Source organism: Rufibacter sp. XAAS-G3-1 (assembly GCF_013623775.1).
Classification (GTDB): domain Bacteria; phylum Bacteroidota; class Bacteroidia; order Cytophagales; family Hymenobacteraceae; genus Nibribacter.
On the sequence record NZ_JABFAM010000011.1, the window covers coordinates 57,672 to 115,342 of the forward strand.

Below are 57,671 nucleotides of genomic sequence, written 5' to 3' on the forward strand. Positions count from 1 at the left end.
CGGCAGCGAGGCAAGAGAAGACCTAGTAGAAATGTTGGAGGAGGAATAAGCCGTTTGGGGGCTGTTTTGCAAAAAACAGCCCCCAAACGGCTTTGTCAACTCAGGTGAATTCTCTGGAAAAGACTTCTTCTTCTTGTCAGAATCTGCTTCCGTTCACCCGAAAAAACCAAATCTACAGACCAAAGAGGAAAATGCGCTTTTAGCCTATTTTCCTAAAATAAGCCCTAAATCAACATACAGATGAGCTTTAATATTAGAACCGGCTTCGGCTATGACGTGCACCAGTTGCAGGAAGGCCTGGACTTTTGGCTGGGCGGCATTCAGATTCCGCATACCCACGGTGCCTTGGGCCACTCAGACGCCGATGTGTTAGTCCACGTGATCTGCGACGCCCTGCTGGGAGCCGCCAACCTGCGGGACATCGGGTTTCATTTCTCAGACCGAGACCCGCAGTACAAAGGCATTGACAGCAAGATCCTGCTGCGCGAGGTCATGAAACTGATCAGGGCCAAAGGCTATGAGGTGGGCAACATTGATTCTACCGTTTGTCTGCAGGAGCCCAAGGTGAACCCACATATTCCAGCTATGAAAACCTGCCTGGCCCAGGTAATGGAGGTAGCGGAGGAAGACATTTCCATCAAGGCCACCACTACTGAGCAGTTAGGGTTCGTGGGCAAGAAGGAAGGCGTGGCCGCGTACGCCACCGTGCTGATTCATCAGACTCCGGCCTAAACTACCACCTGCCCGTTTTTGCCTCAGTTTCGCGAAAACAGCCATAATACGACTATCGCTTGTTCGTTAGGCAGAAATTGAGTAGAATTAAGGTTATATACCAGAACAACAAACAATTTTCATGAAAAAGCATTTGTACACGCTGGGCATGGCCGCCGCTTTTCTGTCGGCTTGCTCCTCGTCCCAAACTCCTTCCGCTTCCAATGCGGGGGGTACGGCCACTGGCACCAACGCGACGGCAGCCACGGGTTCTGCTGCTGATCCCACGCAATACGCCAACACCATTACCGCCGCCGACATGGAGAAATACCTGCGCGTGCTGGCTTCTGATTCATTGGAAGGCCGCGAAACCGGCGAACGCGGGCAGAAAATGGCCGCCGAATACATTGCCAATCACTTCAAGTCCATTGGCGTGCCGGGCCCGGTGAAAACAGGTTCTAACCCGTATTACCAGACGTTTGACCTGGAGAAAAGCAGCTGGGGCGAAGGCTACGTAACCGTGGGTTCCAAAAGATTCACCATGGGCAAAGACTTTTTCGTGCTGGGTGCTTCGCCGTACCAGAACGAGGAAACTGCGCAGGTGGTATTTGCCGGATACGGCATTGATGACCCTGCCTACTCAGACTACACCAACCTGGACGTAACCGGCAAAGCCGTGGTGGTGCTGGCGGGTGAGCCTAAGAAAGCCGATGGCACTTATTTAATGAGCGGCACTGATAAAATGAGCACCTGGTCACAGGATGCCCGCACCAAAGCCGCCGCTGCCACCAAAAAAGGTGCGAAAAGTGTGTTGGTCGTAATGGGCACCACTGATGCGGAGTTCCAGCAGATGACCGGTCGTTACGCCGGCATGTTAACCCGCCCGTCCATTGGGTTTGGGGCGTCTACCGCGCAGCCGCGCGCCGCCAACATCTACATCTCGCCTTCTATGGCCGCCACCCTCTTGAACACCAAGCCTGAGCAGCTCCTGAACTACGGCGCATCGGTAGCCAAGGCTGGTAAAGCCGTGGCCTCTCCGTACAAAGCCGCCACCAACGTAAAAATCAAGACGGCCCGTAACAAGCAGCCGTTGCCTACTGAAAACGTGTTGGGCTACGTGGAAGGCACCGACCTGAAAGACCAACTGATTGTGATCAGCTCGCACTATGACCACGAGGGCATCAAGAACGGCGTGGTGTACAACGGCGCCAACGACGATGGTTCCGGCACCGTGGCGGTGATGGAATTGGCCCAGGCGTTCGCGCAGGCGAAGAAAAACGGCCACGGCCCGCGCCGCAGCATTTTGTTCCTGGCCGTAACCGCCGAGGAGAAAGGTCTGCTGGGTTCTGAGTACTACACAGACCATCCCATATTCCCGCTGGAGAACACCGTGGCAGATTTGAACATCGACATGATTGGCCGCCATGACAAAGAGCACGAAGGCAAGCCAGACTACATCTACGTGATCGGGTCAGACAAGCTTTCCTCTGAGCTGCACGCCATCTCTGAGAACGCGAACAAAACCTATACCAAGCTGGATCTGGACTACACCTTCAACGACCCCAACGACCCCAACCGGTTCTACTACCGTTCAGACCACTACAACTTCGCCAAGCACAACATTCCCATTGCGTTCTACTTCAACGGCGTGCATGAAGACTACCACCAGCCTACCGATGACGTGGAGAAAATCAACTTCCCGTCTGCCGAGAAAGTAGCCCGCCTGGTGTTCTACACCGCCTGGGACCTGGCCAACCGCACCGAGCGCATCAAAGTAGACAGCAATAAGAAATAAGCGCGACGCTGCGCGTTAGTCCAGAGTTCTGAGTCTGGAGTGCTGAGTTAAAACATTCTGGATTTAGATCTCTGGATTCAGGACTACTCCAAAAGAAAAAGGAGAGGGCACGTGCCCTCTCCTTTTTCTTTTGGAGTATATCTTATTGGCTGGTTCAACGTTATTTTTGTAGTTTGACAGCTTCTTCCAAAAGACAGGGCAGAAACCAATAGGTGCTTTTAGCCTATTTTCTTAAAAACTGCCTAAAAAGCAAGAGAGAAGCACCATTGTATCGGCTGAAGCCGATGCCTGAAAGACTAATTCAAATAAGAACTTGAGCATAAAATTAAAGCAATTTCTGCTAGATGCAGAAGATAAGGCCTTTGACCTGGAACACCGCCAGAAGATCCGCTTCAACATTGGCAAGTACAACGCCGCCGTGCAGAACGGCATGGCCGCCTATGAGCACCATGAACTGGCGCGGGAGCGGGCCTCTTTCCTCAAAACCCAAACTATTAACAACCTGGACAAGTACCTGGTGGAGTTTGAGAACAATTTCACCAAACGGGGCGGAAAAGTCATCTGGGCGCAGAACGCTGAGGAAGCCCTGCGGGAGATTGGCACCATCATGAAGCGCAAGCGTGCCAAATCGGTGGTGAAGTCCAAGTCCATGAGTACGGAGGAAATCCACCTCAACGAATTCCTGGAAAAGAACGGTGTGGAAACCCTAGAAACCGATTTGGGCGAATACATTGTGCAGTTGGCCGGTCAGCGCCCCTACCACATTGTCACCCCGGCCATGCACATGTCAAAAAAAGACATTTCAGAGCTGTTTACCAAAAAACTGGGCATTCCGCGCACCGATGACGCCCAGCAACTGGTGCTCACCGCCCGCAAACTTCTCCGCGAAAAATATACTCAGGCCGAGGTAGGCATCAGCGGAGCGAACTTCCTCATTGCGGATATTGGCGGGATTGCCGTTACAGAGAACGAGGGGAATGCCCGTCTTTCCACCACTTTCCCTAAAACGCACATTGCTATAGTGGGCATAGAGAAGCTGATTCCGTCCATGCTGGATCTGGATCTGTTCTGGCCTTTGCTCAGCACCAGCGGTACCGGCCAGAACGTGACCATCTACAACACCATTCTCACCGGCCCCCGCCAACCTACCGAGAAAGACGGCCCAGAGGAAATGTACGTGGTGTTACTGGACAACGGCCGCACCAACTTGCTGGCCCAACCCGAGCAGCGCGAAGCCTTGAACTGCATCAGGTGTGGGGCTTGCCTCAACGTGTGCCCCGTGTATAAGAACATTGGCGGCCATACCTATGAAACCACCTATAGCGGACCAATTGGCTCGGTGATTACGCCGCACCTGGCGGGCATGGAAGAGCACAAGCATTTAAGTTACGCCAGTTCTCTGTGCGGAGCCTGCACCAGCGTGTGCCCGGTCAAGATCAACCTGCACAACCTGCTCCTGTTAAATCGCAAGCAAAGCGTGGAGGAAGGGCTGGTAGACAAGAATGAGAAACTAGCCTTTAAGTTCTGGGCGAAGGGCATGCAGCACCGCCGACTCCTGAACTTTGCGCCTGCCTCGGTTAAAAATTTCGTGCTGGGACACGTGCAGAAAGAAACCTGGAGCAAACGTCGCGAACCACTCAAAGCCGCCCCGCTGTCTTTCAATGAAATGTGGCGAAAACAACGCAAAAACGATTAGCGCACAAAAAAGCCTTCTGTATGCAGAAAGCTCTTTTGTGCGCTTTAAGAACAGCTACTCTAGTTATTATTGTTTACAGGCAGCGCAGTTGCCTTTGCCTAAAGGGCCTTAGTAAACAGACTTCCTTTTTTTGCGGCTAACGCTCTTCTTCACATGGGTTTCGTTCCGCTTACTATGCTTGTACTTCGCTTTAGAACCTTTTTTCTTCTTAGTCAGGAACGGCAAATTTTCCATGGCCAATTCACTACCTGAAGAAGCCATGGCCACCGGAGAGAAGGATACCGCGAAAGCGCAGAACAATACAGAGAGTAAAAATCTTTTCATAAGAAGCATATTAGTTTGTTTATAGTTAACAACTACATACTCCTAAGGTATAGGCTTTATTTAAATTAAACAAATTATTTTTTGCACTTAGCTGCTATTATAGTTTGAGACTTCTAGAATCTACGCAAGGCTTTCAGTAGAATTTCCATCTCCTGTTCAGAAATGGCCGGGAAATTGGCTATTCTAATCTGCTTTTCTTTGCACGCTCCGTATCCGCTTCCTACCACCAAACCCTGGCTTTTCAGGTGGGAAATAACGTCTGCGGCTGGTTTATCCAGCACATCGGCGACTATCACCGTGGGCGAACGGTGGGCTTTCTCCTGCACAAACGGTGCAAACAGCGCACTTTCCTCCAGAAAAGCATATACCCGCTGCGCCTTCGCATCTGTTTCCTGCCTGATTACCCCTACGCCTTTGGCGAGCATGTCTTCCACCACGTGGGTGAGCAGATAAATAGCCAACACGTTGGGCGTACTAGGCGTCTGGAACTGCTGGAACTGCTCCTGCAAAGAGGCAATACTGTGGTGCCCGCCGGTGTACTGCCGGCCTTCCAGGCTGGCCGCTTTCTCGCGGCAGCGTTCGTTCACCAGCCACACGCCCAACCCGGCCGGCAAGCCGAACCCTTTCTGCACCGATAGAAAAGCGGTGTCTATTTTAGAGAAATCCAACGCGGCATACGGTGCGCCAGACACCATATCCACGGAAAGAAGGGGTTCTGAAAACTTTTGGCGCAGTCCATGGATATCTGCCACTGGCACACAAACCCCAGAACTGGTCTCGTTTTGGGTGATGGTCAGCAATTCCGTTCCGCTGGGCACCTGCACGTCCGCTAAGTTGAAACCCTGGCCAAACGGCATCTGCAGCATTTGCGCATCACGCCCCAGACCTTTGGCATGGTCATAATACTTCTTGGAGAAAGAGCCGTTCACCAGATGGAAACTGTTCTGGGCCGTCAAGCTTTGCAGGCTCCGTTCCCAGATCTCGGTGGCCGAACCGGTAAAGTAGATGGCGTAGTCTGCGGGCAACTGAAACAAGGCCCGTAGCCCCGCATCTGCCCGCCGGTACAGATCTTTGAACGCCTGGCTCCGGTGCGACTGCGAAAACACCTGTTTGTCTAAGCCAGTTTGCAAATGCCCCGCCACCGTAGGATACAGTTGCGCCGGGCCGGGAGTGAAATATACAGAAGCCATTTTCCTTTGTTGATTGAATGGTTGAATGATTGCGAGAATGAAAGAAGCTGTTTTTAACCTATTCTGGTAGAAACAGGCCAAAAACAGCTCTTAAACTATCTTACTAACTAATAGGCGCCACATCTGGGAGCAATGATTAACCTGACCGTTCCCGGTGAGTCTGGAGACTCGCTTTATCCTTTGCCACGAGACTGGAGTCTCGCGCCAGTTGGTTTTAAACCTGTGAGGTCTTTAAGACCTCACAGGTTTTTACGTTTCCGGCCTATTTTCCGTGATACCGCTTGCTCCAAAGACCTCGTAGTGCGCGCAGCTCCTACGAGTGTCTACGCCAGTGCCGTTTCAAGCCTGTTTTCCGCAAAACAGCCCCAAAACGCATCAGCCCCCCTCTTCGCGGGAGAGGAGCCGGGGTGAGATCTCCCCCCACGGAAGGCCATGGTTAATAAAGCGTCCGGGATTTGATGGTGTCTGGGATCTGCTTCAGGTGCTTAATCACCGAACGGTCATACTTGGTATCTACGTCCGTGATCACGTAGCCAATGGTTTCGTTCGTTTTCAGGTACTGGCCCAGAATGTTAATTTGGTTATCGGCGAGCGTGTTGTTGATTTTGGCCAGAATACCCGGTACGTTGCGGTGAATGTGGATGAGCCGGTGCGCGTTGCGAAGGGCCGGAAGCTGTAGGTTAGGGAAGTTCACGCTGTTGTAAGACCCGCCGGTATTGATGTAGTCAATCATCTTGGACGGCACGTATTGGGCAATGTTTTCCTGGGCTTCCTCGGTGCTACCGCCCACGTGCGGCGAAAGCAACGTATTCGGCAATCCGCGGAGCGCCGATTCAAAGGTTTCCTGGTTGTTCTTGGGCTCATACGGGAACACGTCTACCGCGCAGCCTCTAATTTTGCCATTTTTTATGTTTTGAGCCAGGGCCTCAATGTCCACCACGTGGCCGCGGGCCAGGTTCAGGAACAAAACGCCGGGCTTCATCAATTCAAATTCCTTCGGGCCGATGATGTTCTTGTTGCTGGCGCGGCCGTCTACGTGCAGGGTGACAATGTCTGCCAAAGCCAGCAGTTCGGCCAGCGAGTGACAGACTTTGGCGTTGCCGAGGGCCAGTTTGTCTACCACGTCATAGAAGTACACTTCCATTCCAAGGCTTTCGGCCAGCACAGAGAGCTGAGAACCTATGTTGCCGTAGCCAATGATGCCCAGTTTCTTGCCCCGTATCTCGTTAGAACCCTTCGCCGATTTATCCCACTCGCCTGCGTGCAAGCGGTTGCTTTTCTCCACCAAGCCACGGGAAAGCATGATAATCTCGCCAATGGCCATTTCCACCACGCTGCGGGTGTTGCTGTACGGGGCGTTGAAGACCACAATGCCGCGTTCGGTACAGGTCTGCAAATCTATCTGGTTGGTGCCAATGCAGAAAGCGCCCACCGCCATCAGGCGCGGGGCGTGCGCCAATGCTTTGGCGGTTACCTGCGTTTTAGACCTGATGCAGAGAATGGCCACGTCATGCAGTTGGGCGCACAGTTCATCTTCTTCCAGCGCCCCGGCCATGACCTCTACCTGGTAGCCTTCCTGCCGGAACATGTTGATGGCCCGCTCATGAATGCCTTCCAGCACCAGCACTTTGATGCGGTTTTTGGGGTAAGAAAGCGCGCTGGGCAGTTTGTTCACGTACAGGAATTCGTCCAGGCTGGGGGTTACGTGGTCTGCTTTGTTGACTACGCTGTCGCGGCTCACGTTTTCGGTGAAGGCGTAGAATTTATCGGCGATGCCGGCTTCCTTGATTTCCCAGTCGGTGTAGCCGTCGCCAATGACGTACACTTCACCGGCCAGTTCCAGGCTTTTGATCTGTTTGGCTTTGCCCTGGTTCTGGGTGAGCACGTTGGCGCGGTCAAACCCGGTAATGTTGCCCGCCTGGTCATAGGTAAAGCTGTTGGCGAACACGTTTTCGGGCTTTACGCCCAGTTCCTGCACAATGGGCACAATGAATTCTTTGAACCCGTTGGAGATAATGTAAATATCGTCTTTGAAGGCCTCAAAGAAGGCGCGGTTATGTTTGAACGACTCGGAAATCTGGCCGCGCAGGTGCTCAATAAGGGTGGCTATGTGGTCTTTGTTGGCCTGGAGCAGGGCCAACCGCTGTTCCAGGGAATCTACCAGGGGAATTTCGCCCTCCATGCCCAGGTCGGTGATGCGTTGAATCTCGGCGAGCACTTTTTGCCGCTTGGCGGGGTCTGGGATGCAGATAGCGCAAAGTTCGTCCAAGGCTTCTACCTTGGTGAAGGTACTGTCAAAATCAATGATGAAGTGCTTGTGCATACGCGTGTGAATGATGTTGCGAGGCCCTGGAAGATGTATCTGCCGCCACCTCTGGTTACTGTTGTGCCTCCCCTCCCGGATTGGTGCCCTAATATTGGGGAGGATATGGGGAAATGAAAAGCGTTTTCGGGTTGTTTTGTGAAAAACAGCCCGAAAACGCTTTTTAAATGGCTGCTTCCCTTAAAAAAGGGCGGGCATACCCGGACGACGTGAGAAGGGAGTCACGTCATTGATGTCTTTGATGCGGCAGATAAACCGCGCCATGCGCTCTACGCCAAACCCTGCCCCGGCGGAATAGGGCAAGCCTTGCTGTTTGGCTACTTGCAGGTAATGTTGGAAGGCTTCTTTGTCGGCGCCGGTTTCTCCCATGCGTTTTAATATCTGGTGGTACTCGTTCTCGCGCTCTGCGCCAGACAAGCCTTCGCCAAAACCCTCGGGCCAGATGAGGTCATAGTTGAGGTACGTGCCCGGTTGCGCAGGGTCTTCCTTGTCATAGAACTCGCGGCGGTGGTTCAGGAGCCAGAAAGGGGCGGTGGCCTCCCTGGATTTGAGGTGCTCAAAGTCTGGGCCGTACTGCGCCTCCAGTTCTTCGGTGCGGTACACGTCCAGTTTACCAAACTCCGGCAGAGACTGGGGGCGGTACTTGGCTACCACCTCCGGCACGTCTCTTTTCACGGCGGCAAAGACGTAGTTAATCAGGTCTTCCATGAAGGAGCGCACAAAGGCTCCGTCTTTGTTTCGGAACTCAAAGTCTATCTGCGTGAACTCAAACAGGTGACGCCCCGTAAATGCACGGTCAGCAAACTCTAAACGAACGTTAGGTGACACAATATACAGGGCCTCTAACGCGGGGTTCAGCAAAGCCAACTGCTTATGGAAAATCATGGATTTGGTGAGGCTCCAGCGGCTACCGGCATACGAGATGGCCGCATCTACCACGCCGTGGTTCAAGGGGTCTGTGATGGGCGAAAGCATGAGGGGCATAAGTTGCACCAAACCACGCTCAAACATAAACTGGTGGGCAGCCCTTACAATGGCCTGCTGCACCTGGAGCACATCTACGGTAGAGGGGCTCTGTAACTGGGCTAGCGTAGCTTCTAAACTTACCGCTATCTCTTCAACCAAATCGGCTTGCATAGAAAATTTTATAAATATGTTAAACTTTATCTCATTTAGTTATCACAAATATAATACTTGGCATTATAATTTAATAATTTCGTAAATATATTTTTCGTATCTTAGCACATCTTTAAAAAGAGAATATATTTGTTGTTGAATTGCTAAATATAGACCTATAAAATGGCCCAAGTTTCAGAAATTGATAATCTTGACAGAAGAATTCTTTCCATGCTCATGCTAGATGCCACCAGAGCCTACACAGACATAGCGAAGGAATTACAGGTTTCTGGGGGTACCGTACATGTGCGCATGAAAAAGTTGGAGGACTTGGGCGTGATCAAAGGATCGCACCTGTTCATCAACCCCAACGCGGTAGGATATGATATTTGCGCCTTTATTGGTATCTACCTGGAGAAAGGCTCTGCGTACCAGACGGCGGTTACCGCCATGCGGCAAGTGCCCGAGATTGTGGAAATGCACTACACTACCGGCCAGTGGAGCATGTTTGCCAAAATCATCTGCCGTGACACCCTGCACCTGCGCGAAGTCCTGAATGAGAAAATACAAGCCATTGAGGGCGTGGAGCGCACAGAAACCTTTATTTCACTGGAAGAGAGCATTACCCGCCAGGTAAACATCCTGTAATTCCTGTAAATGCGTAAATGCGCTCATCGGCCATTGGCCGAAAACGAAAACTGTATTATCTTTCATCGCTGAAGTCTACAGATAGGCCAGCGCGTTTATGACCGAAAGATATGGTACCCGTAAGAGTCAAAAATGGATGAGGCAGGCAACCCTGCCTTTCCTGTTTCTTTTTTTATGGGCCTGCGGCGATTCTGAAACTCCTGAGAAAGGGATTACCCTCAAGAAGACTGCCCGCAAAGTAAGTGTGATTGCTCACCGGGGCGCTTCTGGCCTGGCCCCCGAAAACACGTTACCCGCGGTAAAGAAAGCGCTGGACACCTCCGCAGATTTCATTGAGATAGACGTTCACCAGAGCAAAGACGGCGAGGTAGTCGTAATCCATGACCCTACCGTTGACCGCACTACCAACGGCACCGGCCGCGTGGCAGACCTCACCCTGGCGCAACTGAAGAAACTGGATGCCGGCATCAAGCACGACTCTTCCTTTGCAGGCACCCGCATTCCTACCCTGGCGCAGGTCTTGCGCGCCGTGAAAGGCAAAAAGAAGCTGCTCATTGAACTGAAAAAGGGCGCAGAAGGCTACTATGAGGGTTTAGAGGAAAACACTCTCCGGATCATAAAGGAACACCGCGCCCAGGAATGGTGTGTGCTGCAATCTTTCCATGACCCCATTCTGGAGCGCATCTGGAAAGCCGATTTTGTGATCCAGACCCATAAACTGATGGTAGGCAAGATTCCGTTCCTGCCCATTTTCATTGACCATGAGCTGAAATTCGGCAGTTTTGACCGTTATTCAGAGGCTACTGCCATAAACATACACCGGTACTTCGCCTCCAAAGCCTTTATCAAGCTCCTGCACAGCCAAGGCTTTAAAACCTTTATCTGGACGGAGGACGAACCCCAGAACATTCAGCGGCTCTTTGAACTAGGGGCCGATGGTGTCATGACCAACCACCCGGAGCTGATCAATTGGGAATAAGCGGCGTTTCTGGCCTGATTTAGGGAAAACAGGCGTGAAGCATAGGTTGGCTAATATCCTCTATCGGCCTATTTTTAGCCTCTGCCTGTAACTGGGTTCTTCAGGAAGATTGATAGGTGAATGCCTTTTGCTGTTGTCCTGGGTTGTCTGCTTTTTGCGTGGGTATGAGCAGGCGCACACCTTTTGCTATTCCCTTGGCATGTCCGCTTTTCGCGTGGGTGCAGCGTCTCTTTGCATAGCTTCTGGTAAGCGCTCAGGGAAGACTGGAAACGGGGAAAGGAGCAAAACCCTTTTTCTATGGCGCGGATTTACTTCCGCAACTTGCTTTTCGGGTAATCTTAAGTCACGGAAGTAAATCCGCACCATAGAAGGGGCTGCAACGGTAATTAGTTGCATTACCTGTATTCCCCTGCAAAAGCGTATTCCCCTCCTTGGCTAATCTTGTAGGGAAAATGAGCGGCTATTTAGTTTCTAAAACTTCCATAAAACCAAGCCGTTCTTACCCGCTCTCCCGTGGTTCCCGCTCTTTCGGAGTTCCACTCCGGAAGCAAGCTGCCGGGGAGTTCTACTCCCCTTCTTTTGCCCGTGGTTCCCGGCGGAGTAGAACTCCGCAGCAGGCAGGTTCGGGAGTTCTACTCCCGAACAGCAAGGAAATAATTTTTCCCTATAAGATTCCCTCTCCGGAGGGGTAGGGGTAGGTTCTGGCTTTCCACCATCTCCTGCAAAGGCGCACCAATCATGCAGTGGGGGAATAACTTCTGTTTTAGCGCTGTTTTTGGCAAAATACTTCTAAACGCTGGGGCCGCTTCTTTTACCGGAAGAAGTTTTTCCTACTGCTGGTTCTTCGCCTGGATGGTTGTGCACAAGAGCAGGGAGAAACCAAGCTGCAGCACCTTACTTTTGCCAGTTGAGCTTACGAATCCCAAATTTAAGCAAGCCCCTAAAACGGGTCATAGAGGGAAAGGATAAAAGTAAGGCAACAGAGCAGATTCATTTCCACCTGCAAAAGGCGGGCGCGCTTCAGTACCTCAAGGAAGACCACCGGGGAAACAGTTACGCCTATAAAACAGTTAACTCTAGGCATACTTTCTTATATTTAAGAAGAACGGGCAGGCCCGCAGACTTTTCGATCTCTAACATCTGGCCTGCGTATGTCTATGTACCAACCCTTACCGCATGATTTTAGACGCTTATACTTTTCTGATCATCCTTAGCAGCCTTATTGTTCTCTCCTATGTGTTTGACATTTTGGCCAGGAAGTCCAAAATTCCTTCCGTTATCTTACTGCTCATCACCGGCATTCTTCTGCAGCTAGTAGCCAACTATTTCAATGTGAGGCTGCCTGGCCTGCGCAACATTCTGGAGTTGTTTGGCATTATCGGGTTGATCTTGATTGTGCTGGAAGGCGCTTTGGATCTGGAACTGAGCCGCGACAAGCTGCCGGTCATCAGAAAAACGTTGCTTACGGCTACCCTTACCTTGCTCATCACGGCGGCACTCATTGCGTGGTTCGTGAACTTCTGGCTACAGGTGCCCTACCAGGTGGCCATTGTGAATGCGATTCCGCTGGCGGTGATCAGTAGCGCTATTGCCATTCCCAGCGTGAGCAACCTAACACCGCAGAAGCGGGAATTCATTGTCTACGAGGCCACGTTTTCAGATATCATTGGGATTGTGGCCTTCAATTTTGCGGTGCAGAATGAGCAGATTGGCGTTGGTTCCTTTGTTTCCTTAGCCCTTGACCTCACCAGCATTTTCCTGATTTCTATTGTGTGCTGCCTTGTGCTGCTGTTTTTTGTGGACAAGATCAAAAGCCACATCAAATTCTTCCTGATTATTGCGTTGCTCATTCTACTTTACTCGGTGGGCAAAAAGCTGCACCTGTCTTCGCTCTTGATGGTGCTGTGTTTTGGCCTGATGCTGAACAATGCGGCTCTGTTTATCAAAGACCGGCTGGGCAAATACATCAGCCTGACCTCTCTGCAGTCTGAGATTGTGCACCTGAAGCAAATTAATGGCGAGAGCGCCTTCGTGATCAGGACTTTCTTTTTCCTGCTGTTCGGGTTCTCCATCAACCTACAGGAACTGTACCAGCTAGATGTGTGGGTGCTGGGTTTCACCATCTTCAGTATTATCCTGTTGGTGCGGTTTACGTACCTGCAGTACATTGCGCGGGTGCCGCTTATTCCGGAACTCTTCATCGCCCCCAGGGGGCTTATCACCATCCTGCTCTTCTACAGCATTCCGGCTCAATATGACATTGCCGGTATGAATGAAAGTGTGCTCTTCTTTGTGGTGTTGCTCTCCAGCCTGCTTATGATGATGGGGCTCCTGCTCACTAAAAACAAGGTGAATGACATTCCTGATTATTGAGAGACGGGACGTTCCCGGCAAAAAGACAACTGCTTCGTAAGAGCATGTTTGCTTTCTCCAGATGAAACAGACGCATGATGGCGTTATTTCATAAAAATCTATAGCTTAGCTACATGAGAAAAGTACTGGCGGTTATCATATTGGTTACCCTCGGTCCGGTAACGGGTTGGAGCCAATTCCTGTCTGATCCATTATTGCCTTCTTCCGGAGCAAGACCTAAGCCCATGCCACGACTTGCCGTAGTCACCACGGGTTCTCATGAACCGTTGCTGCTTCTGGGCTCCCAGAAAACCGACTTCGCCTCAATGGTGGTAGACCCTAAGGAAATCAAGGTGGTGAAAGCTTATAAAGACTCGGCCATTTTGGCCAACATGGGTTATGAGGCCCGGCACGGGGTGTTGCTTATTGAGCTTAAAAGCAAGAAACCGCTCCTGAACTTAGAGCACGTGCTGGACTACTTTGAAGTACCGCCCACCCAACGGCAACTGCGTGTTCTGCTGAACAGGCAACCGGTCAACGAAAGCCGTTTTCTGGCCGATGTTAAACGGATTGTGAAGATAGAAGTGATTACGCTGGACAAGATAAGCCCCTACCGGATCAGTTGGGACGAAAACGAGCAGTTCCTGAACATTGTAACGGTACAGCCACCCAGCCAGAACAGTAAACCATAGGGGCAACCCCTTGTGGTTGCCCCTAGTGAGAAACGTAAAAGGGCAACCACAAGGGATTGCCCCTACCTCAATATCCTATAAGGCAAAAATGCGAATCCCCGTTTACCGGCTGCTTTTCAGAAAACAGACCTTAAACGGGGATTCGTCACTCACTCACTCACTCACTCACTCACTCACTATCTTCGTCTGGGAGGATCTCTACATCCTGCACCAGCACCAGTTTCTCTATTTCACGGCCTCTGGGCGTATTGGCGAGGCCACCTAGGGCGGTTTCTTTGTACTTGGTTTCCATGCTTTGCCCTACCTCGCCCAGCGCCAGCACGCATTGGTCTACCGGAATGACTGGGTTTACGCCGGCAATGGCAATCTGGGCACTGGAAAACGCGATGGCTGCCGCGCTGGCATTGCGCACAATGCAGGGCACCTCTACCAAACCCGCTACGGGGTCACAGATCAAGCCCAACATGCACTGGATGGTGATGGCTACGCCCGCAAACGCCTGCTCTACGGTGCCGCCCAGGCAGTACACAATGGCTCCGGCACCCATGGCTGCCGCGCTCCCGGTCTCGGCCTGGCAACCACCTACGGCTCCGGCCAGAGAAGCGTTGGTTTCAATGATAAGCGCAATACCGGCAGCCACCAACAGGCCCTCCAGAATTTTGCGGTCTTCTAAGTGGTGCAAGTCCTGGATGGTGGTCAAGATGCCGGGCAGAATCCCGGAGGCCCCGGCGGTTGGCGCGGCCACCACCCGGCCCATGCACGAGTTCACTTCCTTGGCTCCCAAAGCTCTACTGATAAGCTGCTGAAACTCGGGCGACAGAACTGTTACCGGGGCGGCGGCTACTTTCTTGGCTCCGTTGTTCACCATGCCCGAGCGGGACGTCATGTCCTGGGTCAGTCCGGTTTTCACGGCATCACGCATAACGTCATACGCCCGCTGCAGGCCGTCCCAGATTTCTTCTTCAGAGCGGCCTTTCTGCTCTATCTCATACGCCAGTACTGCTTTGTACAACGGTTCTCCCGTAGCCCGGCAATGCTGCTCCCAACTCGCGAAATCATTAAAAAGTAATGCCATCGTTTATTTATATCTACACGTTCAGAAACCTTCTGCCTTTCTCATCAAAGTTCCCGTTCACCTCTGTCTAAAGGCTGTTTGGAAAGGGTTCAGTCTTTAAAATTACGAGAAATAAAAGAGAAAGCAGCAACTCTTGTATACGGCCAGAGGAAAAAACCCAACGGTAGTTCTTCTTCTGTTTTTCACTTATTTTTAAGAAATCAGCCCTAAAACAAACTACCTATGTTGGCCGCCTTACTTCAGCAAGTTCCGCTTTTCACTCCAGATGACGTGGAGGCTTTCCTGCCTCTCTGGAAAAAGCGATATACTGTGAACCGAGGCGATTTTCTGATACGGCAGGGACAGGTGGAGCAATATCTGTATTTTGTGGAGAGCGGGACACTGCGGCTGTATTTACCTACTCCGCAGGAAGAAATTTGCGTGGGTTTCGCTTACCCTAATACCTTACTCACTTCTTTTCCCTCATTAGTCACCCAAACGCCTTCGCAGTACTGCATCCAATCCCTGCGGAGAAGCGAATTACTAGCCATCAGCAAAACTGATTTTGACCAGATTCAGGAAAAACGCCCTGTAATAGGGAAGTTCTGGCGGCTGGAGTTGGAAAAGGCTTTGGCAGGAAAGATTGAACGCGAAGTGGATCTTCAGCTTCCCGATCCGGCCCAGCGTTTGGAAAGGCTGCTGCGCCGAAGTCCGCACATCTTTCAGTTGGTGCCCAGGAAGTACATTGCCTCTTATCTGCGCATGACCCCGGAAACCCTGAGCCGCATCATGTAATTCTTGATTTCAATCAAGGATTTAGCTGAAAGTGGCTTCTACCTTTGGCAAAAAAGGATAACAACCATGGACACAGCCACTTTTCTCCCTCAACTTCACCAGCAAGCCCAGATTCAGAAAGATATTATCTGCTCTGAGTTCATGGAGTTGCCCCTTGCCACCCTCAATTTCAAGCCGCACGCCACTGGCTGGAGCATTCTGGAATGCGTGGAGCATTTGAACCGCTACAGCCGTTTCTATCTGCCTCATTGTGAACGCACCCTTGCCTCTACCTCTACACCACCCACTCTGCAGCCTGTACGGTACTCCTGGCTAGGCAAAAAGTCTTTAGACTTGGTAAACCCCAGCAGTACGAAGAAACACAAGACCCTGAAACATATGAACCCGCACAACAGTCAGCTCACCCCAAACGTGTTGGACGAGTTTCAACAGCACCAGGAAACCCTATTACGCCTTTTAAATACCGCCACTACCGCAGACCTCAACAAGAAGTCTGTTCCGGTTGAGTTTCTCAAGTTGCTCAAGATGCGGCTGGGAGAAGCATTGGAGTTCCTTGTCTTGCACCAACAACGCCACCTGCAACAAGCCCTACGCGCGAAAGAGCAGGCTCTTCAGCCTATTGGCTTGGTAATTTAAGGAAGGAGGGATGGAGGGGTTAAATGCTGGCGCGAGTCTGGAGACTCGCGCCTACAGATGATGGGTAGTCTCCTGACTGTCCTCGCTGCCCAGCAGCGACACGGCGCATTGCCGGTCATCCACGTCTATACGACTATACCGCCTGCTTAAATGACCTTGTAGTGTCTGAAAGACCCGCGAGCGTCTGTATTGCACGCCAATCAGGAGATTGGCTGCCCAAGGGTGCGTAGAACGCTGCCGCTAACTCTACGCACAACAATAAAGTCTGGAGACTCGCATCACCCCTCGTCACGAGACTTTAGTCTCGCGCCAGTATTTTCTACCTGCCTGCTCCCGCAACAACGCCTTTGATGGTCACTATCTCGCGCTCACCGGTTTTCAGGTTTACTTTCCAGAGTTCGTGGGCATTGGTGTTGGTGATCCAGAGGAGATCCTGGTGGAAGTGGACATCATTGGGCTCTTCCAGTCCTGCCACTACGGTGCGGATGCGCTTTTTCTGGAGGTTAAGTTCTTTGACTTTCCCGTTGTAAGTATCGGCTAGGTAAAGGGTACCGGCGTGGGCGGTGATGCCCATGCAGTGCTGGAGGTAGGCTTCGTCAAAATCGCCGTCTTCGTCGCCAAACTCAAAGAGGCCCCGCCCAATGAGGGTGGTCACGGTGCCTTTGTCTAGGTGCAGGGCCCGCACGGCGCTGGCCTCGGGGTCTGCAATGTAGAGCGTACGCTCCAGCAGGGCCAGGCCGCTGGGTTGGTTGAAGGCCGCCTCAGGAAAGGTGCCGTCGGCGAGGGCTTCGCGGCCGGTACCCGCAAACCGGTACGCTTTCTCCGTCTCAAGATCCAGGCGCAGGATCTGGTGATTTCCGGCACTGGCTATGTAGAGTTGGTTTCCGTCTATGGCTAGATCCCAGGGGCTGTTGGGGTTGACGGGAACGCCCACCTCTTCATGGAAAAAATAGTAGCTCAGCTCCCCCGTTCCGACACTTGTTGTTACCTGCCTCTGGTGGAGGTTCACTTTTCGGATGGCATTGTTCTTCGCGTCAGCTACGTACAGGAAAGATCCGTGGAGCGCCAGGCCGTGCGGCTCCTGGAAACTGGCCTCTTCAAAAGAGCCATCGGTGAAGCCGCGCTGGCCGCTGCCAATGATTTCCAGTAACTGCCCGGTGGTGTCTAGTTTCAAGATCCGGTGGTGGCCGCTGTCAGAAAGGTACAGGTTGCCTTCTTCGTCAAAGATCAGCTTGGAGGGAAACTTGAGGGCCGAGGTTGGCGCAGGTTCGGCTTTAAAGCGGAAGGGCTCCCGGTTCAACTTATCGGCGAAGGTTGCTATCAGGTTATCCAGGTGGGGTTTGATGATGTCATAGATGCCTTCGCCGGGCTTCTGGCCTACTACTTTGCCATCGGGGTCAATGAGGGTAACGGTGGGCCAAGCGTTGATGGCGTATTGTTTCCAGACCTCAAAATCGGCATCGTTCACCACCGGGTGCTCTATCCCGAACTTGAGAATAGCCTGCCTTATGGCGTTCTGCCGTTTTTCGGCGTCAAACTTAGCGGAGTGCACCCCAATGATGACCAATTCACGGGCGTATTCCTTTTCCAGCCGCTTCAAATCTGGCAGAATGTGCTGGCAGTTGATGCACCCAAACGTCCAGAAGTCCAGCAAGACAATCTTTCCTCTGAAATCTTTCAGGAAATAGGAACGGTCTGTGTTTAGCCAACCGTGGCGGGTGTTTATTTCAGGAGCATTGACGCGGCCGGTAAGCATAAGTGGTATTTACTTGTAAATTGGTCAGTTAATGGGAGACTAGTACGCGGTGCATCATCTGTTTTTAAGCCGAAACCTGAATTTTAAGCCAGAAACAGATGGTGTTACTTTGGCCTGAAGGAGCTACGCTAAATTAACCCATGACCAGCTATGCGCCGTGAAGAAAATGCAAGCCCTCTTTTACGTATTCTGAAACGGGTGGTTAGCCTTTTGCAAATCCAGCACGGGCCAATTGGTTTAGAAGGGTAAAACTATCTCTGGGCAAGTTGCGTTTTTATGCTTGTTTCTGAAAAGTAGGCTTACATTACCGAAGGGCTTGGTTTACGGGCTGGGTAGTTTGTCTACGCATGTGTCACCTTTATTTTTCGCTATTACATAACTCTACCCACCTTGAACATCAAACTTTTTCTGACCACCTCTCTCCTGTGGATTTCTTTGTCTACGGGAGTAGTAGCCCAGACGTCTACCCCAGATATCCTTCTCACCCAACCGGTGCCTGCGGCGGTGTCACCGGCAGCAGAAAAGCCTAAAACGGGCAAGTACCTAAAGCGGGCGGTGCTGCCTTCAGCCATTTTAATTGCGGCTGGTATTGCCACCATCAAAGACAACGGCCCTTACAGTAGCTATGATGCCCGCCGAGACGCCCGCCGGGCTTTCCCCAATTTCAGCAACAACCTAGATGATTATCTTTTCTTTGTGCCCATTGTGGGGTTGTACGGCTTTGACCTGTTCTCTTCCCAGAACAAGCATGACATAAGAAGGCAAACCGGACTGTTGCTAGCCTCTGGGGCACTGACGACCCTGGTCATTTACCCTACCAAAATCCTGACGGCGCAAGAGCGGCCCAACGGAAAACCGCGGGCTTTCCCCTCGGGCCACACTGCCTTCGCGTTTACTATTGCCACTTTGGTGGACAAAGAGTTCAGAGGCAAAAGCAAATGGATCAGCGTGGGCAGTTACACCATCGCCTCGGCCACGGGCGTGATGCGGGTGCTGAACAATGAACACTGGATGGCCGATGTGCTGGCCGGGGCCGGCATTGGCATTCTGTCGGTGAACACCGTTTACTTTTTGCATGACCGGCTCCTGCGCAACAAAGGGCTGAACGCCTCCCTTACCCCCACGGTTCTGCCCAACGGACAAATGGGCCTGGGCTTCGGCTTGCAGTTTTAGTTGTTGGTTATCAGTTGTCAGTTGTTGGTTGTCAGTTTTAGTTGCTGAAATGGTTGATGGCTGATTATTGCTTGTTTTTATCAAAACGAACCCAAAACAGCGTACAGAACAACACCAGCGCTTCGGGCCACCCGTACCAAATAAACGCTCTTCTAAAATCACCAACAATCTGACAACTAAAAACTGACAACTAAAAACTAACAACTAAAAAATGAAACTGCTCACCGCCGCCCAGACCCGCGCCGCCGATGCCTATACCATTGCGCACGAACCCCTCTCTTCTCTGGCGTTAATGGAGCGCGCCGCGGGCGCCTTGGTGCGATGGCTACAGCAAAAGTATTCCCCTGAACCCCCTTTCTATATCTTCTGCGGCCCCGGCAACAACGGCGGCGATGGCTTGGCCGCGGCCCGCCTGCTTCACCATGACGGGTATGACGTACAGGTATTCCTGGCCGATACAGGACAGAATGCCTCTGGAGATTTCACCCAGAACCTGGAGCGTTTGCCCCAAGCCATTCCCGTGACCAGAATACAGAGCTTGGCAGACATCACTTTTCAGTTACCGGCGCAGGCCATCGTGCTGGATGGGCTGTTCGGCTCTGGTCTTTCCAGACCACTGGAGGGGCTGTATGCCCAACTTGTCACGTACCTGAACCAACAGGCTGCCACCATCGTCGCCATTGACATTCCCTCCGGCTTATTCGCAGATGCGCCAACCGCGCCCGGGAACACCAGTATACAGGCAGACATCACCCTCACCTTTGAACGGCCTAAGCTTGCCTTCCTGCTACCCTCCTCAGGAGCCTACGCGGGGGAATGGCACGTGCTCCCTATTGGGCTGCACCAAGACTTTTTAGCGCAGGTGGCCTCTCCGTACCAACTCTTGCTGCCCGGCACCATTAAACGCCTTTTACGTCCCAGATCAAAGTTCTCCCACAAAGGCACGTTTGGGCACGCCCTGCTGGTAGGCGGAAGCTACGGAAAGATGGGAGCCATTACCATGAGTGCCCACGCGGCCTTGCGGTCTGGAGTAGGCTTATTAACGGTACAGGTGCCTAAAATTGGCTACGGCATTCTCCAGACGGCCGTGCCCGAGGCGATGGTGCTCACAGATGCACACGAACTGCACCTCTCCCAGTTCCCCGATGATCTGGCGAAGTATCAATGTCTTGGCATAGGCCCAGGATTGGGGCAGGCCGAGGATTCCAGATTGGCGTTGGAAACATTATTCCGGCAGAAACTACCGCCCTTGGTGCTGGATGCCGATGCCCTTAACCTACTGGCCTCTGACCGTTTGCTACGCCAGCACTTGCCCGCAGACAGCATCCTCACCCCGCACCCCAAGGAATTCGAGCGGCTCACCGGCCCGGCCACCGATGATTTCCACCGCCTGCAACTCCTGCAAAGTTTCTGTGCCGAGCATGCCTGTTACGTGATTCTGAAGGGTGCCCACACCTGCATAGGAACCCCAACCGGCGAGTTTCACTTCAACACCACCGGTAACCCAGGCATGGCCACCGGTGGTACCGGCGATGTGCTTACCGGCATCCTAACCGGATTACGGGCCCAGGGGTATGCTGCTTTGGAGACATGCCAGCTAGGGGTTTACCTGCATGGCCTGGCCGGAGATCTGGCCGCAGAAGTAGAAGGGGAAACCTCGCTCATCGCCTCTGACCTGTACAAATACTTAGGTGCCGCCTTTCAAAAAGCAAAGCAGTAACAAAGCGCCTTTTCACCAACTACTAACGGGAACTCGGGAACGGCAAGAGCTATACAGAAATAGCAAAGGACGCTTAGAAGCACCCGTTCCGTCTTGGGGCCCACCATCAGGCTGGTATCTCGTCCCCCTTCAAAGCTGATCTTGTAGGGAAAAATGAGCGGCTATTTAGTTTCTAAAAATTCCAGAAAACCAAACCGCTCCGCCGCAGACAGGTTCGGGAGTGGAACTCCCGAACAGCAAGGGAAGGGATTAAGGTTCTACTAGCTGTATAGCCCCTGCTCCTCCGCAAAACCTACCCCTCCTGGGCTCATCTTATAGGGAAAAGAGCGGCCGTTTGTTTCCTTGGCTTGCCCCCTGACAAGCCAAGGTAGGTGAAGGACAGCTTGAACCGCTTTTCTCCCGTCCTGTCGGGAGACAGGCCGGGGAAGCAGGTTGGTGCGTTTTAAGTCCGTTTTCTGCAAAACAGGCTCAAAACGCGCAAAACACCATCCCCGCTCTTTCGGAGTTCCACTCCGAAAGCATTCGGTTGGGGGAGTTCCACTCCCCTTCTCTTGCCCGTGGCTCCCGGCAGAGTGGGACTCCGCAGCAGACAGGTTCGGGAGTGGAACTCCCGAACAGCGACATCAGCCAAAGTTTCCCTACCAGAGGAGCTTCAAAAGGGACGGAGATTTAGTATAATAGCTTATCAAGCTGTTTTCGCCCTGTTTTCAGGAAATCAGCCCTAAAACAATCCTTCGGTTTCAGGCACGTTTTTGGCTTCCTTTTTCGAAATCTGGCAGAAAACAGGCAATTCGGCTTTACCGGGGTTTACATCAGGAGCCATACCAGCAGGAACTGTAGCAGCATCATACCATCGGCGAGCACCATGAAGTAGTACTGGGATCTGTATTCGTGGGCATTCCAGACGACCAGGGCCGCTCCTATTCCGGCTGCCCCTAACGCAATCCGCAGGTGGGGCGCGGTTCCGGCGGGTACCAGCAACGCGTACAGCAGCAAGATGACCAAGGCCAGCCTTTTGGTATTCTGCACGCCCCATTTGGTGGGGAAGGTGACGGTTTGGGTGAGTTTGTCTTTGTGCACGTCGCGTATGTCAAAGACCAGGGTGAGGGAGAAAAGGAACAGGAAACGCCGCAGGAAAAGGATAAGGCTGTCAGACGCGAACAGGTCATGGTCTACTTCCATGAGGGGCAACTGCACGGTGATCGCCGACCAGACGTAGGCGATCAGGAAAACTTTGAGCAAGGGAATATCGCGCAGCGGAATATAACGCTCGCCTTCCGGCACCACCGGAACGGAGTAGAGCCCGGCCACCACCATCAGGTGCAGCAAAAACCAGAAATTCAACTCGAAAATAGCCGTCCAGTAAAGGAAAATGGTGCACAAGGCACTGGCCAGCGAAATGAAGATCAGCTCCAATCTGTTGGCTTTCACCCATTTCATGCGAGAACCCAGGGGCACGTTTTGGTTGAATTTGTAGGGCACTAGGCTGTCTGCATTGTAGACAAAAAGGGTGGCAAAGAAAACAATGCCCGCCAGGCGCAGGGAAACCGGAATCCCGCTCAGCAAATACGTCTCCAGCACCAGCACGGCGGCGCACAGCGAGATGAACAGGTTGCTGTACAGAATAAAATCCAGGGTTTTCCGGGGGACGTTCATGCTTCTTCGGGGTCAATGGCTTTCCGCTCCATCTCTCTGGCAAAGTACGTCTGCGGGAAACATAGGTGCAACACTATTCTTCTGTTTCTGAAACGGCGTTTGCCAAAGGCCCTAAACTGAAAGCGCCGCTTTCCTATACGGGAAGCGGCGCTTTTGTATAAATCTTTTTACCTCTTACTCTTTATCTCTGAAAGTGGTGTTGTACAGCTCTATGCTCTGCTCAATGATTCTGTAGGCATCTTCGCGGCCCAGGAAGTTCTCCACAATCACTTCTTTGTTTTCCAGTTTCTTGTAGTCTTCAAAGAAGCGCTGGATTTCCAGCAGGGTGTGGGGCGGTAACTCAGAAATATCATTGATGTGCTTCACAGACATGTCATTGGCGGCTACGGCAATGATTTTATCGTCTTCCTCGTTGTTGTCAATCATCTGCATCACGCCAATCACTTTGGCATCAATGAGGCACATGGGAGCTACGTCAATGGAGCAGAGCACCAGAATATCCAACGGGTCTTTGTCATCGCAGTACGTCTGCGGAATGAAGCCGTAGTTGGCCGGGTAATGTACCGCCGAAAACAATACGCGGTCTAGCTTCAGTAAGCCACTATCTTTATCTAATTCGTATTTAGCCTTTGATCCCTTCGGAATTTCAATGATACCCGTTACTATCTTGGGAGCTTCCTCTCCAAAGCTTACATCATGCCAAGGGTTGCTGGCGTTTTTAGTGGTCTCTAACATGTTACTTTCTGTATCTAATTAATTTTTCTGGCAGATTGTCTACCGCACATATTCCAATAAAGCCCGCCCCATGGTTCCGTTTGGCTCCTGAATACGCAACCATGCCGCTAAACTTGGCGCAATATCCGTAATTTCTGTATGAACTGTAGACTCCCCGGCCGGAATCTGCCAGCCGTACCACAACAAAGGAATGTGGGTGTCATACGCCCAGGGGCTGCCGTGGGTAGTTCCTTTGGGCAAGGAGCGGCCAGAGCCCCCATACCAGCCCGGCTGAAACATGACCATCACGTCTCCTGAACGGTAAGGCATGTACCCGTTCCCTACCAACATGCCCAGTCCTTTCTGCCAATGGGTGCTCATGAGCGCATGGGCGGTGAAAGAGCGTAATACCCCCGGAAACCGCTGCATGAACCGGGCGGTCTCTTCCTGTAACTCGGTCAGATTCGCTTTCTTGCTTTCCACCACGGCATGGTTGAAATACACCTGCTGATTCATGAAGGAACTCACCCAGTCTGCCGTCCCAAACCTGGTGTTCAGGTGTTTTTTGAGCGAGTCGGCCATCATGCCGTTGTTGGTGTTCCCCGCCGGAATACGCAGTTGCTTCAGATAAGTTGGGTTGTGGGCGGCACCATGGTCGGCGGTAAGAAAGATAAGTACGTTTTCTTTGCCCAGTTGTTTATCCAGAAACTTCAGAAAATCGGCCAGATCCAGGTCTAACCGAAGATAGTTGTCTTGTACTTCAATGGAGTTAGGCCCGTACTGGTGCCCAATATAATCTGGCGTAGAAAAACTCATGGCCAGAAAATCGGTAACCGTGTTTTTGCCCAGGTTCTCGGCCTTGATGGCCTCTATGGCGAAGTCTTTGGTGTACGTATTGCCCGCCGGGATGGAGCGCAACAGGTCAAACGTCTTGCCACGGTACGCGGGGATGTTGTGCGGAAACACGGGCTTTGCCTCTCCCGCGAAAGTACCTTCAAAGGATTGGTCATCGGCGGTGCTCTCTGTGTATTGCTCAATGGGCAATAACGTAGTCCAGGGTTGGCTCAGGTACTGATCGGCCAGTTTGCGGTTGTTGAAAGCCTGTACCCAGGCCGGTAACTCCTTCATGTAATACGTGCTGGTGATCATGCTTCCGTTGCTGCCGTCATACCAATAGGCGGCATCGGCGGCGTGGCCCGCCGGAAGAATGGAGCCTCGGTCTTTGAGGCTCAGGCCAATCACTTTGCTCTTCTGGTTGGTGGCCAATTTCAGTTCATCGGTAATGGTAGAGGCAATCATGTTCACCGGCGACATCTGCCCCGCACTGGAGTTACTGCCCACCGTGGCAACAGTTTTATCTTCGGCGCAGTAAATGTTACGTCCGGTGGCGCGGTTATACCAGTCATTGCCTACAATGCCGTGCATAGCGGGCGTGGCACCGGTGTAGATGGAAGCGTGCCCCGGGCCTGTGTAGGTGGGAACGTAATTGTAATGGTTGTTTCTAAAGTTGAAGCCTTCACCCATTAACCGTTTAAAGCCATCTTTGGAATATTTGTCCCAATACCGGTATAAGTAATCATACCGCATTTGGTCTACCACTATTCCTATGACAAGCTTTGGTTTGTCGGGGCCTTTTGTTTTGGACTTCTTGCGCTGTGCCATTCCGGGGGGGATGCCCACCAGAAGCGCCAACATCAAGGCCCAACCCAGCATTGCTACTTTTTTCATTCTCTTTGTTTTCCCGATTCGTTTTGAGGCTCTTTTCTTGTAAACACCCCTAAAACGCAAATATAGAGGATATATGGTTTTGATGCCCTTTTCTTAAAAGAACGCCGAAAACTTAATCTGCCGGTAACACTAACTTTTCCAAAGCTACTTCCATCGTCCAATAGTCATTTCCTGGCGTAAGCTCCTGTTTGAGTTAGATCTAAAACGGAATACCCGTTTTTGGCCTGTTTTCAGGAAAACTGCCAGGAAACACGCAGCCCCAGCCAGACGCTCGCGCCGGTTTCTATGGAAGGTAATGTAGCCGATTGTGACAAGATACCTCCTACAAAAACAAAGCGCCCATTTCTCAATGGGCGCTTGGACAATAAGGTATGATAAAACCTATCTGCTGGCGGCAAGTGCTTCGGCACCACCCACAATCTCCAGGATCTCGGTAGTGATGGCGGCCTGACGCGTTCTGTTATAGGTCAGTTTTAACTGCTTCAACAGTTCACCGGCGTTTTCAGTGGCTTTGTCCATGGCGGTCATACGGGCACCGTGCTCAGAGGCATTGGATTCCAATACCGCTTTGTACACCTGAATCTTCAGCGACTTAGGAATCAATTGCTCCAGAATCTCTTCTTTGGAAGGTTCAAAGATGTAATCAGACTCCATGGGGCTGGCGTTCTGCTCGCCTGGGGTCTCCTGGATGGGCAGGAACTGCTCTGTCCGGATAACCTGGGTAGCTACGTTTTTGAACTCGTTGTACACAAGATCCACTTGGTCGTACAGTCCAGTCCGGAAACCTTCCATGGCTTGCTCAGCCGCTACGCGAACCCTTTCAAACGTCAGGTTCCCGAAGATGGTGGTGTAGTCACCGGCAGTAGGCACGTTGCGCTTGGTGAAGTACTCGTGCCCTTTCTTCCCGATGGCCATGATCTCAATGTTCCCTGCCGCCGCTTGGGTGCTGTAACGCTCATTGATCAGGTTGTTCACGGCTTTCATCACGTTAGAGTTGAAAGCGCCGCACAAACCACGGTCTGAGGTAACGGCAATAATCAATACCCGCTGCACATCACGTTTCTGCGCGTACACATTCTCTCCGCCTTCACCGCTTACATTGGAAAGGTTAGACAGAATGCTGTTCAGGCGTTGCGCGTACGGACGCATGCGCATAATATTATCTTGGGAACGACGCAGTTTAGCCGCTGCCACCATTTTCATGGCTTTGGTGATTTGTTGCGTTGAGCCTACCGAGACAATGCGGTTACGTACTTCTTTTAAACTAGCCATTAATAGTTAGTTATAGATGAACAGAAAAAGAAGAGCACACGAATACCCGTCCTGCTCTTCCCCTGTTTGGTTTAATTAGTTACGATATCTGGCGGTGATGTCACGCGCAACTTGCTTCAGCGTGTCGGTCACCTTATCATCAATCTTACCAGCCCTCAAGGCATCCAGAACCGGACGGTGCTGCGCATTCAACGTGGCGGTGAAGTCTCTCTCAAACTGACGTACCTGGTTTACCGGCACATCATCAATAAGACCGTTGGTACAGCAGTAAATCATGGCTACCTGGTCTTCTACCGCTACCGGAGAGAACTGGGCTTGCTTTAACACTTCCAGGTTTCTACGTCCGCGCTCAATGGTCAATTTAGTAGAGGCATCCAGGTCAGAACCAAACTTAGCAAAGGCTTCCAATTCACGGAACTGCGCCTGATCCAGTTTCAAGGTACCAGCCACTTTCTTCATGGACTTGATCTGAGCGTTACCACCTACGCGGGACACCGAGATACCTACGTTGATAGCCGGACGGATACCAGAGTTGAACAAGTTGGTTTCCAGGAAGATCTGACCGTCTGTGATGGAAATCACATTGGTTGGGATATACGCAGAAACGTCACCTGCTTGCGTCTCAATAATAGGAAGAGCGGTCAAAGAACCACCACCTTTTACTAAGTGACGGATAGACTCCGGCAAGTCGTTCATTTCTCTAGCGATAGCATCAGAAGCATTGATCTTAGCCGCCCGCTCTAATAGACGGGAGTGCAGATAGAACACGTCTCCTGGGTAGGCCTCACGTCCGGGCGGACGACGAAGCAACAGAGACACCTCGCGGTACGCTACGGCTTGCTTAGACAAGTCATCATACACGACCAAGGCAGGACGACCGGTATCCCGGAAGAACTCGCCAATGGCCGCACCAGTAAATGGTGCGTAGAATTGCAATGGAGCCGGGTCAGCAGCCGGAGCGGCAACTACCACAGTGTACCGCATGGCACCCGCGTTCTCCAACGCATTTACAATCTGCGCTACGGTAGAAGCTTTCTGCCCAACCGCTACATAGATACAGAAAACCGGCTCACCACGGTCAAAGAATTCACCTTGGTTGATGATGGTATCAATGGCCACAGCAGATTTCCCGGTCTGGCGGTCACCAATGATCAACTCACGTTGACCACGGCCAATCGGAATCATAGAGTCAATGGCTTTGATACCAGTTTGCATCGGCTCATTTACCGGCTGACGGTAGATTACGCCTGGTGCTTTTCTTTCAATCGGCATTTCGTACAGTTCACCCACTAATGGGCCTTTGCCGTCTATGGGGTGACCAAGGGTATTTACCACACGGCCAACCATGCCTTCGCCTACGCGAACGGAGGCAATTTTATTTGTTTTCTTAACGGTGTCGCCTTCTTTAACGTCGCTCCAGTCACCCAACAATACCGCACCCACGTTGTCCTCTTCCAAGTTAAGAACAAGGGCTTGCAGACCATTTTCGAACTCTAACAACTCACCAGACTGTGCCTTGGATAAGCCGTAGATACGAGCAACACCGTCACCCACTTGCAGCACCGTACCAACTTCTTCCAGTTCAGCTTCGGTTCTGAAGTTTGACAGCTGTTCTCTTAAAATCGCTGATACTTCATCAGGTCTAACTTCTGCCATGATTATAGTTTAGTAATGTATGGATTTTCTTTAAAATTATTTTTCAATCGCTGCACCTTGGTTTTCACGGTATTATCTACCTGCTGATCTCCAATGCGCAGTAAATACCCGCCAATAACGGCTGGGTCTACCACTTCTTTCAACTCTACCTTCATACCGCCGGTACGTTCTACCACCATTTGCTGGAAAGTAGCCCGCAGGTCTGGGGTGAGGGGAACGGCAGTGGTTACCGCTGCTTTCTGAATGCCGCTTATCAAGTTGTACTGGTTCACGAACTCACGGGCCACAGATTCCAGAATAGCTTCCCGGTTCTTACGGGTCACAATCTTGAAAAAGGCCATGGTTAGCTCGGTCATGTTCGCGCCGAAAACGGCGGTAATGATGGAGAGCTTCTTATCGTGCTTTATAATCGGGTTGCGCAGTACTAAGCTCAGGTCACGGTTCTCGTTCAACGTCTTGGTGAAGGAAAGCATATCGGCGTATACTTTCTCCAGCGAGCCTTGTTCCTGAGACAGTTCCAGCAGTGACTTGGCGTACCGGGAGGCAACTCTTTCGTCTGACATTTTTTTCTCTTGCGTGTTTAAAACGATTCGCTTCCTTTTCCGGGGCGGGAAGCAGCTCGCCAGTCTTTTCTAGCTCAGGTGCGTCTCTTGCAGATAGCTTTGCACCAACGCACGTTGCGCGGGCTCATCTTGCAGTTCACGTCTGATAATTTTCTCAGCAATGTCAATAGACAACGTAGCCGCCAGGTTCTTCACCTCGGTCAACGCCGCTTTTTTCTCGTTCTGGATAGACTCACGGGCCTGCTCCACCAAACGTTGGCCTTCTTCTGTGGCTTTGGTGCGGGCACTTTCCACTAGATTGGTCGCCACGTCATTAGCATCTTTCAAGATACGGTCACGCTCCACACGGGCTTCTGTTAAAAGGCGCTCATTGTCTGCTTTCAAAGCCTGCATTTCCAGCTTGGCTTTCTCGGCCATTCTCAAGGCAGAGTCAATGTTGTCTTCGCGCTCGCGCAAAGCTTTCATGATCGGCTTCCAGGCAAACTTTGACAAAAGGAAAAGTACCACCAAAAAGGTGACCACTTGCCAGAAAAGTAATCCGAGACTAGGGGTTACTAATGGATTCATGTTGTAGGATTTTTAACGAAAGTACTTTTTTTCAACGTCTATATAGGCTACTGGCTCTTTTACCGCCCCGGCCCGTCCAGACCAATCGTCAGGACGGGCGAGGCGATAGTTCATCTACTCGATGAAAGAAATCAGAAGGCAAACTACCACCCCAAAAAGGGCAACACCTTCAATAAGAGCAGAAGCGATAATCATCGCCGTCTGGATCTGTCCACCAGCCTCTGGTTGTCTGGCAATAGATTCCATGGCAGAGCCACCGATTCTACCGATACCCAAACCAGCACCAAGAGCCACTAAACCTGCGCCAATACCGGCACCCATGATCGCGTAGCCTGAGCCAAGAGACAATGCAAGCAATAATCCTAACATAGTAGTATATATATAGTTAAAAAAAAGGAATTCAGGTTAATTAATGGGTTGCGGGTACGGCGTGGGGCGCATCGCCATGCCCTAAGTCACTGTGGTGATCATGCTCTTCTACCGCGCCGCCAAAGTACATGGCAGACAACAAGGTGAAGATGTACGCCTGCAATAAAGCCACAAACAGCTCTAAAAAGTTCATAAAGGTAGCAAATGCCACGCTCAACGGCCCTATGGCGATACTCTCAAAGATAAAGATCAAACTGAACAAACTCAGGATAATGATGTGGCCCGCCGTGATGTTGGCGAACAACCGAACCATTAAGGAGAACGGCTTGGTGAAAATCCCGATTACCTCTACCAACGGCATAATGGGAATACCCCACTTCAACCACCACGGAACGCCCGGCGTGTTAAAGATGTGGCCCCAGTAAGATTTGTTCCCGCTGAACACCGTGATCAGCAACGTCATCACCGCCAATACTAAGGTAACTGTAATGTTACCGGTAAGGTTGGCCCCACCCGGGATCAAGCCCAGCAGGTTGTTAAACCAGATAAAGAAGAACACGGTCAACAAATACGGCATAAAACGCTCATACTTAGGCCCAATATTGGTCTTAGCGATATCATCTCTCACGAAAACGATGATCGGCTCAAAGAAAGACTGAATACCTCTGGGTGCCTTACCGCGGTTCTTTTTGTAAGCACTGGCAATGGACAAGAACACCAGGAACAGCAGAATCACGCTCACAAACAGGGATGCCACGTTTTTGGTGATAGAGAAATCCATTGGCCCCACATGCTCTTCTTCGCCTTTCTCATTTACACGGGTACGCGGATGGCCTTCTTCATTGGCATAATAAATATGCCCGTGCTCATTCACGTAGCCGTTATACGGCTGCAGTTCATGTTGCTCATTATAGAAATTAGAGGAAGAAAAAATATCCAGGCCATTTTCCCCGTATAATATAACCGGCAAAGGCAAGGTGACCCCATGCGCGAATTCCCACACATAGTCATCGCCTATGTGGTGCATGATCATGTCTCCGGGACTGAATTTACCTTCCTGGGGAGATTCTGCCGCCTGGGCTGAAAAAGTAAGTACAGTAAGCAGGAAAACGAGTATCTTCTTCATTAAGAGCTAATTAAAAGCAATGGTTTTTGTGTAACCTTATTGCCCTATGCATGCTTTTTTGAATTTTGGCGCAAGTTACTCAACAAAGCGTAGATTTCAAATCCGGCATAAATAAAATAAAGGGCGAAAAAGTTTAGCACAAATTGCACCAGTTGCTGGGCATGGAAATATCTGTATACAAAAACTGCAATTACAGAGAAAACCATGCGCACCCCCATAGAGGCAAAAAAGTAGGCGTGCAGGTTCTCTGAATCATGCGCAAGCCCCAGATTTGACACGTAATGGGCAAAACAGGTCAAAAACACAAAGAAGCCCAGCATGTACCAAATATAAGAATGAATCAACTGGTCTCCGGTAGCTATGCTAAGTACGGTTACCAACAGCACTAGCAGCCCGGTGAGCAAAAGCATGCCTCGTATAAACTTCACTTTGTCTTAATTCTTACGGGTAAGGGTCACAATCACAGAATACATACTGGCAAACACCGCCACCATCAGCAAACCCAACGTCCACCAGGAGGTCTTGTTCCCAAAATAGGCGTCCAGCTTCCGGCCGCCAATGGCCGCCACCGTCATGATGGCAATCATCTGGAACGCCAGGCCCGAATATTTCAGGTAGGGCTTTACCGCAGGTTTCTTCTCTGGCTCAGTTGGCTGCTTGGGGGTAGGTTCCATACGCGTTTGCTCCTGTTTGTACAAAGGTAAGCATACGGGGCGCACGGTGGGCAGAAAGATTTCACCTGTTTTCGCCCTACTTTTAAGAAAACGGGCTAAAAACGGGAGGGTTCGCCTAAGATTGGATTCTGTTCGTTTTGGAGGCTGGCAGAAGCGTAGAAACTGGCCGCGCTACAAATTGACCGGGCCCTATTGCCTAATGAATAGCTGACACCCCATTCAATTGGATGAAAAAGCAAATAAAAGCCCACCCAGGAGATTGATTGAGAAGGAAAGCGGGGAAAAGTCCTTTCATAAGGAAGGGTAGGCAAAAGGTTAAAAATGCGACCAATGGGTACTTAGGGGATTGCTGTTGGGGCCGTTCACTCTGTTTTCGGCCTGTTTCCCGAAGAAGAGCCCCAAACGCTAGTCGCACTCGCAGGCACCGAACTTATAGTCAAAGCGGCCGTTGCTGAGCGTGATGGTGCGGCTGCCGGATGACTCCTTCAAGATGAAGTGGAAGGTGCCCGAGATGATTTGGTTCTTGCGGTCGAAGCGGGTGATCAGGAAGCTGCTGCCCGGCTGAGGGAAGGCGTATTCGGTCCAAGGGGAGCCGTCAGTAACGAAAGTTACCGTGAGCGAGTCAATCTTCTCGCCAGTGCTGTTTACCGAACTGGTCCTGTTGTTTCTGATTGAGAGAAAATCGCTTTTGTCTTTCACATATTTACTAAATGACAGCCCTATTCGCCTTTGCGTATTTGCCAGCGGGCTGACGTTTACACTTGCCTTCCCGCAGGGGTCGTCCAGCAGGGCACACTCGTAATATGGCACCCACACCTGGCCGTCCTCAAGGGTGAAGCCCACCGTGTTCTTTCCCTCCTGCGTGGCGGCGGGCAGCTTGGCGTTCCTGGTGGGGTCTTTGTCCTTGTCGCAGCCGGAGAGCAGGAGCAGGCCGATGAGGGAAATGGCAAGCAGTGGCTTCATAACGGAAGAACCTTTTAAAGGGCAAAGGAGGCACATGGATCACTCAAGAAACCCACCCCACTTTCTACCAGAAAGATAAAGCTTTACAAGCATATACAAAAGCTATATAGCACCTTTATTTTACGTGCCACCACCTGTGCCCGGAGGTCAGGGAGAGAAGAAATCCCTCCTAAAACAGAAATAGTAATCTTCTGATAGAAATGAGGTGACCCATCTGCTGAATGATGTGCACCAAGATCACAAGACATTTTGGGGAAGGCTGTTGCCAGGACACCCGTTTTAGCCCTGTTTTTTGGAGAATCGGCTCAAAACAGGCATTTCTTCAGATCTTTTGTTCCACAGGCACTTTATTCGGGTGCTTGCGGGTTGCGTATAAGTGCGGTAAGAACCTAAAATAATGTAAATTTGCTTCTTAGTCTTAAGAAAGACTGAACCTTGAGTGCCTACGCGTACGTTTCCGGCCTGATTTCGGGAAAAGAGGCGTAAAATAAAAAGGCCCTAGTGCAGTTCTAGTAGTATTCCATCATTTGACTTTCCGTTGAAGCTGACACGTTTTCTCCTTATCCTTCTTTTTCTGGGCACCTTGGCGGGCTGTTCCTCAGATAAGCCTTTGGGCCGGCTGTACCGCAACGTGAACGCCCGGTTCAACGGGTATTTTCTGGCGTACACCAAAATGGAAGAGGTAGAAGCGCGGCTGGCCGCTGCCAACGTCAATGACTACAACCGCGTGCTGGACATTCTGCCGCCGCTGGACACCACGGTGCTGAAAACCCTGGCCCCTAACCTGGACGAGGTCATCAAACGTGCTTCCTTCCCCATTGCGCGCCACCCCAAGTCCCGGTGGATTGATGACTGCTATGTCTTGATTGGCAAGGCCCGGTACTACCAGGGCGAAGACGCCGAGGCGATGAAGACGTTCCGGTTTGTGCAGACCACCAGCCCAGACCGCCACGCCCGCCACGAGGCCATGATCTGGATGATGCGCCTGTACCTGCGGCAAAAAGACTATGACAGCTTCACCTCCCTTTCTGAGCAGTTCCGGAAAGAGCGCATGAACGAAGACAACGGCCGCGAATTGCTTTTGACCAGGGCCCAACTGGCCAGCCTCCAGAACAACCTGCCGCTCGTGATTGAGAACCTGGAGCAGGCCATCCCCTTCGCCCGTAAAAGAGACCAAGAGTCAAGGCTCAGGTTTATTCTGGGGCAGTTGTACCAGGCCACCAATCAAGACGCCAAAGCGTATGAGCAGTTCGCGACGGTCTTGAAGAAGCGGCCGCCCTATGAACTAGGCTTCTACGCCAACCTCAGCCTGGCCCAGGTAACGGAGCTGAAAGATGCCACGGATCAAACCAAAGTGAAAAACTTCCTCCAGAAACTGGCCCAGGACGAAAAGAACAAAGAGTACACCGACAAAATCTACTATGACCTGGCCAAACTGGAGCTTCGGCAGAAAGAATATCCAGAGGCTTTGAAGCTGCTGCGCCAATCTACGGCCACTTCCACCACCAATAGCATCCAGAAAGCATATTCTTATCTCTTGGCCGGGCAGATCTACTATGAGAACCTGCAGCAGTATGGGCTGGCGCAGGCGTACTATGACAGCACCCTCCAGTATTTGCCGCCCACCACGCTGGGGTATGAAGAACTGGCTGACAGGCGCACGGTGCTCACGGCGTTTACCCAGCAGTTGGAGATCATCCGGTCAGAAGACAGTTTGCAGGTCTTGGGCCAACTAAACCCTACTGAGCGGGCCCAGCGGGTAGCCCAGCAGATAAACCGGGAACAGGAACAACAAGCCGCCGCCGCTCTAGCCGCCGCCAATGCCCCCGCCGGGTTAACCCAGCAGACGGCCACGTTGCCCATCGGCGGAGCCGGAACCCAGGGCAGCACCTGGTATTTTGACAACCCCGTGGCCCTCGGGAGCGCCCGCAATGACTTCCTGCGCACCTGGGGAGACCGCCCCTTGCAGGATAACTGGCGCCGCAGCACGGCCATCTCAGGAGCAACTCCGCTTACGGCAGGGATAGTGACCAGCACGGGGGTAGACAGCAGTGCCCTGGCCGCCGCCGTAGTGCAGAAACAGCAAGACTATCTGGCCGCTATTCCGGTCACGCCAGAGCAGCGCCAAGCCTCAGACAAACGCATAGAGGAAGCCCTGTTTACCTTAGGCAATATCTACCAGCAGCGCCTGCGAGAACCCCAGAGAGCGGCCCAGACGTTTCAGAAGCTGTTAGAGCGGTTCCCCGCCTCTCCCCATGCCTCTGAGGCCTACTACAGTTTGTATGTGCTCTCGCAGAGTTTACAACAGACCGAGAAAGCAACTGAGTACGCCCGGGCCCTCAAAGAGCGTTTCCCTACGTCTAAGTACAGCAAACTCATTGACCAACCAGATTTCCTGCGGACGTATTCGGCCGAGAACCTGGCGGCGCACGCCCTCTATGATTCGGCGTATGTGCTGTATGAAGATGAAAAGTACCCCGAGACCTTAGCCGTTTTGGCGTCCCTTTCCCAAAAATACCCCCAAAACGACATTCAGGATCAGATCGCTTTTTTGCAGGCCTTGGTAGTGGGCCGCACGCAACCGGCGGTCACGTTCAGGGCGGCCATGGAACAATTCATTATCCGGTACCCCGAAAGCCCTTTACAATCCAAAGCGCGGGACTTCATGAACCTGTACCTGCGGTATGAAACCGGTGAGTTGGCCAAAGCCCCCGTGGCAAGCGCGCCCATTGTCCCCAAAGAAGAGATTCCTACGTACAAAGCAGAGCAAAGCTTGCCGCATTCCTTCGTGATTGTGCACACCGGCGACAGCGTGGCCCTGCGGCAACTTACCACGGCCTTCGGCACGTACAATGCCCGGTTTCACCCTAAAAAGCAGTTGAAGCTGGAGCCGGTGCCTTTCGGGAACGACACCACCCTCCTGCTGATCCAGGCGCTGCCCGATTTTAAAGCCGCCCAACAGTACGCCAAACTGCAAACCACCCGCAATTCTCCCCTAGCCAATTTAAAAGGCTCGAATTTTGCTACCTTTGTCATTACTGATGCAAACCTGGCTTTACTTAGAAAGCTGGGCGATTTAGCAGAGTATCTAGCTTTCTTTGAAAAAAATTACCAATAGCATGTCGTCTACGCCTGATAAGAAGTACCGGAAAACCATTTCGGCGCTTTGGCTACTTTTTGCCGGAGGATTTGTGTTCTTCCTGCTGTACGTTTTTGCCGTTAGCATCAATTTCCTGAACCTCTTCGGTGATATGCCAGACCTGAAAACGCTGGAAAACCCCAAGAGTGAGCTGGCGTCTGAGGTGTACTCAGAAGACGGCCAGCTCCTGGGCAAGTATTTCCGCGAAAACCGGACTCCCGTTACTTATGAGCAGTTGCCCAAAACGCTGGTAGACGCTCTTATCGCCACTGAAGACATTCGGTTTGAGGAACACTCCGGCATCGATTTTAAAGGTACTTTGGCGGTTCCGTATTATAAACTGACTGGCAAGCAAGACCGGGGCTCCAGTACGCTCACCCAGCAGTTGGCCCGTAACCTCTTCCGTACCCGCGATGACCTGAACAACGGCTTCCTCAGCGATGTGCCCGGCCTACGCATGCTCATCATCAAGACCAAAGAATGGATCATGTCTGTGAAACTGGAACGTTCTTACACCAAGAAAGAGATCCTGCTCATGTACCTGAACACCGTGGACTTCGGCAGCAACGCGTTCGGGATTAAAGTAGCCGCCAAAACCTTCTTCAACAAAGAGCCCGAGCAACTCACCCTGGAGGAAAGCGCCACGCTGGTGGGCGTCTTGAAAGGCCCTTCTTTCTACAGCCCGGTTTTAAGGCCTGAGCGTTCTATGGGTCGGCGGAACACCGTACTAGACCAGATGCTCAAATACGGCTTCATTGACGAGCCCGTTCACCAGGTAGCCAGTGCCAAACCCATTAAGCTGGATTTTAACGTGGAGAACCAGAACAAAGGCCTAGCCCCTTATTTCCGGACTGAAATTGGGAAATCCATCGCGCAATGGTGCCGTGACAACGGGTATGACCTCTATTCTGACGGCCTTAAAATCTACACCACCATTGATTCGCGCATGCAAAAGCACGCCGAGGCGGCGCTGGAGCAGCACATGAAAGTGATGCAGAAGGAGTTCTTCCAGCAATGGAAAGGCCGCAACCCCTGGATCAATGACAACGGCAAAGAGATCAAGGGCTTTTTGATGGATAGGATGAAGACCACGGCCCGGTACAAGAGCCTGGTAGAGCAATACGGCAATGATGAAGATTCCATCAAATACCACCTCAACCACAAGGTGCCCATGAAGGTTTTCTCCTGGAAAGGCGAACGGGACACCATCATGAGCCCCATGGACTCGCTGCGGTACTACAAGCATTACCTGCAGGCGGGCTTCATGGCCATGGACCCGCTCACCGGCAAAGTGAAAGCCTGGGTAGGCGGCACCAACTTCAAGTATTTCAAGTACGACCACGTGAAGCAAGGCGCCCGCCAGCCCGGTTCCGTTTTCAAGCCGTTCGTGTACACCGCCGCCATTGAGAAAGGCTTCTCTCCCTGCTATACCGTTACCGATGCGCCGGTTACCATCATCAACCCAGACGGCAAGCCCTGGACGCCTAAAAACAGCGATGGCAAATACTCGGGCCGCCGCCTGACCTTGCGCGAAGCCCTGTCTTTTTCGGTGAACAGTATCACCACGTACCTCATGAAGAAGCTGGGCCCCGAGGAAGTGGTGGCTACCGCTAAACGCCTGGGCATTACTACGCCGCTAGACCCCGTTCCTGCCCTGGCTTTGGGTTCCAGTGACGTGACGCTGTATGACATGGTGGGCGCTTACGGTACTTTCGTGAACAAAGGCACCTGGACTCAGCCCCAATACCTGATCAGGATTGAAGACAAGAACGGCACCATTCTACATGAATATGCGCCCAAAACCGTAGAAGCCCTCAGCGAAGAAACCGCGTACCTCATGGTGAATATGTTGCAAGGCCCCGCCGATACGCGGGGTGGCACTGCTTATTACGGGCTGCGCCACCGCTACGGCTTAAAAAACGAGATTGGCGCTAAAACCGGGACTACCTCCAATTACTCAGATGCCTGGTTTATGGGAATTACCCCAGATCTGGCCGCCGGGGTTTGGGTGGGCGGTGAAGACCGCAGTATCCACTTCCGGAGCGCCGCCTATGGGCAAGGAAACAAACTGGCCATGCCTATTTATGCGCTGTTCATGAAGAAAGTGTACGCCGACAAATCGTTGAATGTCTCTAAAGCCGCTTTCCCGAAGCCGTCGCAGCCGCTTTCCACCAATATCAACTGCGGAGGCACAGGCTTTGCACCTACCGTGGCTGATTCCGTAAAACAGGAGCAAACGCTTACCTTACCGCAAAAGGTGGAGGAAGACCAGTTTTAAGGCTTAAGACTTGTATATGGCTTTTGAGGAATCATTGAAAGAGCAGTTAAAGCACTTGCCCCATCGCCCTGGCATCTATAAGTATTATGATGACAAAGGCATTATTTACGTGGGCAAGGCCATAGACATCCGCAAGCGGGTAAGTTCTTATTTCAACTCCTCCAAGCAGCACAACAAGAAAACCCTGAAGCTGATCTCCCAGATCAAGCGCATTGAGTTCACCATTGTAGACAGTGAGGCCGATGCTTTTTTGCTGGAGAACAACCTCATCAAGCAGCATCAGCCCAAGTACAACATCCTGCTGAAGGACGGCAAGTCGTATCCGTTTCTCTGTATCACCAATGAGCGGTTCCCCAGGGTGCTAAGCACCAGAAACAAGCTCAACGACGGCTCGCGCTACTTTGGCCCGTACCCCAGCGTCACCAGCATGTACGTGGTGCTGGAACTCATCAGGACACTGTACCCGCTGCGCACCTGCAGTTACAACCTGAGCCCGGCCAACATTGAGGCCGGCAAGTTCAAGGTCTGCCTGGAGTACCACATAGGGAATTGCAAAGGCCCCTGTGAAGGTCTCTATGACGAAACCCAGTACAATGAGCACATCCAGCAGATCAGGAACATCCTTTCGGGAAACCTGACCGTCGCCAAAAACTACTTCAAGGAAGCCATGTCTGCGGCGGCCGCCGATTTTCAGTATGAACTGGCGCACCAGTACAAACAGAAACTAGACCTGCTGGACGATTTCCAGGCCAAGTCTACGGTGGTGAGCCACACCCTCACCAACATAGACGTTTTCACCATCACGTCCAATGAGAAATGCGCGTTCCTCAACTACCTACGGGTGATGAACGGCTCTATCATTGGTACCCAATCATTGGAACTGCAGAAGAAACTGGAAGAGACCGACCAGGAGATTCTGGCTTCTATGATCATGCAGTTACGCCAGGACTTTGAAAGCTCCTCGCGGGAGATTCTGGTGAACATTGATGATCTGGTGCTGCCGCTGGAAGGCGTGACCGTCACGGTTCCGCAGATTGGTGACAAACGGAAGCTCCTGAACCTGTCTTTGAAAAACGCTTTGTACCTGCGCAAGGAGAAAGAAAGCATGCAGGACAAGTCTAAGGACAGCAACGAGGTGCGCATCATGGAAACCATGAAACGCGACCTGCGCCTCACTGAGCTTCCCAAGCATATTGAGTGTTTTGATAACTCCAACTTCCAGGGTGATAATCCGGTGGCTTCAATGGTCTGTTTCCGGAACGCGAAGCCTTCCAAGAAGGATTACCGGCATTTCCACATCAAAACTGTGGTGGGCCCAGACGATTTTGCGTCTATGTACGAGGTAGTGACCCGCCGCTACCGCCGGCTGATGGAAGAAGGCGCGTCCCTGCCCCAACTGATCATCATTGACGGCGGCAAAGGCCAGCTAGGCATGGCCGTGAAAGCCCTGAAAGACCTGGGCATCTACGGCCAGGTCGCCATTGTGAGCATTGCCAAGCGCCTGGAGGAAATCTTTTACCCCGGCGACACCCTTCCGCTCTACATAGATAAGAAATCTGAGACGCTCAAGCTGATCCAACGGCTTCGGAACGAAGCGCACCGCTTCGGGATCACCTTCCACCGTTCTCTGCGGGATGCGGGCACCCTGCAAACGGAGTTAACCAAGGTGAAAGGCCTGGGGCCTGCCACTGCCGAGAAGCTGCTGAGCAAGTTTAAATCTGTGAAGAAGATCTCTGAGTTGTCTCAGCAGGAACTTGAAAGTGAGATTGGCAAGAGTAAAGCCAAATTGCTCCTGGACTATTTCGCTCAAAAGTAAAATGCTGTTTTTAGGCTGTTTTCCTGAAAAGAGCCTTAAAACAGCATTTCACTTTTGCTAGATTCTCAAGCAGTAGCGCTAAGCTTTTCAGGCGTTTCCGCTAGCGTTAAATCCTTATTGGTTTCTTTCTGCGCTTTGTCCTTTGCCTGGAACCGGCTTCTGTAGAGAGATCGGCAGGAGAGAGATCGGCAGGTGCACGTCTTGCGCTGTTCCTTGGCTTGTCCGTTTGTTGCGTGGGTGCAAGTGCTGCATTGCTTCATCCCTGGCGATATGCGCTCACGGCCGCGAGGCCCCGTCTTCCCCTCTCGCACTGCCCTTTCGGCCTGAGCCGTTTGCTTCTCTTAGCTGATGCCTGTCCAGGGCCAAAAGCGAGGCGCGCTCGGGGAAGACTGGAACTGGGGAAAGGAGTAAGAGCAGCAGGTAGTTACTCCCATTCTCCTGTAAGAATGCTACCCCTACATTTAAACCAGACGTTCCGCCCTCCGGCTGGAGGTTCCCGGCGATTCTGGAGACCCGCTTCCTCCCATGTCACGAGACTGGAGTCTTGCGCCAGTAGATTCTAAAGCTTGTTTTCGCGATGCCGCCCGCTCCCAAGGCCCCGTAGTGCGCGCAGCTCCTACGAGTGTCTGCGCCGATGCCGTTTATAGCCTGTTTTCCCTAAAACAGCCGCGAAACGCTATAGCAAGGTGAGGATGTCTGCCCCGCAGAAAAAACCAACCGTAGAAAGCGATGCGTGCCGCAGACAAGGCAGTGCCTGGTCTCTACCGTTATCTAATTTACCCGGATAACTTCTCCCTAATGGGAGATTAGCAGCATCCCTGCCGTTTTAGGCCTGTTTCTCGCAAAACAGACCTAAAACGCTCAGCGGGGCTCCCCCTCCGTTGGAATAGGGCTAGCTTTCTGCTGAGGTTAGATTACCCTATCGCAAGTTTGGCACTAGCGTAAATGTGGTGGAAATTTATAGGAGAATGGGAGTAATATTCACCTTTCTCATTAAACTGTAGGGACAATCCCTTGTGGTTGCCCTTGTATTTGCGGGAGAACTATATTTTCTCGCAAATCAAGGCCTCATAGACCATCACTATTCCATTTTATCCATCTCTCGCCTTTATGGTGGTTCCTTGGTAAGAGCCAATTGCTTGGGGCACCACTATCAATATAGGGCATCCACAGGGATTGCCCCTATTGGAAGGCGAGCATTCTCTCAGCATATTTGAGTGAAATGGATTCGCCGGCCTAGGGGTGAGCGCCTCCAATGCTATTGATTGGGTGAACATTATTAATAGAAGAAATGAATGACAAGAAGGAAGATACAAAAAAAGGAGACCGTTTCTGGTCTCCTTTTTTTGTAATGTGCTTAAAACAAATCTAATAGCTCCACAAGCTGTACTCAAACTCAATGAGTTCTTCCATGGCTTGCTGGGCAGCTAATAAGCCTTTTCTACCGGCACCATACTGCTCTTCCAGGCGGGCGTCAGCTACGTTAGAAACCTTGGTGATGTAAGAGCTGAACAACCATAAGTCAAAGGCATCGGCCAGGTTCTTGTGCTGGGCATCGTTCTGGGAGTTGAACCAGAGGGCTTCCTCTGGGTGCGCTCTGAATACCCTTGCCAGGTCACTGTATTTGAAAGAGGCAATCGGCTTCTCAAAACCAAGGCTGTTGTACTTGGCTGGCATGATCAACGTGATGGCCTGGATATCATGATAAAGCCTTGAACGCTTTTTATCAAATACCACGTCTTCTTTGATCTCTAACTTGTAGAGTTCATTAGGAAGCAGCTCGTTCCCTGAAGTTACCACAGCCGTTGAGGCAGCCGTGCTCTTGGTAGCGGTTTTCTTTGGGGCTGGGGCAGGTGTTCCCCAGCCATCATCTTCTACTGCCGCCGGCGCATCAAAACCTGCCGCTTTTTCTGCCTCTGTTAATCCGCCACTGGTTTCCGCAGGGGTCATGTTGCCGAAAAATTCCTGCGCAGAGATAGGGGTGTTCAGCGTATCTGAACGGTAGGGCTGTAACTCACCGCGTTTTACGGCTTCCGTGATCAGCTTTGTGATTTGCTTTCCGCTGGAAAACATAGGAAGGTTCTGCTTTTCGCGCAAATCAACCGCTCTCCAGACAGTCTTCTTGAACATCACGTCAGACGGTGGAATTGGCCTGGTAGATGGGTTCGCTGCCGCAGAAGTAGTCATTAGTTGCTGGGCCTGCTCAGATTGTTTCTGAAGTGCCTGCTGCTGCTCTAACTCTGCCTGACGCGCTTTCTCTGCCGCAGCCTGGGCAGCCGCATTCTGCTTCGCTTTCTGGGCTGAGGTAGTTGACTTAGTGGTACGCTTTTGCGCCGTACTTACTACAGGTATGCTAAGCAAACCAGCTAAACCCAACACAATTAACTTCTTCATGATACTATGGATAACGTACTAGTTAAGCTGAAAAGTGATACTTGAGTTATCAGAAGGAACAACTTCCTGCTGATCACGATAGTTCATTCTACGTATTTCTTTTACGTCGATGGCAATTCTATCGCCCGGACGGGCCTGAGCCGCTAAGTTTCCTAAGCTAACGGATGGGCCTGTTCCTTGCACCTGACCAACCGGACGGTTACCACGCACCAGGTACACTGTGTATTGGGTTACTCTGTAACGGGCATCTTTCGGTAACTGGTTCTTGAAGCTTTCGTCAGGGATAGCCTGTACAGATAAGGTACGAGGGCCAGGCGCTGGCATGCCTTTCACAACATCTACCGGGCGTCCGTTGGCAGAAGCTACCACCCGTGGCCTTGGCACCAGTTTCACGGTGAAATCTTGTGAGCCAATCGCGTTTCCGCCGCTGCTCACATTTAATTTCACTTGTCTTGAGGTTGGAATGATAGTCAGGAAGCCTTTTTTAGCTCCTTTTACCACCGTTGCGCCATTCGCTGAGAACGAAGGATCATATACGGCACCTAAAGCAGGCACCTGTACACTCAGTTCATTTCCGCAGTTAAAGTACAAAGAGTTGATAGAGGCAGACTGGATTTGCATGACCGGTTTAGCCACTACGTAATCTTGTGTTACCGTGAAAGTGGTGTCACGCCCGCTTGACTGACGGAAACGCACTTGACCTTTCCAAGTCTTTTTCGCATTACCTTCAGCGTCATAGTTACCAGCGGTAGCCGTAAACTCAATCTGACCTTTTCCACCTTTCACAGAGATAGGTCTGCCGTCAACTGACATGGTAGGGGTTACGGCATCAGATGAAGCAGCCAGGAACATTTCTGCTTTGTATTTGGTGCCAGCCGCTACAGTTTTAGACTCAGCACTCGCCATGGCGAAGATGTTCTCAAACTTGATGATGTCTGCCCCAACTTTTTGAGCTAGTTGCGATAATGTCTCTGCTTCATACTTCAACACTTCAGATTCTTTCTGGGCTAACGTGGCCAAAGCAGCCACCATGGGCGTTTCTTCAAAGTTCAACTGAGCAAAGTTCTTTCTACGTTGATCCTTGTTTTTAGCTACCCGTGGATCTTCAGAACCACTCACGGCAATCTTTTCAGGAACTCTAGGATTGTACTGGCGCAGAAAACCGGCATACTGGTTTAACTTAGCCTCTAACTCATATCCCTTCCCATTTTTAGAACCGCCCAGCATTAACTCGTTTACAATCTCGTTGGCTTCTGGGTTTTTATAGTTTCCTGCTTCATCGGTACCACCGGTTCTGTCCTGAAGCTCTTTCCGCACCCCATGGATGTACTCCACTAATTGGGCGGTTTGTGCCCGAACTTCATTCGCTTGCTCCACTACTCTTGCATCCTGTGCTCTGTTGCCATTTTCAGCAACCGCCGCCGCAATTCCTTTAACTGTCCCGTTGTTGTCGCTCACCGTATTGCGGTTAACGCCCATTAGGCTTTCATCAATGAATTGGAATTTTAAAAGTATTGCAGAGCTTACATTCAATGCCAACAGCGCCGTCAAAACGAGATACATCATCCCGATCATCTTCTGCCGTGGCGTCTCTCTTCCTCCAGCCATAGTATTTTTAGATGTTTACCTTTTTATGTGATCTTATAATTTAAAGAGGAATGGCAGAGATTATCCTCTCATGGCATTTAACATGTTGCCATACACGTTGTTCAAAGAATGCAGGTTTTTGGTTAGGTTAGTTACCTCATCTTTAAATTGTTCTGTTTCGCGGCTTGCCTGGGTCAGATTTTCCATGGCACTTCCAATGCTACCGTAGAACTTGTTAATGGTTTTCAGGTGATTGTTGGCATCCTGAAGCTCCATTTCATACACCGCATTGAGAGCACCCAAGTTTTTGGTTACTTGCTGCACCTGGGCATTGTACGCCTGGGTATCTGCAGTTGCACTGGCCATCTGAGACACCACTTGTAACGTAGTACCGTAGGCTTCATTGATTTTATCCAGTGATCCGGTAGCAGTTCTTACGCGGGCGGCATACTCTTTAGTAGCTACCGTAGCGTCTGTCAAATCAGAGATTTGAGCAGTTGTTTCGCTTAATCTGTTTAGGCCTTGACCTAAAGAACTGATAGTGGCAGGAGTTACGTTCGCATCACGCAGCATTTTGTCTAGATCGCCAGTGATTGATGGGCCAGCTGCAGCAGCGGCTACTGGCACAGTTGGAAGCGGGCCATCATAATCGTCACGTAACTGCGGGTAAACGCGCTCCCACTCTGGCTCATGGGGTGGGTTTGGCTGGAAGGCACTCAGGAAGAAAATGACAGCTTCGGTACCAAGGCCAACTATAAGCATTTCATTCGCTCCAGGTAAGTGGAGAATTTTGAACAATGCTCCAACAATTACCACTGCAGCACCAATACCATAGATTTTTGGCATCACCTTATCGAAGAAGAAGTTGCCTCTTGATTTACTCATTTTTTAAAGGATTTAGAATGTAAGTATTCGGGTTAAGAAATAAATTATAAAGGGTCTTTTAAGACTATCTTCCCAAGTCAAAGTCAGAAGAACGGCCTATGTAAATCATGGCGCTGCGGAACCCGATGAAGGAACGGGCAGAATCCTGGTATTCAAAGTTGCGAACTCCAGTTTCCAGGAAGTGGGCAATGTCTTTCCAAGAACCGCCGCGTATTATTTTACGAGGTTCATTGTCATCATCATAAGTAGGGTTCAAATCCCATACTAAAGGCACAGTAGCCTCAGCGTAAGCATCTTCGCACCACTCTGCCACGTTACCAGACATATCATACAAACCAAAATCGTTGGGGTAATATTGCCCTACCGGAGCAGTATATGTAAATCCATCGCTGTAATAGTCGCCACGGCCTGGTTTGAAGTTAGCCAGCATACAACCTTTGGCGTTACGCAGGTAAGGGCCACCCCAAGGATAGGTTGCCAAATCACGGCCTCCACGGGCCGCATACTCCCACTCGGCCTCAGACGGCAGACGGAAACTTGGCATAGGAGCCATGCCGCTCTCTACGTTGTAGTTGTTCTTGTGCTTGGTTCTCCAGTTGTTAAAATACTTGGCAGCAAACCAGTCTACCCCTACCACCGGGAAGTCATCAAACGCCGGGTGGGAGAAGTAATACTCCATCAACGGGTCGCCCATGTGGTAGGTGAAGTCTTTCACCCATACCGTGGTATCTGGATACAACTGGGTCATCACGAACTCTTCGCCTAGAATATCCAATGAGTCCTGACGGATGGCGTCTATGAACTGACGGTATTCATTATTGGTGATCTCGGTTTCGTCCATGTAGAAGCCACCAATGGTTACCTGCTTGTTCATGTTAGACATGCTGGCCGCAATGTCCTGGTCTGTCTGGCCCATATGAAAAGTACCACCCGGGCAGGCAACCATTCCGTAAGGAATCTCCTGCGGATTGAATTCTGGGCGGTCTTCTGCCCCAATCACATCGCCCTGTGAATCTCTACCCATACCACAACCTGCCATTAAGACTACGCTTAGAGCAATGGCAGAAAACTGTAAAAACTTAATCATATTCTTGGACTTGAAAAAAGTAGCGTTCACGCTAAGCAGTTATAATTTTTAAGATAGCAACTAAATGTCCTAATCGAAAAACAAAATTAGTGTTTTTTCTTGAAGTTCAATATCCTAACGAGGCAAACAAAATAATATTTTATTTTGTTCACAATTCCCTCCTCGCTGGAGATATGCGTGTTACTTAAAACTAATATTTAAAAGAAGTAACGTGGGGTTCTAACAGGAGGCTTTGTATTATTCTTAGGTTTAGGTAGTCTATACCCCAACATTACCTCATGAGAGGTGGCTCTTTTAGCATCTGTGCCTACGGCGGTATAGTCAAAAGAGTATCCAAAGCTCAGTGCGTTGTCCTTTAAAAGATAAACACCCAACATGCCCGTGATGGCTTCTCCAAATCTGTAGCCGGCCCCACCCCAGAATTTATCATTGAAAGTTGCCCTGGCCCCAGCCTCCAGAGAGGTAACGCTGGCATTAAGATCTTGCTTAAGCAAGACCGTTGGTGTTACGTCTACAACATCAGAAAGTTCTACTTCATACCCGCCGGTCACCATCAGATGCTTCTCACCGGTCACTGTCCCTAAGTTCCCATCCTGAGCCTCATTCTCAAACTGATAGTTAGCTCCCAAAAGATTCACCAGACCGGCTCCGGCATACCACCTGTCATGCTGGTACCAAAGCCCACCCCCCAGATCAAACTTACGGTCAGAACTGTTAAAAGGTATACGGGTATCATCTATTTCGTTTGGCCGATACCCTCCTTTGCTCATGTTGGTTAAACCTCCCTGCACTCCTATGCCCAGGGTTCCGCCTCCAATAGACAAATGGTAGGAGTAAGACAGTTGGGCATTGAAGATATCTACGGCCCCAATCTCGTCCTTCATCACCACCAACCCAATACCACCCTTTAAGGCATTGACAGGGGCGGAAATAGTGAACAAGGCGGTCTTGGGGGAGCCTCCGGCATCAAAGGTACCGTCATAGCCCAGCCACTGGTACCTGTAGAGCACATTCAGCTCGGTCTGGCCTTTCACGCCCGCGTACCCGGGGCTTATGAACTGACCGTTAAAACCATAATGGCTAAACTGCGGTAGCTGCTGCGCCTGCGTAAAAAAAGGACACAGGAGCCCCAGGAAAAAAATCAGGAAACCAGATTTGTGCATCATGTACAGCAATGAAATACCCTTGCTTGCGCAAGAGTCGTTTGGCAAAAGCTAGCAAATTATCTATTAACTACCAAAAGCTAATTCTGATCTTCAAGCTCTAGCCATGCTACGCACAAACCAATTAAAAAGTAACGCCTGGTTTACTTTTTCTTAGAATGGTGTTGGATATAAACCTCAATTGCCCCTGTCATGGAAGGCGCGTTGGGCATAGGAGCCTCAATATCTAGTTCAAGACCAGCATCACGCACCGCCTGGGCTGTAGTTGGGCCAAAGGCGGCAATACGGGTGCCATCTTGCACAAAGTCTGGGAAATTGGTGAACAAGGAGTGTACGCCAGAGGGGCTAAAGAAGGCAATACAGTCGTACTTCACCTCAGCCAGGTCAGACAGATCTGAGGCCACGGTTCTGTACATGGTGGCCTCTGTGAACGTAAAGTTGTTCGCCCGCATAAACTCCGGAATATCTTCCTTTCTGATATTGGAGCAAGGGTATAAGAACTTTTCGGTCTTATGTTTCTTCAGCACATCAAACAGGTCAGAAGAGGTCTTGCCGCCAATAAATAATTTCCGCTTCCGTAGAACGATGTATTTCTGCAGATAGTACGCGGTCTGGTCAGAAATACAGAAATACTTCATTTCAGCCGGCACCTCTATCTTGCCTTCGGCACAGATCCTAAAGAAATGGTCTACCGCGTTCCGGCTGGTGAAAATAATAGCGGTATGATCCAGGATGGAAACCTTGTCTTTTCTGAAATCTTTATAGGAGACGGGTTCAATATCAATAAAAGCCCTGAAGTCTACTTTGATGCCATATTTCTCAGCAATACTCAAATACGGAGAATTATCGTTTGCCGGCTTTGGCTGCGTGACTAGAATACTAGAAATTTTCTTTGAATGTCTATCAGCACCCAGCTCTTCTTTACCGTCAGCCATATTTAGAAGGTAGTTTAACAACTTATAATCTAAAATCTGTAATCATTCCTATTTGCCAGAGCTTTACACAAAAACGATCAGTTTAAGTAAAATCATCAGTGGAATCACCTCTGTGGCGCAAAGGTAGGAAAATAAATGTAGATTTTTAAGGGAATATTTTTTACTAACTGTATGGAAAGTCCTTATTACAGTAAAAACCAGCACGGCTGTAATGCTCACATTAGCAATCCAATACACCACCTGCGGGGTAGAAGACCACAACCCCAGATACAGCAGCAGCACGAACGGCAAGAACAACCCCATCCCCAACAAGGTACGCAAGAATTCACGGTATTGCGAAAGCACCATTTCTCCCACCCCAAAAATAAACCCCATCAGCCGCAGAAAGAGGTACTTAAAGATGACGAACAGGAAAATAATGAGGGAATACAGCAAGATTTTAGAGATGAGATCTGCCTGCGTAGCGGTGAACAATTGGTTTAGAAGTGCCAGATCCTCCAGATTGGTATGGATAGCCACAATCAACAGCGCAAAGGACAAGGCAAACGCCAGCACGAACAGAATACTTGACCAGTTCCCAATGGGTTTGGCCAGCAAACCTTCTTCCAGGGTAGAAAGTTTTGTAAAACTGCTCCACCTGAAAATACTGGTGAAATCTGAGTAGAACGTCATCCGTAAGGCACCATAGATTAGCCCTACCACTACCATGAAAAAGATGAGGGCACTCCGGTGCGCGTCTGGTTGCTTGGGTATGGGCCTGTACGCGGCAATGGGCCTGGAGCTTAAGGAGGGCATTTGCTCCTGGGGCACTTTGAAGGACGGATAGTTGGGCTGCTGATCTGGGTGCCAAACGGAGAGCAGGTACTTCTTTCCGGGTTTCAGGAACGGAGATAAATCAATGGTGTAGCGCGCGGTAGAATCTGCCACAAAAACCAACCGGTTGTCTAGGAAAAGGCAAAGCTCCCGGCGGGCAGCAAACTCTATCTTCGGGTTCGTGAACTTGTCTATGCTCACCCATTGGTACAAGGCCTGGCGCTCCCCATGAAACTCAGGAAGGTAAGGCACCAACTTGTTTTGACTGGCTTTGTAGATCAACCAGTCAGAAGACAGCAAAGGCTTTAAGGTGCCCGATTGCCCTAAAACAACGCCGCACCACAACCAAAGACCTATCACTACCCCCCAGAATCGCATGCATTTAGGTGCTTGAGGTAGATTTAGAGGAATATTGGCCCAGCACTAGGCTTAGCACCAAGGAGAAACCCAGGAGGCACAGCAACAGAGTCAGGGTACCCCAGTGTGAGAAGTTAAAGACGAACAGAATCACCAACACATTGAGGAGCGCTAAAATAAGCACGGTGGCTACCTGGCTAAAACCCATTGCCAGAATGCGGTGGTGGATGTGGTTTTTATCTGGCGAGAAAGGTGACACCCCGTTCAGTACTCTAATAAGAGAAACCCTTACGGTATCAAACAAAGGGACAAAGAGCACGCCTAAGGCCACTACCGGAGCAGACTGCACCGCCCGCATCTCTATGAATTGGATGGCCATGATGGAAACCACAAAGCCACAGAGCAAAGAACCGGTATCACCCATGAAGATCCTGGCTTTGTAAAAATTATACCGCAGAAAGCCCAGCAAACCACCAATCAAGCAAACCGCCACCCCAGCATAATTAGAATAGGCCTCTATGTGCGCGTACCAGAAAAAGAAACCGAACGTGGACACTACTATGGTCACAATGGTGCCGGCCAGGCCATCTAAACCATCAATCAGGTTAATGGCATTGGTGATGCCTATTATGGTAAAGAAGGTAAAACCATAACTCAAGCCATCGGGCAGTTCATGGATTCCAAAAATACCCTGGAAACTGGTGACCCTGATATCAGCAATGAACATGACCACGCCGGTGGCCAGTACCTGCATAAAAAACTTCTTGAAAGCAGATATGGAAACCAGATCGTCTTTTAAGCCGCCAAAGAAAAGAATAATGCAACCCGCCAGGACTTGCTGTACCCCATTGGACAAATCCCCGAAAATGGTGAGTGCCGACATGAAACCAGCGAATACCCCCAGGCCGCCCAATCTTGGCGTAAGCGACACGTGCACCGTGCGCTTATTGGGCTGATCCAGGATGTTCTTCAAGTGCGCCACATACACAATGGAAGGGATCGCAAATAAAGCAATAAAGAAAGACCAGCTAAAAGAAAGGAGGTATGTGAAAAATTTCATGCCATCTCTAAAGTAAATATATAATTCTGCGCCTGATCCTATTTATTCGTCCTGGCAGCAATTCCGCGATGCAGGCCGTTAAGAGTGGAGAATACCTTCTTTCTCCAGAATGGAAATATGAATAAGGTTTTCCTCCACCACGCTGCCCGGCACAAACACAAACCGTTTGTCATGAATGTTGCGGCCAATGTAGTAGCTCACCCAATACTCATTGGTGAGTTGAAACAAAGCGGGGTCAATAGGTTCTACCTGCAAAACGCTTTTAGGGCTCATTTGGTCAAACATGTGCCGCAGCACCGATGTTTTTACTTCCTGCCCGTCCTGTTCTCCATATCCTTTGGAGGAGATAAGCACATTCTCCAGGTAAAAATCATTGTTGTTGATAAAGTAGACATTCCACTCCTCAAGCCCTAACTCATTCAACTCACGGGCAATGGCTACCGATACGCCCTCTACCTGATGAAAATCAATGTCTTTCTTCATACTGATGCGCCAATAATTTGGCCTCAAATAATCGTTCAAAATGATGAAGCAGTTTCTCCTCTACCTCTTCCATAGGTACTACGCGCCCTACTTCCTTCTCCAGGGAGGTCACGGCTTTGTCTGAGATTCCGCAGGGCACAATGTTGTCAAAATAATCCAGGTCTGTGTTCACGTTAAGGGCCAGGCCATGCATGGTTACCCAGCGGCTGCATTTCACGCCCATGGCACAGATTTTTCTGGGATTGCGCTGTTCTTCAAAATCCAGCCATACGCCGGTAAGTCCCACAATTCTACCTGCCCGCAAACCATACTCGGCCAGCGTCTGGATCACCGCCTCTTCCAACAAACGCAGGTACTGGTGAATATCTGTGAAAAAATTCTCCAGATCCAGAATAGGGTACGCCACCAACTGCCCGGGGCCATGATACGTGATGTCACCGCCCCGATTGATCTTATAGAAGGCAGCCTTCTTCTCGGCCAACCCTTGCTCGTCTAAAAGCAAATGTGCTTCGTGCCCGCTTTTTCCCAACGTGTACACATGCTGATGCTGGCAAAGCAGCAGGTAATTAGGAGTCGTCAACTTCCCTGTTTCGGGCAGGGCCCTGTTCTGGGTCTTGACGGCTACTATTTCTTTTAAAAGCTGCTCCTGGTAATCCCATGCCTGCTGGTAATCTACCAGGCCCATTCTCTCATACAAAATGCTCCTGTTCTGCTTCATGGTTCTGCGGGGCTACCTTTCTCTATTATATATATAATGTTACTCTGCCTTGCAGCACTGTCTCTCTCTTGTCCTATACAGAAGGCTACTTTTCCCGTATAGAAAGCTTTGTTATCAGAAAACTGTGCAAATTACTCATTAAACCAGCACCTACCAAAAATGGCGCATAATACTACTTTAGGTAAGCTGGGCGAACAGGCCGCCGAAGCGCATCTGACCGCGCTGGGGTACCTGGTTCTGGAAAGAAACTACCGGTACAAGCGCGCCGAAGTGGACTTGATAGTCACGAAGGGAAAGACCTTGGTCTTGGTAGAAGTCAAGACCAGGAGCACCCACCAATACGGGTTCCCCGAAGAGGCGGTTTCTGCCCGAAAAGAGGCCATGCTCCAGCTGGCGGCAGACTATTACATAGAACAGCACCAATGGCAATATGACGTCCGGTTTGATGTCATCTCTGTTTTATGGCAACAGGGCAAGCCTAAGATTCTGCACATAGAAGACGCGTTCCATTAGCTGCCTCCGTTTTGGCATTCGCTTATTGGTTCTTACCGCGTTTTGGGCTCTGCTTGGGATTGGCTTCTTGAGAGAAATTGGCAGAGATGCACGCCTTCCGGTGTTTCTTGGCTTGGTTGTTTGTTCCGTGGGTGCAAGTGCAGTCTCATGCTGTTCCCCTTGGCTTGTCTGCTTAGAGCTTGAATATTAGTTTGTGCACGCCTTTTGCTGTTCCCTTGGCTTGTCCGCTTTTTCCGTGGGCGCAAATACTTTGCTGTTTCATCTGTTCCGCTAAGCGCTCGGGGAAGACGGGAACTGGAAATGTAAGTAGCAGTGGTGATGAGAACCCGTAGAGCCGAAGTTTCCACGTTTTGGGGCTGTTTTTCGGAAAACAGGCCATAAACGTGGAAACCCGCTTCCCGGCCCTGTCCCCCCGACAGACGGAAGAAAAGCCTGCCATTCATGTATTTTTGCTTGTCAGGGGACAGGTCAGAGAAAGGACTTCCTTTTTCCCTACAAGAGAAGCTCCTGGGAGGCGTAGGGTGGGTTCTAGCGCTTCAGCCTCCCATTTTAAATCTTTCAATAGAGGTAAAAGTACCAGAATCAAACAGATCTATCATATAGCACCAACGCAGAACACAGTATCATAAATCAAGGAACCCGTTTGGGGCCTGTTTTCTGAAAAACAGGCCCCAAACGAGTTCCTTTTAAACAAGCGCCTTAACGGCTATTATTTTTTTTCTCAAATACCAGCGTGCCGTGCCGGTCATATTGTTTCACCAGCACCGGCTCAACCGGTTTGTCAAACGCAGACTCGGCGTACTCGAACTCAAACTGGCGGCGGCCCCTGAAATCATAGAAATTGATCCAGGTGCCAACTTTACGGCCTTTGTCGTAAGTGCCTTGCCATTCCAGTTGACCGTTCTCGTAGAACTTGTAGTACTCGCCCTGCACTTGGCCATATTGGTAGGGAATCACTTCTTTGATCTTGGTTTTGGCGGCATCATAGTAAGAAATGACCGCATCGCGCAGGAAGCCTTTCTCATAGTGCTGCCGCTGGGTAAGGGTGCTGTCTGGCCTAAAGGTTTCCCACCGCAGGTGCTTGGTTCCTACAAAGAAGTAGCCTTGCTCAATGACCACCTCGCCCCGCATTTTGGTGTACGGCCCGTGCAGAATAAGCATCTGGGTTTTGGAAGGGTCTAGGGCGGCGGCCCTGAAAATCTTGCGCTTTTTTACGTCAAAATAATGCTTGTCCCGCACATAAGGGTTCGGCTCTTTGTACTCGCGCAGGTAGTAAAAGGTCTCCACTATCTGGTTGTTGCCTTTCCCCTGCCGGGCAAAGCCTTTTTTAACCCGATAACCGAAGTAGGTCTTCTTCTTTTTAGACTCCTTTTTCTGGTCTTTTTTGTTTTTGGCCTCTAAAGCGCTGTCTGCCGCCGCAGTGGCCAAAGACGGTTTCGCCAGGGAGTCGTTCAGAAGGACTGTGTCTATAGGGCCAGACACCAGAGCGGCTTTGTCTTTCTGCCAGAAAAACAGCTTCTTTTTTTCCTTGCCTATAACTTGGGCTTGGCTCACTTGCGGCAGTCCCCAGAAAATCCCCAGGCCGCACAGCAGCACCTTTGCCCAGATTCTCAACTTACCCATAGCAGACTTCTACTTTCTGAATTTTAATCATAACGCCTTTGGCTCCTCAAATGGTATACAGCACCCCATGACCGGAATTACCTTTCTGAGGCTGCTTTGTAAAGAAGAACAAATCACGGAAAATAAAATTCAGTGACAGCTGTTTTTAACCTGATTTTCTTAAACCAAGCCAAAAATACGAGCTACAGATTTGCCGTGTAAGAGGAATGAAGCCGAAGCACAGCCGGATGGAATCTACGCAGCAGGTACCGCACTGGCCAGCAAAGTAGGCTCTGCCATCACAGGCCGCACCACGCCCTTCCGCGCCTTCCTGCCTAAATCCTTACGGGCCTGCTCAGCCGTGGCTTGGGATACGAAACGACCCACCAAAACGCGGTGCACCGTTTGGCCGTTGACGCTTTCCTCCACCAGAGCAATAGGCATCTTCTGGTCAATTCTGCGCAATTTCTCTACCTGATCCTCGGCATTGTCCAGATTCTGGAACGAGCCAGCCTGAACCGCGAAGAATTGGGTTTGCGCCAAGGTAGGAGTTACAGAACTTGTAACAGAGATGGCAGAAACTGAACCCAGCTTGGCTGGCACTACCAACGAAGCGGTGGGGGCTAGTTTGGCGGGAACCGCTGCGGCCATGGCTTCCTCTGAGGCTTTCCGTTTGGCTCTGCTGGCTAAAAACGATGCTGGCAGGCCTATGACTTCTACGGTCACCTTGGCTAAACCGCTCCGGCGGTAGTTGATTCTACGGGCAGCGGCCTCTGAGAGGTCTATGATGCGGGCTCCGCTGAATGGGCCGCGGTCGTTGATTTTGACCACCACGCTTTCGCCGGTGGCCACATTGGTAACTCTAACTTTACTGCCTAATGGCAGTTCATTATGCGCTGCCGTAAGTTTATGACGATTGTAGATTTCTCCGCTGCTGGTAGGCCGGCCATGGTATTTGGCTCCATACCAGGAAGCCATGCCCTTTTGTTTATCACCTATTTCCTGCGCACTGGCAGTTAGCGTAAAACCGAAGAAAAAGATTGAAAGAACGGTGAGCGTATAGCAAATTTTCTGTATCCCCATTTCAGGATTTGTTGGTGGAACATCAATTTCAAGAGCACAAAATTAGGCGTAATTTCTTTACCACCAAGCTTCCCTAGGTCAACAGGGTATTACCAAGGGCTCATAAACAAGGCATAATCCTATGTTTATTTTAAAATATCCTAATATATTTTTTACTTATATAATTTATTTCATAAAATCTGGTATGCCAAATTTACAATATTAGGAACAGCAAATTTATAGCTATAAACGCCATAGGGCTAATTTTTGAACCCCAATAGGATTAAAATAACACCCCACCCCACCTGTTTCTGCCTTAGAAAAATAGAAAGCCGAAAATAAAAATATTTTTTTTCTTAAAAACTTAGCGTTCCCCTTTAAAAACAAGTAAAATGCTTACTGAATTAGCAGTTATATAGATAGAAACTAATATTTAACTGTATGGATTTCGGCCGTCTTCCAGACATCAAGAACGTAGACTTCCGCTTGCCTCCAGACCATCCGGCTACGCCGCAGGTACTGGCCAGAACGGCGCGGCCTACCCGTCCAAACCTCTACCTGGGCTGTCCTACCTGGTCAAACAAACCCTGGATTGGAACCTATTATCCGGCAGGGGCCCAGGATGCCCAATTGCTGTATTGGTACGCCCGGCAGTTCAACACGCTGGAGATGAACACCACGCACTACCGCATCCCAGACGCCACCGCCATTGCCCGCTGGAAACAGGCGGTACCGCCCGGGTTCGTGTTTTGCCCCAAGCTGCCGCAGATCATCAGCCATGACCAGTTACTGCAGAACGTGGGTGAGCCCACCAAGCGTTTCTGCGATGCCATCTTAGGCCTGGGTTCTAGCCTGGGAATGGCCTTTTTGCAGTTGCCTCCCTTCTTCGGCCCAGAAGATTGGCCAGTGTTGGAGAAGTTCCTGCTACAATTTCCCGCAGAGGTGCCGCTGGCCGTTGAGTTCAGGCACGAGAACTGGTTCAAGGAATCTAAGGTGACGCAGAAAGCATTTGACACGCTGGAGGAAAGACAAATCACCACCATCATCACCGATGTGGCGGGCCGAAGAGATGTGCTGCACATGCGCCTCACTACTGCCACGGCCATGATCCGGTTTAACGGCCACGGCCTGGTGCCTTCAGATTACACCCGTTTACAGGCCTGGGCCAACCGGCTGCACCAATGGCTGGAACAGGGTTTGCAAACGGTTTATTTTTTCATGCACCAGAAAGACATCATGGATGCGCCACCGGCATTAGTCTACTTGATGGAGGAACTAGAGAAACGGACTAGCCTTACGCTTGCCCGTCCGCAAAAGGTACAGCAGTTTGTTCAGGGGCAATTGTTTTAAGCTCAAGCGTTCCTCTTATACCCGTTTTAGGCCAGTTTTTAGAAAAACAGTTCCGAAACGCAAACCGCCCCTCTCCCACGGAGAGGGGTTGGGGTGAGGTCAAAAAGCAATCTGAAACGTAGTCAGCCCATCGGCCCCGCTTTGTAGGGTAAACCGGAACCCGTGGTGCAGCAGAATCTCCCGCACCATGGTAAGCCCGATGCCCTGTCCGTTGGCTTTGGTGCTGAAGAACGGCGAGAACAGCTTTTCCTGCACCTCTGGGGTGATGGGCTTCCCGTTGTCCTGAATCAGCAATTGCAGGGGCGAGGCGGTGGTTTTTACACATACCCAACCGCCTTCCTCCGTTGCCTCCAGCGCATTCTTCACCACGTTAATCAACACCTGTTCCATCTGCTGCACATCCAACTCTACAAACGGTATCTGCTCTGCCAAATCCCACTCCCATTTCACTTGCTTCCGTTCAAAACTGGGCAACATTAACCGATGGATGCTGTGCAACAACTGATGTAGGTCGGTGGGGTGCTTCACCGGTGGCGGAATCCGGACTACATTGGCGAAATTAGCCATGAAACCGGCCAGGTTCTGATTGCGCGTAATGCAGACTTGCAGCGCCTCGTCAAAGTCTGGGCGGGAGTCTGCAGTGAGCTGGCGCGAGAAATACGAGAAAGAGTGCAGGATGGAATTGACGGCCCCAATGGAGTTATTAATCTCATGCGACATCATCCTGATCAGTTTCTCGTAGGCGTTGCGCTCTTTCTCCAGCAGTTCCTGCGTAAGTTCCTCCACCAGAATGAAGTAGCGGTGGTAGCCTCGGTCCAGGAACCGGATTTTGCGGCAGCGGTACGTCTGGATGCCGTTGGGCCTAATCACGCGCTGCTCGTCCTTGGGTAGTTTCCCTAGGGAGCTTCCCCAGTGACTGGGCAATTCCTCCAGCGGTTTGCCCACTACTTCTTTCCCCGAGGTTTGTAGCAGCACGGCCGCCGCGGGGTTCAGGCCCGCCACTCGGTCATGCGTGTCCAGCAGAATGATGCCGGAGGGCGAGGCTTCAATCAGGCGCTCCAGCAGGAAATGTTTCTCGGTTTGGGTGACGCGCTGTTGCCGCAGCTCGTCCATCATCTGGTTATACACGGCAATGAGTTGGTCTACCTCTTTCTGGCCCGTTTCCAGGAATTTGATGGAAAAATCGCGGTCTCTGATAGATTCCACGCCCGCGGCGATGAGGTGGAGCGGCCGCACAAACGCGGTGAAAAGCCGGGCCGTGAGCACCAGACTGACCAGAATCAGCGCCTCGGCGGCCACAAACATGGCTTTGTTGTACGCGAGCAGTTGCCAGGCCAACACGAACATAGCGGCATACAGCAGCGCCGCCGTTAAAATAAACTTACTCCGCAGCGTCATACGGGATATTGAACTTCTCCAGCCTACGGTACAGCGAACCACGGCTCACGCCCAACGCTTTGGCTACCTTGCTCACGTTGTTGCTATAATGCGCCATGGACTTCTTGATCATATTGGCTTCCAACTCATCCAGGGTCATGGCTCCTACCGAGGGGAGCAGTTTCTCGTCCAGTTTTCTAGAACCGCCCTGCAACTGGTTCTGGAAATCCTCTACCTCCAGCAGACTTTTCCCCGAGACCAGCACCGTACGCTCCACCAGGTTCTTCAACTCCCTAATGTTGCCCGGCAAAGGAAGTTCACGCAGCCATTTCAGGGCTTTGGTGCTCACCTGCAGTTCCTGTTTATGGTACGTTTTTTTCAAATTGTTCACAAAATGCTGCACCAGCCGCGGAATGTCCTGGCTCCGCTCGCGAAGCGCGGGCAACTTCACCGTAATCAGGTTGATTCTATAATATAGGTCTTCCCGGAACTTCCCTTCGGCCACCATTTCCTGCAGGTGGCGGTTGGTGGCGCAGACCACGCGTATGTCCAGGTTCTTGGAACGGCTGTCGCCGAGGACTTCATAGGTGCGGTCTTGGAGTACGCGCAACAGTTTCACCTGGCTGCTCATGTCCAGTTCACCAATCTCGTCCAGGAAAATGGTGCCTTTGTTCGCCATCTCAAAGCGGCCCACCCGGTCGGTCTTGGCATCAGTGAAGGCGCCGCGGCGGTGCCCGAACATCTCGCTCTCAAACAAGCTCGCCGAAATTCCGCCCAAGTTCACTTTCACAAACGGCGCTTTCC

Annotated in this window: 50 protein-coding genes (2 of these 50 cut by a window edge); 17 read left to right on the plus strand and 33 right to left on the minus strand. The window is 50.9% G+C overall.

The annotated features are described in order from the left end of the window. The 4 genes from HHO50_RS13920 to HHO50_RS13935 all read left to right on the plus strand — a co-directional run. Nucleotides 1-49, plus strand: partial view of a pitrilysin family protein gene (locus HHO50_RS13920; RefSeq protein WP_181306673.1) — the end only. 1,235 nt of this gene lie to the left of the window's left edge; the window shows 49 of its 1,284 coding nt (coding positions 1,236-1,284); its start codon lies beyond the left edge, outside the window; its stop codon occupies nt 47-49. Nucleotides 50-240: 191 nt separating this feature from the next. Continuing rightward, entirely contained in the window at nt 241-732 is a 492-nt protein-coding gene (ispF, locus tag HHO50_RS13925; protein WP_181306674.1) for a 2-C-methyl-D-erythritol 2,4-cyclodiphosphate synthase, read from the plus strand. A gap of 121 nt (nt 733-853) precedes the next feature. Next, nucleotides 854-2,506, plus strand: a complete 1,653-nt coding sequence (locus tag HHO50_RS13930) for a M28 family peptidase (protein WP_255478742.1) — start codon at nt 854-856, stop codon at nt 2,504-2,506. Nucleotides 2,507-2,819: 313 nt separating this feature from the next. Continuing rightward, nucleotides 2,820-4,202, plus strand: coding sequence for a LutB/LldF family L-lactate oxidation iron-sulfur protein (locus HHO50_RS13935; protein WP_181306675.1), 1,383 nt, complete (start codon nt 2,820-2,822; stop codon nt 4,200-4,202). A 108-nt stretch (nt 4,203-4,310) separates the two neighbouring features. Here HHO50_RS13935 and HHO50_RS13940 read toward each other — a convergent pair whose 3' ends face one another. From HHO50_RS13940 to HHO50_RS13955, 4 genes are all read right to left on the minus strand, one after another. Then, the gene (locus HHO50_RS13940; protein ID WP_181306676.1) at nt 4,311-4,535 is read right to left on the minus strand and encodes a hypothetical protein; all 225 of its coding nucleotides are present in this window, start codon (nt 4,533-4,535) and stop codon (nt 4,311-4,313) included. Between the two features lie 104 nt (nt 4,536-4,639). Further along, nucleotides 4,640-5,716: an aminotransferase class V-fold PLP-dependent enzyme gene (locus HHO50_RS13945; protein WP_181306677.1), complete on the minus strand. Its 1,077-nt coding sequence runs from the start codon at nt 5,714-5,716 to the stop codon at nt 4,640-4,642. 436 nt (nt 5,717-6,152) lie between these two features. Further along, entirely contained in the window at nt 6,153-8,039 is a 1,887-nt protein-coding gene (gene serA, locus HHO50_RS13950) for a phosphoglycerate dehydrogenase (RefSeq protein WP_181306678.1), read from the minus strand. A 180-nt stretch (nt 8,040-8,219) separates the two neighbouring features. Beyond that, on the minus strand, nt 8,220-9,176 hold the full coding sequence (locus HHO50_RS13955; RefSeq protein WP_181306679.1) for an asparagine synthetase A: 957 nt from the start codon (nt 9,174-9,176) through the stop codon (nt 8,220-8,222). A 162-nt stretch (nt 9,177-9,338) separates the two neighbouring features. Between HHO50_RS13955 and HHO50_RS13960 the strand changes: the two genes are divergently transcribed. Together HHO50_RS13960 and HHO50_RS13965 are read left to right on the plus strand one after the other, a co-directional pair. Beyond that, nucleotides 9,339-9,803, plus strand: coding sequence for an Lrp/AsnC ligand binding domain-containing protein (locus HHO50_RS13960; RefSeq protein WP_181306680.1), 465 nt, complete (start codon nt 9,339-9,341; stop codon nt 9,801-9,803). A 97-nt stretch (nt 9,804-9,900) separates the two neighbouring features. Next, the gene (locus HHO50_RS13965; protein WP_181306681.1) at nt 9,901-10,782 is read left to right on the plus strand and encodes a glycerophosphodiester phosphodiesterase family protein; all 882 of its coding nucleotides are present in this window, start codon (nt 9,901-9,903) and stop codon (nt 10,780-10,782) included. Between the two features lie 940 nt (nt 10,783-11,722). Here HHO50_RS13965 and HHO50_RS13970 read toward each other — a convergent pair. Further along, entirely contained in the window at nt 11,723-11,866 is a 144-nt protein-coding gene (locus HHO50_RS13970) for a hypothetical protein (protein ID WP_181306682.1), read from the minus strand. 92 nt (nt 11,867-11,958) lie between these two features. On the opposite strand from HHO50_RS13970, the gene HHO50_RS13975 reads away from it, so the two are divergent. After that, on the plus strand, nt 11,959-13,155 hold the full coding sequence (locus HHO50_RS13975) for a cation:proton antiporter (RefSeq protein WP_181306683.1): 1,197 nt from the start codon (nt 11,959-11,961) through the stop codon (nt 13,153-13,155). A gap of 113 nt (nt 13,156-13,268) precedes the next feature. Beyond that, nucleotides 13,269-13,826, plus strand: coding sequence for a hypothetical protein (locus HHO50_RS13980; RefSeq protein WP_181306684.1), 558 nt, complete (start codon nt 13,269-13,271; stop codon nt 13,824-13,826). A gap of 169 nt (nt 13,827-13,995) precedes the next feature. On the opposite strand, the gene sdaAA is transcribed toward HHO50_RS13980, so the two are convergent. Continuing rightward, nucleotides 13,996-14,901 (minus strand): L-serine ammonia-lyase, iron-sulfur-dependent, subunit alpha, encoded by a 906-nt coding sequence (gene sdaAA, locus HHO50_RS13985; protein WP_181306685.1) that lies wholly within the window; start codon nt 14,899-14,901, stop codon nt 13,996-13,998. A gap of 222 nt (nt 14,902-15,123) precedes the next feature. Here sdaAA and HHO50_RS13990 point away from each other — a divergent pair, with 222 nt between their 5' ends. Both HHO50_RS13990 and HHO50_RS13995 read left to right on the plus strand, forming a co-directional pair. After that, the gene (locus HHO50_RS13990) at nt 15,124-15,675 is read left to right on the plus strand and encodes a Crp/Fnr family transcriptional regulator (RefSeq protein WP_181306686.1); all 552 of its coding nucleotides are present in this window, start codon (nt 15,124-15,126) and stop codon (nt 15,673-15,675) included. A 66-nt stretch (nt 15,676-15,741) separates the two neighbouring features. Next, nucleotides 15,742-16,311, plus strand: a complete 570-nt coding sequence (locus HHO50_RS13995; protein WP_181306687.1) for a DinB family protein — start codon at nt 15,742-15,744, stop codon at nt 16,309-16,311. A gap of 319 nt (nt 16,312-16,630) precedes the next feature. Here the strand turns inward: HHO50_RS13995 and HHO50_RS14000 are convergent, their stop codons facing one another. Continuing rightward, nucleotides 16,631-18,067, minus strand: coding sequence for a thioredoxin-like domain-containing protein (locus HHO50_RS14000; protein ID WP_181306688.1), 1,437 nt, complete (start codon nt 18,065-18,067; stop codon nt 16,631-16,633). A gap of 390 nt (nt 18,068-18,457) precedes the next feature. Between HHO50_RS14000 and HHO50_RS14005 the strand changes: the two genes are divergently transcribed. Beyond that, a complete protein-coding gene (locus tag HHO50_RS14005) occupies nt 18,458-19,240 on the plus strand; it encodes a phosphatase PAP2 family protein (RefSeq protein WP_219921551.1) in 783 nt (260 codons plus the stop codon). A 211-nt stretch (nt 19,241-19,451) separates the two neighbouring features. Further along, nucleotides 19,452-20,960, plus strand: coding sequence for an NAD(P)H-hydrate dehydratase (locus HHO50_RS14010; protein WP_181306689.1), 1,509 nt, complete (start codon nt 19,452-19,454; stop codon nt 20,958-20,960). 807 nt (nt 20,961-21,767) lie between these two features. Here HHO50_RS14010 and HHO50_RS14015 read toward each other — a convergent pair. The 12 genes from HHO50_RS14015 to HHO50_RS14070 form a co-directional block, all read right to left on the minus strand. Then, a complete protein-coding gene (locus tag HHO50_RS14015; protein ID WP_181306690.1) occupies nt 21,768-22,616 on the minus strand; it encodes a UbiA family prenyltransferase in 849 nt (282 codons plus the stop codon). Nucleotides 22,617-22,790: 174 nt separating this feature from the next. Continuing rightward, nucleotides 22,791-23,351 (minus strand): inorganic diphosphatase, encoded by a 561-nt coding sequence (locus HHO50_RS14020; protein ID WP_181306691.1) that lies wholly within the window; start codon nt 23,349-23,351, stop codon nt 22,791-22,793. Nucleotides 23,352-23,390: 39 nt separating this feature from the next. Further along, a complete protein-coding gene (gene pafA / locus HHO50_RS14025; protein ID WP_181306692.1) occupies nt 23,391-25,058 on the minus strand; it encodes an alkaline phosphatase PafA in 1,668 nt (555 codons plus the stop codon). Between the two features lie 381 nt (nt 25,059-25,439). Next, entirely contained in the window at nt 25,440-26,330 is an 891-nt protein-coding gene (gene atpG, locus HHO50_RS14030; RefSeq protein ID WP_181306693.1) for an ATP synthase F1 subunit gamma, read from the minus strand. Nucleotides 26,331-26,405: 75 nt separating this feature from the next. Then, nucleotides 26,406-27,986, minus strand: a complete 1,581-nt coding sequence (gene atpA, locus HHO50_RS14035) for a F0F1 ATP synthase subunit alpha (RefSeq protein ID WP_181306694.1) — start codon at nt 27,984-27,986, stop codon at nt 26,406-26,408. A gap of 2 nt (nt 27,987-27,988) precedes the next feature. Continuing rightward, a complete protein-coding gene (atpH, locus tag HHO50_RS14040) occupies nt 27,989-28,549 on the minus strand; it encodes an ATP synthase F1 subunit delta (protein WP_181306695.1) in 561 nt (186 codons plus the stop codon). Nucleotides 28,550-28,618: 69 nt separating this feature from the next. Continuing rightward, nucleotides 28,619-29,116 carry a F0F1 ATP synthase subunit B gene (locus tag HHO50_RS14045; protein ID WP_181306696.1) on the minus strand — a complete coding sequence of 166 codons (498 nt, stop codon included), beginning with the start codon at nt 29,114-29,116 and terminating at the stop codon, nt 28,619-28,621. A gap of 114 nt (nt 29,117-29,230) precedes the next feature. Beyond that, entirely contained in the window at nt 29,231-29,485 is a 255-nt protein-coding gene (atpE, locus tag HHO50_RS14050; protein WP_123128431.1) for an ATP synthase F0 subunit C, read from the minus strand. Nucleotides 29,486-29,525: 40 nt separating this feature from the next. Then, on the minus strand, nt 29,526-30,611 hold the full coding sequence (atpB, locus tag HHO50_RS14055; protein ID WP_181306697.1) for a F0F1 ATP synthase subunit A: 1,086 nt from the start codon (nt 30,609-30,611) through the stop codon (nt 29,526-29,528). A gap of 44 nt (nt 30,612-30,655) precedes the next feature. Continuing rightward, the gene (locus HHO50_RS14060) at nt 30,656-31,021 is read right to left on the minus strand and encodes a hypothetical protein (protein WP_181306698.1); all 366 of its coding nucleotides are present in this window, start codon (nt 31,019-31,021) and stop codon (nt 30,656-30,658) included. A 24-nt stretch (nt 31,022-31,045) separates the two neighbouring features. Continuing rightward, a complete protein-coding gene (locus tag HHO50_RS14065; protein WP_181306699.1) occupies nt 31,046-31,285 on the minus strand; it encodes an AtpZ/AtpI family protein in 240 nt (79 codons plus the stop codon). Between the two features lie 405 nt (nt 31,286-31,690). Further along, a complete protein-coding gene (locus HHO50_RS14070; RefSeq protein WP_181306700.1) occupies nt 31,691-32,248 on the minus strand; it encodes a hypothetical protein in 558 nt (185 codons plus the stop codon). Between the two features lie 538 nt (nt 32,249-32,786). Between HHO50_RS14070 and HHO50_RS14075 the strand changes: the two genes are divergently transcribed. From HHO50_RS14075 to uvrC, 3 genes are read left to right on the plus strand one after another with little or no spacing between them, the layout of a single operon-like run. Beyond that, a complete protein-coding gene (locus tag HHO50_RS14075; protein ID WP_181306701.1) occupies nt 32,787-35,366 on the plus strand; it encodes a tetratricopeptide repeat protein in 2,580 nt (859 codons plus the stop codon). Nucleotide 35,367: 1 nt separating this feature from the next. Next, the gene (locus tag HHO50_RS14080) at nt 35,368-37,665 is read left to right on the plus strand and encodes a penicillin-binding protein 1A (RefSeq protein WP_181306702.1); all 2,298 of its coding nucleotides are present in this window, start codon (nt 35,368-35,370) and stop codon (nt 37,663-37,665) included. A gap of 16 nt (nt 37,666-37,681) precedes the next feature. After that, complete coding sequence (uvrC, locus tag HHO50_RS14085; protein WP_181306703.1) at nt 37,682-39,481, plus strand: excinuclease ABC subunit UvrC; 1,800 nt, start codon at nt 37,682-37,684, stop codon at nt 39,479-39,481. 1,368 nt (nt 39,482-40,849) lie between these two features. Here the strand turns inward: uvrC and gldN are convergent. From gldN to lipB, 10 genes are all read right to left on the minus strand, one after another. Further along, nucleotides 40,850-41,875 carry a gliding motility protein GldN gene (gene gldN, locus HHO50_RS14090; RefSeq protein WP_181306704.1) on the minus strand — a complete coding sequence of 342 codons (1,026 nt, stop codon included), beginning with the start codon at nt 41,873-41,875 and terminating at the stop codon, nt 40,850-40,852. Nucleotides 41,876-41,893: 18 nt separating this feature from the next. Continuing rightward, the gene (gene gldM, locus HHO50_RS14095) at nt 41,894-43,483 is read right to left on the minus strand and encodes a gliding motility protein GldM (protein ID WP_181306705.1); all 1,590 of its coding nucleotides are present in this window, start codon (nt 43,481-43,483) and stop codon (nt 41,894-41,896) included. Between the two features lie 60 nt (nt 43,484-43,543). Further along, nucleotides 43,544-44,347 (minus strand): gliding motility protein GldL, encoded by an 804-nt coding sequence (gldL, locus tag HHO50_RS14100; protein WP_181306706.1) that lies wholly within the window; start codon nt 44,345-44,347, stop codon nt 43,544-43,546. A gap of 64 nt (nt 44,348-44,411) precedes the next feature. Further along, nucleotides 44,412-45,371, minus strand: a complete 960-nt coding sequence (locus tag HHO50_RS14105) for an SUMF1/EgtB/PvdO family nonheme iron enzyme (RefSeq protein ID WP_370457601.1) — start codon at nt 45,369-45,371, stop codon at nt 44,412-44,414. 260 nt (nt 45,372-45,631) lie between these two features. Next, on the minus strand, nt 45,632-46,600 hold the full coding sequence (locus tag HHO50_RS14110) for a type IX secretion system membrane protein PorP/SprF (RefSeq protein ID WP_255478744.1): 969 nt from the start codon (nt 46,598-46,600) through the stop codon (nt 45,632-45,634). Between the two features lie 140 nt (nt 46,601-46,740). After that, a complete protein-coding gene (locus tag HHO50_RS14115; RefSeq protein ID WP_181306708.1) occupies nt 46,741-47,532 on the minus strand; it encodes a uroporphyrinogen-III synthase in 792 nt (263 codons plus the stop codon). Between the two features lie 63 nt (nt 47,533-47,595). Continuing rightward, the gene (locus HHO50_RS14120; RefSeq protein ID WP_181306709.1) at nt 47,596-48,723 is read right to left on the minus strand and encodes a DUF4271 domain-containing protein; all 1,128 of its coding nucleotides are present in this window, start codon (nt 48,721-48,723) and stop codon (nt 47,596-47,598) included. Between the two features lie 4 nt (nt 48,724-48,727). Then, complete coding sequence (locus HHO50_RS14125) at nt 48,728-49,762, minus strand: MraY family glycosyltransferase (protein ID WP_181306710.1); 1,035 nt, start codon at nt 49,760-49,762, stop codon at nt 48,728-48,730. Between the two features lie 78 nt (nt 49,763-49,840). Beyond that, nucleotides 49,841-50,245, minus strand: coding sequence for a hypothetical protein (locus tag HHO50_RS14130; protein ID WP_181306711.1), 405 nt, complete (start codon nt 50,243-50,245; stop codon nt 49,841-49,843). Continuing rightward, a complete protein-coding gene (lipB, locus tag HHO50_RS14135; protein WP_181306712.1) occupies nt 50,229-50,963 on the minus strand; it encodes a lipoyl(octanoyl) transferase LipB in 735 nt (244 codons plus the stop codon). Before lipB ends, HHO50_RS14130 begins: the two co-directional genes overlap by 17 nt. A 159-nt stretch (nt 50,964-51,122) precedes the next feature. Between lipB and HHO50_RS14140 the strand changes: the two genes are divergently transcribed. Continuing rightward, on the plus strand, nt 51,123-51,476 hold the full coding sequence (locus HHO50_RS14140; RefSeq protein ID WP_181306713.1) for a YraN family protein: 354 nt from the start codon (nt 51,123-51,125) through the stop codon (nt 51,474-51,476). 699 nt (nt 51,477-52,175) lie between these two features. Here HHO50_RS14140 and HHO50_RS14145 read toward each other — a convergent pair. Continuing rightward, nucleotides 52,176-53,099 (minus strand): toxin-antitoxin system YwqK family antitoxin, encoded by a 924-nt coding sequence (locus HHO50_RS14145; RefSeq protein ID WP_181306714.1) that lies wholly within the window; start codon nt 53,097-53,099, stop codon nt 52,176-52,178. A gap of 234 nt (nt 53,100-53,333) precedes the next feature. Beyond that, nucleotides 53,334-54,056 carry a septal ring lytic transglycosylase RlpA family protein gene (locus HHO50_RS14150; protein WP_181306715.1) on the minus strand — a complete coding sequence of 241 codons (723 nt, stop codon included), beginning with the start codon at nt 54,054-54,056 and terminating at the stop codon, nt 53,334-53,336. 525 nt (nt 54,057-54,581) lie between these two features. Between HHO50_RS14150 and HHO50_RS14155 the strand changes: the two genes are divergently transcribed. Then, the gene (locus tag HHO50_RS14155; protein WP_181306716.1) at nt 54,582-55,490 is read left to right on the plus strand and encodes a DUF72 domain-containing protein; all 909 of its coding nucleotides are present in this window, start codon (nt 54,582-54,584) and stop codon (nt 55,488-55,490) included. 99 nt (nt 55,491-55,589) lie between these two features. Here the strand turns inward: HHO50_RS14155 and HHO50_RS14160 are convergent, their stop codons facing one another. Then, complete coding sequence (locus tag HHO50_RS14160) at nt 55,590-56,888, minus strand: PAS domain-containing sensor histidine kinase (protein WP_181306717.1); 1,299 nt, start codon at nt 56,886-56,888, stop codon at nt 55,590-55,592. Next, on the minus strand, nt 56,872-57,671 hold the 3' portion of the coding sequence (locus HHO50_RS14165; RefSeq protein WP_181306718.1) for a sigma-54 dependent transcriptional regulator. The gene runs 583 nt beyond the window's last position; 800 of the gene's 1,383 nt are visible here — the last part of the coding sequence; the start codon falls outside the window, past its right edge; the stop codon is at nt 56,872-56,874. Before HHO50_RS14165 ends, HHO50_RS14160 begins: the two co-directional genes overlap by 17 nt.

Bases quoted from the DNA above. Each gene is read 5' to 3' on its own strand.
- HHO50_RS14150 (WP_181306715.1), bottom strand. From the start codon at position 54,056: ATGGCTTCCTGGTATGGAGCCAAATACCATGGCCGGCCTACCAGCAGC.
- HHO50_RS13945 (WP_181306677.1), bottom strand. From the start codon at position 5,716: ATGGCTTCTGTATATTTCACTCCCGGCCCGGCGCAACTGTATCCTACG.
- HHO50_RS14140 (WP_181306713.1), top strand. From the start codon at position 51,123: ATGGCGCATAATACTACTTTAGGTAAGCTGGGCGAACAGGCCGCCGAA.
- HHO50_RS14145 (WP_181306714.1), bottom strand. From the start codon at position 53,099: ATGGGTAAGTTGAGAATCTGGGCAAAGGTGCTGCTGTGCGGCCTGGGG.
- HHO50_RS13995 (WP_181306687.1), top strand. From the start codon at position 15,742: ATGGACACAGCCACTTTTCTCCCTCAACTTCACCAGCAAGCCCAGATT.
- gldN (WP_181306704.1), bottom strand. From the start codon at position 41,875: ATGAAGAAGTTAATTGTGTTGGGTTTAGCTGGTTTGCTTAGCATACCT.
- HHO50_RS13980 (WP_181306684.1), top strand. From the start codon at position 13,269: ATGAGAAAAGTACTGGCGGTTATCATATTGGTTACCCTCGGTCCGGTA.
- gldL (WP_181306706.1), bottom strand. From the start codon at position 44,347: ATGAGTAAATCAAGAGGCAACTTCTTCTTCGATAAGGTGATGCCAAAA.
- HHO50_RS14015 (WP_181306690.1), bottom strand. From the start codon at position 22,616: ATGAACGTCCCCCGGAAAACCCTGGATTTTATTCTGTACAGCAACCTG.
- HHO50_RS14130 (WP_181306711.1), bottom strand. From the start codon at position 50,245: ATGAAGAAAGACATTGATTTTCATCAGGTAGAGGGCGTATCGGTAGCC.
- lipB (WP_181306712.1), bottom strand. From the start codon at position 50,963: ATGAAGCAGAACAGGAGCATTTTGTATGAGAGAATGGGCCTGGTAGAT.
- HHO50_RS13930 (WP_255478742.1), top strand. From the start codon at position 854: ATGAAAAAGCATTTGTACACGCTGGGCATGGCCGCCGCTTTTCTGTCG.
- HHO50_RS14120 (WP_181306709.1), bottom strand. From the start codon at position 48,723: ATGCGATTCTGGGGGGTAGTGATAGGTCTTTGGTTGTGGTGCGGCGTT.
- gldM (WP_181306705.1), bottom strand. From the start codon at position 43,483: ATGGCTGGAGGAAGAGAGACGCCACGGCAGAAGATGATCGGGATGATG.
- HHO50_RS14065 (WP_181306699.1), bottom strand. From the start codon at position 31,285: ATGGAACCTACCCCCAAGCAGCCAACTGAGCCAGAGAAGAAACCTGCG.
- serA (WP_181306678.1), bottom strand. From the start codon at position 8,039: ATGCACAAGCACTTCATCATTGATTTTGACAGTACCTTCACCAAGGTA.
- HHO50_RS14155 (WP_181306716.1), top strand. From the start codon at position 54,582: ATGGATTTCGGCCGTCTTCCAGACATCAAGAACGTAGACTTCCGCTTG.
- HHO50_RS13975 (WP_181306683.1), top strand. From the start codon at position 11,959: ATGATTTTAGACGCTTATACTTTTCTGATCATCCTTAGCAGCCTTATT.
- HHO50_RS13990 (WP_181306686.1), top strand. From the start codon at position 15,124: ATGTTGGCCGCCTTACTTCAGCAAGTTCCGCTTTTCACTCCAGATGAC.
- HHO50_RS14010 (WP_181306689.1), top strand. From the start codon at position 19,452: ATGAAACTGCTCACCGCCGCCCAGACCCGCGCCGCCGATGCCTATACC.
- HHO50_RS14020 (WP_181306691.1), bottom strand. From the start codon at position 23,351: ATGTTAGAGACCACTAAAAACGCCAGCAACCCTTGGCATGATGTAAGC.
- uvrC (WP_181306703.1), top strand. From the start codon at position 37,682: ATGGCTTTTGAGGAATCATTGAAAGAGCAGTTAAAGCACTTGCCCCAT.
- atpA (WP_181306694.1), bottom strand. From the start codon at position 27,986: ATGGCAGAAGTTAGACCTGATGAAGTATCAGCGATTTTAAGAGAACAG.
- HHO50_RS14160 (WP_181306717.1), bottom strand. From the start codon at position 56,888: ATGACGCTGCGGAGTAAGTTTATTTTAACGGCGGCGCTGCTGTATGCC.
- HHO50_RS13955 (WP_181306679.1), bottom strand. From the start codon at position 9,176: ATGCAAGCCGATTTGGTTGAAGAGATAGCGGTAAGTTTAGAAGCTACG.
- HHO50_RS14115 (WP_181306708.1), bottom strand. From the start codon at position 47,532: ATGGCTGACGGTAAAGAAGAGCTGGGTGCTGATAGACATTCAAAGAAA.
- HHO50_RS14060 (WP_181306698.1), bottom strand. From the start codon at position 31,021: ATGCTTTTGCTCACCGGGCTGCTAGTGCTGTTGGTAACCGTACTTAGC.
- atpE (WP_123128431.1), bottom strand. From the start codon at position 29,485: ATGTTAGGATTATTGCTTGCATTGTCTCTTGGCTCAGGCTACGCGATC.
- atpG (WP_181306693.1), bottom strand. From the start codon at position 26,330: ATGGCTAGTTTAAAAGAAGTACGTAACCGCATTGTCTCGGTAGGCTCA.
- sdaAA (WP_181306685.1), bottom strand. From the start codon at position 14,901: ATGGCATTACTTTTTAATGATTTCGCGAGTTGGGAGCAGCATTGCCGG.
- HHO50_RS13970 (WP_181306682.1), bottom strand. From the start codon at position 11,866: ATGCCTAGAGTTAACTGTTTTATAGGCGTAACTGTTTCCCCGGTGGTC.
- HHO50_RS14000 (WP_181306688.1), bottom strand. From the start codon at position 18,067: ATGCTTACCGGCCGCGTCAATGCTCCTGAAATAAACACCCGCCACGGT.
- HHO50_RS13960 (WP_181306680.1), top strand. From the start codon at position 9,339: ATGGCCCAAGTTTCAGAAATTGATAATCTTGACAGAAGAATTCTTTCC.
- HHO50_RS14045 (WP_181306696.1), bottom strand. From the start codon at position 29,116: ATGAATCCATTAGTAACCCCTAGTCTCGGATTACTTTTCTGGCAAGTG.
- HHO50_RS14125 (WP_181306710.1), bottom strand. From the start codon at position 49,762: ATGAAATTTTTCACATACCTCCTTTCTTTTAGCTGGTCTTTCTTTATT.
- HHO50_RS13940 (WP_181306676.1), bottom strand. From the start codon at position 4,535: ATGCTTCTTATGAAAAGATTTTTACTCTCTGTATTGTTCTGCGCTTTC.
- HHO50_RS14080 (WP_181306702.1), top strand. From the start codon at position 35,368: ATGTCGTCTACGCCTGATAAGAAGTACCGGAAAACCATTTCGGCGCTT.
- pafA (WP_181306692.1), bottom strand. From the start codon at position 25,058: ATGAAAAAAGTAGCAATGCTGGGTTGGGCCTTGATGTTGGCGCTTCTG.
- HHO50_RS13965 (WP_181306681.1), top strand. From the start codon at position 9,901: ATGACCGAAAGATATGGTACCCGTAAGAGTCAAAAATGGATGAGGCAG.
- HHO50_RS14070 (WP_181306700.1), bottom strand. From the start codon at position 32,248: ATGAAGCCACTGCTTGCCATTTCCCTCATCGGCCTGCTCCTGCTCTCC.
- atpH (WP_181306695.1), bottom strand. From the start codon at position 28,549: ATGTCAGACGAAAGAGTTGCCTCCCGGTACGCCAAGTCACTGCTGGAA.
- HHO50_RS14110 (WP_255478744.1), bottom strand. From the start codon at position 46,600: ATGATGCACAAATCTGGTTTCCTGATTTTTTTCCTGGGGCTCCTGTGT.
- ispF (WP_181306674.1), top strand. From the start codon at position 241: ATGAGCTTTAATATTAGAACCGGCTTCGGCTATGACGTGCACCAGTTG.
- atpB (WP_181306697.1), bottom strand. From the start codon at position 30,611: ATGAAGAAGATACTCGTTTTCCTGCTTACTGTACTTACTTTTTCAGCC.
- HHO50_RS14105 (WP_370457601.1), bottom strand. From the start codon at position 45,371: ATGGGTAGAGATTCACAGGGCGATGTGATTGGGGCAGAAGACCGCCCA.